Raw genomic sequence first — 54956 nt, 5'->3', positions numbered from 1 at the left:
ACATTGATCGCCGCGATGCAGAGAAGCAGCGCCGAGATCGCCTTCTCGTCATAGTGGCGGGTGGCTTCTTCCCAGACGTCGTCGGACACCGGGTCGGACTTGTCGGCGATGCGGGTAACGGCTTCGGTCAGTGCCAGCGCGGCGCGCTCGGCCGGCGTGAACCATGGCGTGTCGCGCCAGGCGGCAACGGCGAAGATGCGGTCGTCCTTTTCGCCGAGCTTCCTGAGTTCGAGCGAATGCATGTGCACGCAGACGCTGCAGCTGTTGATCTGGCTGGCACGCAGGTGAACCAGCTTGCGCGTCACCTCGGACAGGCCGTCCTTCTCGGTCGCCTTGTTGAGCGCAAACAGCGCCTGCATGGCATCGGGAAGCAGGATGGCGGGGTTGGTCATACGAGCTTGCATGGGAGTCTTCCTTGTCGGGTTCGGGTCCATTCGATCTTGACGGCGCCTGCCCCGCGACAGTCTCTGTCACATCGGCCGGGATTCGTTCGTCATGGCCTTGACGGAACAGCAGCAGGGAATGTGACCGATGAACGAAGAAATTTTTCTGGCCGATCGATTTGCCGCCAATCGCGGCCATTTGCGCGCCGTGGCCTATCGCATGCTGGGCTCGGCCAGCGAGGCCGAGGACGCCGTGCAGGAGGCCTGGCTGCGCCTGGCGCGCACTGACGCGCAGGAGATCGACAATCTCTCGGGCTGGCTGACGACCGTGGTGGCGCGCGTCTGCCTCGACATGCTGCGCCAGCGCAAGTCGCGGCGCGAAGAACAGCTCGAAACCGAAGGGCCCGACGAAGTTGCCGACGAAACCCCTGCCGTCGATCCCGAGCGCGAGCTGGCGATGGCCGATGCCGTCGGCCTGGCTCTGCTGGTGGTGCTGGAGAAGCTGGCGCCGGCCGAGCGTATCGCCTTTGTGCTGCACGACATGTTCGACCTGTCCTTCGACGACATCGCGCCGATCGTCGAGCGCACGCCGGTCGCGGCAAGGCAGCTGGCGAGCCGGGCCCGGCGCCGGGTCCAGGGCAGCGACGAGGCGCATGCGCCCGACCGGACGCGCCAGCGCCAGGTTGTCGACGCGTTTCTCGCCGCATCGCGCGGCGGCGATTTCGCCGGTCTGCTGGCCGTGCTCGACCCCAACGTGGTGTTCCGCGCCGACGCTGTCGCCGCCCGGCTGGGCGCGGTGGCCGAGCTGCGGGGTGCACAGGCCGTGGCGCAAAGCTTCAAGGGCCGGGCGCAGGGCGCGCTGCCAGCACTTGTCGATGGCGCGATCGGCCTGCTGGTCGCACCGATGGGCAAGCTCCGCGTCGTGCTGATGCTCAAGCTCGACGGCGACAGGATCGTCGGCATCGACGCCGTCGCTGATCCGGACCGGCTGGCGCAGCTGGACGTGGCTTTGCTCGACTAGCCGGCGAACAGCCGTTCGGCCAGGAAGTCGACGAAGACGCGTGTCTTGGGTGCGAGGTAGGGGCCGGCAGGCCAGAGCGCGCGCATGACGCCGCAATTGTCGAGGAAGGGCTCGAGCACAGGCACCAGCGTCGCGTCAGCGATCTGGTGCCTGACGGCATAGTCGGGCAGGCAGGCAATGCCGAAGCCCTGCATCGCCAGGTGGATGCGCGCCTCAACGGTGCTGGCGATCGCCGCCACCGGCAGGTCGAGATCCAGCAACGTCCCTTCGCACAACAAGGGCCATGACTCCAGCTTGCCGGTGACCGGATGGCGGTGGTGCAGGCAGGCGTGGGCGAGAAGCTGTTCCGGCGTGTCCGGCACGCCGGAGCGGGCGAGATAGGCCGGCGAAGCAACGAGCAGATGGCGGAAGTCGCCGAGCTTGCGGCTCATCAGCCTGGAATCGGCGGCCTTGCCGGTGCGGATCACGACGTCGAAGCCTTCCTCGATGACATCGACGAGCCGGTCGGTGAAATCGAGTTCCAGCCGGACTTCGGACCAGGCGCGCATGAAATCGGCAAGGACAGGCAGGAACAAGGTGCCGGCGACGGGCAGGCTGACGCGCAGCGGCCCACGCGGCGCGGCGCGCGCTTGCGACAACTCCTCTTCGGCCGCCTCGAACTCGCCGGCGATGCGACGGCAGCGCTCGAGGAACAGGCTGCCTTCGGCGGTGAGCGTGATGCTCCTGGTACTTCGGTGAAACAGGCGCACGCCCAGCCTGTCCTCCAGCCGCGCCACCGCCTTGCCGACGGCGGATGCGGAAATGCCGAGCTGGCGGCCAGCAACGACAAAGCTGCGCGTTTCCGCCGCCTGCATGAAGACGTTGAGCGCGCCAAGCCCGTCCATCAATTGCTCCTGCTCATTGCGGACATCCGCATCCGGAATGTACGGAATTGTAGCCAGATTTTCTTGTCGCCGCAGGAGGCTATTTTCAAGCCGGGCAGGTTTTGCAGGCGCGACATGGAGCACAGACAGGATGATCGGACGTTCGGCGGATTGGCTTTCGGCATTGGCGGCGGGCGCGCTGCTGGCAGTGATGATTGCCTGCAACGGCCTGCTGGCCAATCACAGCGCGCCAATTTTTGCCTCATGGGTGGCGCACGGAACAGGAGCTGCCGCCGCCCTGCTGCTTGTCGCCGGATGGTCACGGATCTTCGGGCATAGGCAAACCATACCGCAACAGAAGGGACCGGCCTGGGCCTATCTCGGCGGCGTGCCCGGAGCGCTGACCGTGGTGCTGGCGGCGGTCACCACCAACGGCCCGCTGGCGCTGTCCGGCACCATCGCCTTCATGCTGGTCGGGCAAGTGTTCTTCGGCATGGCCGTCGACCGGACCGGCCTGTTTGGCATGGCCAGGCGCCGCCTCACCGGCGCCGACCTGAGGGCAGCAGGACTGGTGCTTGCCGGCAGCATCCTGCTCGTGGCAGGCGGCTGATGATGGCGGGCCACATCCTGCTTGCGGTGCTCAACGGCCTGCTGATCGGGCTCAGCCGCTCGCTCAACGGACGGCTCGGCATGGCCGTCGGCCCAATGCGGGCCTCGTGGTGGAACCACCTTGTCGGCTTTGCCTTCCTGTCCGCGGCCCTTGCCGTGACCGGTGGCTGGCAGTTGCACAGCGCTGTCGAGGCACCTCCCACGGCCTGGCTGGGCGGCCTGTTCGGCGCGCTGTTCGTGGCGGCCAACAGCCTGGTGATGCCACGCCTTGGCACATTGCGGACGGCTGTACTGGTCATCTGCGGCCAGATGGTGACAGGTCTCGCCGTCGACTGGCTGGTCGCCGGCAAGACACCTGGCTGGACGCAGTTCGCCGGCATAACGCTGATCCTGCTCGGCACCTTCAGCGCCCGCCGGGCGGGACACCGAAACGGGAAATAGGCCGCCGGCAAGGCATGCAACCGGATAACGGTTACCGACAGCACCCATCACATTCCCGCAACAAGGGCACTCTTGCCCTTGCTGCCGTCGGATCGCGGGCGCAGAATTGGCACGCACGGCGGATGAGGAGGCCTTTTCTCTTACCGGAGGAAAGCTCCATGAACGACCTGAATCTCACGACCCTTGACGGGGGGCTGGCGACGGTGAGCGCGCCTGTCCTCGATGCCTTCGCGGCAAGCCTGCGCGGCCAAGTGCTGAACGCCGGCGATGCCGGCTATGACGAGGCCCGCACCGTCTGGAACGCCATGATCGACCGCCGCCCCGGCCTCGTCGTGCGCTGCATCGGCGCCAGCGACGTCATCGCCGCGGTCAAGTTCGCGCGCGACAACAAGCTGCTGGTTTCGGTGCGCGGCGGCGGCCACAACATCGCCGGCAGTGCGGTGTGCGACGGCGGCCTGATGATCGATCTTTCCCAGATGAAGTCGGTTCGCGTCGACAGGGTGGCGCGGCGGGCCTGGGTCGAACCGGGCGCGATCCTCGCCGATGTCGACAAGGAGACGCAGGCGTTCGGCCTTGCGGTGCCGACCGGCATCAACTCGACGACAGGCATATCGGGGTTGACGCTGGGCGGCGGCTTCGGCTGGACGACACGCAAGCTCGGCCTGACTATCGACAATTTGCTGTCCGCGGACGTGGTGACGGCGGATGGCGAACTGGTGCGGGCAAGCACCGCCGAGCATCCTGACCTGTTCTGGGCGATACGCGGCGGCGGCGGCAATTTCGGCGTCGTCACCGCCTTCGAATTCAAGCTGCACAAGCTGGGTCCGCAGGTGCTGTCCGGGCTGGTCGTGCATCCTTTCGACGAGGCCAAGTCGGTGCTTCGACAATATCGCGAGGCGCTTGAGGACGCTCCCGACGAGCTGACTTGCTGGACCGTCATGCGTCAGGCGCCGCCGCTGCCGTTCCTGCCGGCGCAATGGCATGGCAAGGAGGTGCTGGTGCTGGCGATGTGCTGGTGCGGCGAGCTCGAAGCCGGCGAGAAGGCGACCGCCACCCTGCGCGGCATCGGCCAGCCGATCGTCGACGTGGTCGGGCCGAACCCGTTCGCCGGATGGCAGATGGCATTCGATCCGCTGCTTGCGCCCGGCGCCCGCAACTACTGGAAGAGCCACGACTTCATCGAGCTGGAAGATACCACCATCGACCTGCTCGACACCGCGATCCGAGCCTTGCCGGGGCCGGAATGCGAGATCTTCGTCGGCCATGTCGGCGGCGCTGCCGGAAGGGTCGCGACCGATGCGACGGCTTTCCCGCAGCGCAACTCGCATTTCGTCATGAACGTGCATGCGCGCTGGCGCGAGGCGTCAATGGACAAGGCCTGCATCGCCTGGGCTCGCAACATCTATGAGGCGACACGGCCGCAGGCTGTCGGCACCGCCTACATCAACTTCATGCCGGCAGACGAGGCCGACCGCGTCGAGGCGGCCTATGGCGCCAACTACAGCAGGCTGCTCGAGGTGAAGCGCAAATACGACCCCGACAACATGTTCCGCATGAACCAGAACGTTCACGCCAAGAAAACGCGCAAGGCGGCGTGACGGGCTTCTCCCTGTGGTGAGGAGCCACAAGGGAGGAGGTGAGCAACGTCGGGCGGTCGTGCTGGGCGAAGAACCCCCACCCTGTATCCCTCCCCACAAGGGGGAGGGAGCCGGCGGAATTGCGCCAGCGCAGGGCGGACCGCTCCAAGCTTGACGGGTCTCGGCATTCTATATTACCTTTCAGTTATAGAATGAGAGAACACCGTCATGACGCCGTCCGAACGCCTCGACGCGACCTTCACCGCACTGGCCGATCCGACGCGCCGGGCGATCCTGGCACGGCTGATGACGGGCGAGGTTTCGGTGATGGAGCTGGCCGAGCCTTTCGCCATGAGCCAGCCAGCGATTTCAAAACATCTCAAGGTGCTGGAGCGCGCCGGGCTGATCTCGCGCGGCCGCGACGCCCAGCGCAGGCCATGCCGCATCGAGGGCGAAGCGCTGGCAGAGGTGACCGGCTGGCTCGACGAGTACCGCAAGGTCTGGGAGGGCAACTACAAGCGCCTGGATGCGCTGCTCGCCGACCTGCAGGCGAACCAGGGCAAGGCCTGAGCGCTAGGGGAGGAACGACGATGAGCCACCGACTGGAAGTGACAACGCCGAGCGACCGCGAAATCGCCATGACGCGTGTCTTCGACGCCCCGCGCGAACTGGTGTTCGACTGCTGGACGATACCGGCGTTGCTGAAACGCTGGATGACCGGGCCTGATGGCTGGTCGTTCGCGGTCTGCAACATCGACCTGCGCGTCGACGGCCAGTACCGTTTCGTCTGGCGCCATGAAGACGGCCGCGACATGGGCATGACCGGGACTTACCGCGAGATCATCAGGCCGGAAAGGATCGTCAGCGTCGAGCTGTTCGACATGGACTGGACCGACGGCGAGGCGCGCTCGACCCTGGTGTTGATCGAAAAGGATGGCCGCACGATTTCGGTCAACACCGTGCTCTACAGCTCGCGCGAAGCGAGGAACGGCGCGATCGCCATCGGCATGGCCAAGGGCGTCGAGGCCGGATACGACAGGCTCGACGGCGTGCTGGCCGAGCAGGTGGCGGCGAGTTAATACGGGCCCGCTCTGAGCCTTGGTCAGTCGGACGGCTCATCCTTCGACAACCCATCCTTCGACAAGCTCAGGATGAGGGAGAGCCGCTCATCGGCAGACGCGGCGATAGATGTTGCCGTAGAGCTCGATCTGGCAGTTCGACTTCATCACCGGAATCTCGGGGCGCTGGATCTGCGGTATCACGATCTGCCGGTCCTGTTCGCGCAGGCGCTGTTGCTCGGCCTGGAAGTCGGCGCGGCCCTGTTGGCTTTGCAGGATCTGCAACTCGTTGATGCGGCCTTCGCGGGCAAGCTGGTTTTTGTCGGGCTGGCCCGGCAGATCGATGGCATGCGCCTGCATCGCGCCGGCAAGCAGAACGCTCGCCACGATCAGAGCCCGTTTCAATCCTGCCATCTTCGTCATCGACACATTCCCGCGCGAAAACCGCGCCTACCGAAGGTAGTGCGCATATCCGCCGAAACAATGGCGTCAGCCGGTACGCGTCTTGTCAGCGAGGAAATCGATGAAGGCGCGGATGCGCGCGGCAAGGTGGCCGTGGCCGGCAAACACCGCGTGGATCATCTCGATGTCCTCGGGATTGTAGTCTTCCAGCACCGGCACCAGCGTGCCGGCGTCGATATCGGCCTGGACCTGAAAGCGGCCGCTGCGGATCAGGCCGACGCCGTCGAGGCAGAGCCGGCGCAGGCTTGGGCCGTTGTTGGCGAGCAGGTTGCCGCCGATGCGCTGGGCGAAGGTCTCACCGGTCGCCGGATCGCGAAACATCCATTCGTCGCGGTTGCGCAGGAAATTGAAGCGCAGGCAATTGTGGCCAGCAAGATCGGCCGGCTTTTCCGGCACGCCGTGCCTTTCCAGATAGGCGGGCGATGCGACGACGACGCGGCGGATCTCCAGGATCTTGCGCGCCTTGAGCGATGAATCGCGCAACTTGCCGGAACGGATGGCGACGTCGGCGCGCTCTTCGTAAAGATCGATGACGCTGTCGGTCAGCGACAGGTCGAGCTCGACCTCAGGGTAAAGCGCCAGGAACTCAGCCACGTGCGGCACGACATGGCTGGCGCCGAAGGCTACCGAGGCGCTGACCCGGAGCAGGCCGCGAGGCACGGCATTGGCGCCGCCGGCGACGATACGCTCGGCCTCCTCGATCTCGCCAAGGATGCGGCTCGCGCGCTCGAGATAGACCTCGCCTTCCGGGGTCAATTGCAGGCTGCGCGTCGAGCGCACGACGAGGCGGGTGCCCAGCCGATCCTCGATGCGGGTGATCAGCTTGCTGACCGCCGACGGAGACAGGCCCAGCTGCCGGCCTGCGGCCGAGAAACTCTTGAGCGAGACGGCCCGGACGAAGACCTCCATCTCACCCGCGCGATTGTCCATGGCTGACCTCTTGTGAATCAAATTCACAAGCATTGGTCCATCATCACACATTATTGCGCAAGTGCCCTTGCCCCATATGCAACCACGGATCAACCGCGGCCCAAGCCGCCCATTCAACTCGGGAACGGTGCACGACATGCCCCTAGCCATTTTCGCGCTCACCATCGCGGCCTACGCGATCGGCACGACCGAATTCGTCATCGTCGGGCTGTTGCCAACGGTGGCGCAGGATCTTCACATCACACTACCGCTCGCCGGCCTGATCGTCAGCGTCTACGCACTGGGCGTGACCTTCGGCGCGCCGGTGTTGACGGCGCTCACCGGCAGGATCGAGCGCAAGCCGCTGCTGCTCGGGCTGATGGCGCTGTTCGTCGTCGGCAACACGGCAGCCGCGCTGAGCCCCAGCTACGAGCTGCTGCTCGTTGCGCGCGTGCTGTCGGCCTTTGCGCACGGCGTGTTCTTCTCGGTCGGCGCGACGATCGCCGCTGACCTGGTGCCGGAAAACCGCCGTGCCTCGGCGATCGCCATGATGTTCATGGGCCTGACGGTGGCGATCGTCACCGGCGTGCCGCTCGGCACCTTCATCGGCCAGACCTTCGGCTGGCGCGCCACCTTCTGGGGCGTTTCGCTGCTCGGCGTCATTGCCTTCATCGGCATCGCCGCCCTGCTGCCTTCGAACCTGCACAAGGCAGCGCCTTCCAGCCTGCTCGACCAGGTCCGCGTGCTCGGCTCCGGCCGGCTGCTGCTGGTGTTCGCGATGACGGCGCTCGGTTATGGCGGCACCTTCGTCACCTTTACCTATCTTGCCTCGATCCTCGAACAGGTCACCGGCTTCCAGGCCTCCAGCGTCAGCTTGATCCTGGTGCTCTACGGCCTGGCCATTGCTATCGGCAACATTGCCGGCGGCCGTATCGCCGACCGCAACCCGGTCAAGGCACTGACCGTGCTGTTTGCGCTGCAGGCTGTAGTGCTGGTGCTGTTTTCCTTCACCGCACTTTCGCCGCTGTGGACGCTGGTGACGCTTGCTGCACTCGGTTTCCTGTCCTTCGCCAATGTTCCGGGCCTGCAGCTTTATGTCGTGCAACTGGCCAAGGAGCATCGACCCGGCGCCGTCGATGTCGCCTCGGCGCTGAACATCGCCTCGTTCAATCTCGGCATCGCACTTGGCGCCTGGATCGGCGGCATGGTGGTCGCCTCCTCGCTCGGCCTCGGCGCCACGCCATGGGTGGGTGCCGTGCTGGTGGCTGGGGCATTTGTGCTGACCGTGTGGAGCGGCGCGTTGGACCGGCGCCAGGAACCGCTGTGCCAGCCGGCTTAGAATGCCGGCTTACGATGATTGACCGGCATCAACGCCGACCTACCTAAAGGGCGGAGCCATCCGCCCGAATTTCCTCCCCCGCCCCCAATTTCCTATCAAGGAGAACATCATGAAATTCGTTACCGCCAATGGCGCGACCATTCCTGCCCTAGGCTTCGGTACCTTCCGCATGCCCGGCGCAGAAGTCCTCGGGGTGGTGCCCGACGCGATCAAGCAAGGCTTCCGCCACATCGACACCGCCCAGATCTATGGCAACGAGGCCGAAGTCGGCCAGGCGATCGCCAACTCGGGCGTGGCGCGTTCGGACATTTTCCTGACCACCAAGGTCTGGGTCGACAAATACCAGCGCGATGCCTTCGTGAAGTCGGTCGACGACAGCCTGAAGAAGCTTCGCACCGACCATGTCGACCTTCTGCTGCTGCATTGGCCGAACGACGCTGTACCGCTGGCCGAGCAGATCGGCGCGCTGAACGAGGTGCAAAAGGCTGGCAAGGTGCGCCACATCGGCGTCAGCAATTTCAACACCACGCTGATGGCCGAGGCGGTGAAGCTGAGCGACGCTCCTCTGGTCACCAACCAGATCGAATACCACCCCTATCTCGACCAGACCGCGGTGCTCGAAGCGGCGCGCAAGGCCGGCATGTCAGTGACCGCCTACTACGCCATGGCCGACGGCAAGGTGATCTCCGATCCCGTTCTGAAAGCGATTGGAGCCAGCCACGGCAAGACGGCGGCGCAAGCGGTGCTGCGTTGGCTGGTGCAGCAGGACGGCGTCGTGACGCTGACCAAGACGGCAACGCTGTCGCGCCTGCCCGAGAATTTCGACATCTTCGATTTCGAGCTGTCGGCAGACGAGATGGCCGCTGTCCACGCCTTGGCCACGCCTGGTGGGCGCATCGTCAGCCCCGGCGGGCTGGCGCCGGTGTGGGACAAGGCCGCCTGATCTGGCCTCCGGCGCGCCCTCATTGACGGCGCGCCTTGTTCTTCCTATCTGAGGGCGGTCAAGGGCGGGGAGCCCCTGCCGCCCGCAGCCGCAAGGCCCCGGTGAAGCTTCCCTTTGAAAATTTCGTTTCCCTGTCGATGCGGCGGCCGAAGCGGCAATGCGGGCTCCCGACTTTCACCACGCCGTTCGCGCATCGCGAAGGAGCGAAACCATGACCACAGGTCACGACTACAAAACCAATGCCCGCAGGCTGCGCGACGCGCTGGCCGGCGAAGGTATCGCCATCAGCCACGCCAAGGCACTTGAACTCGTCGCCCGTCAGGAAGGCGTGCGCGACTGGAACACCCTGGCCGCGCGTCCCAACGACACCAAGGCCGAAGAGGCCGCCGGTGGCGTACCCTTCGCCGTCGGCGAGACGGTGTCGGGTACTTTCAACGGCAACCCCGCCAAGGGTCGTGTCATCGGCCTCGAGGAGACGATCAAGCCAGATCTCTGGCGTGTCACCGTCGCCTTCAATCCGCCGGTGGACGTGTCGACGTCGAAGCTGTTTTCGTCGGAGCGACGCCGCATCCAGATGGTCGTCGGCGCCGACGGCCGGTCACGCCGGCTGACCGGCACCGAAACGGGTGTGATGGCGCTCAGCCGCGCCTGACCCACATACCCTCTCCGCACTCAAGCGGCCGTGGATCGTCAACGCGATCCGCGGCCGTTTTCGTTTGAGTCGGGGCGCGAGTGGCCGCGCCGCTTCGACGCTGGGTCACCCCCAGGCACCCTGACAACAACCATCTGGACAAATTTAAATGCAAATGCAAATATCTTGCTGAGGAGGACGGAGGAGGCACAAGGGTAGGATCGAGATTTCGCGCTCGCACATCGGCAACGATGGCGTACACGAAACACTTACCAGGAACCCTCGTACGCAAACGAAGCAAGCCACAGACCGCCAGATTCAGAGGCAGCCAACATGGCGAGCCACGGAAAGTGCGACTGTGCCGGTGGCGGACAGGATCCGTCGCTCGCCATATGCCCATGCATACTTACAGGCTTGAAGCAGCGGCATGTGACCGGCGACTGGATCGCCTGTCATCGTCGATCGATCAAAGGGAGGAAGAAAATTGGCATTCTCTAAACTAGCGGCCGGTATGGCCATGGCATTTGCCCTCGCGCTCTCGGCACCGGCCGGCGCCCAGGAAAAGCTCGTCGTCGGCGCCTACCCGGCCAATCCGCCATGGGAGTTCAAGACCGAAAGCGGCAGCTTCGAAGGCTTTGAAATCGACGTCGCAACCGAGGTCGCCAAGCGCCTCGGCCGGCCGGTTGAGTTCCAAGACATGGGCTTCCAGGCGCTGTTCGCTGCGTCAAGCTCGGGCCGCATCGATTTCGCCGTGTCGTCGATCTCGGTCAACAACGAGCGCCTGCAGAACCAGTCCTTCACCCAACCCTATTTTGACGGCGACGGCACGGTCATCGGCCGCGAGGCGTCCGACATTACCGGCCTCGACGGCCTGAAGGGCAAGGTCATCGGCGTCGTCGCCGGCACCACGGGCGAAGCCTGGGCCAAGGAAAACACCGAGAAGCTCGGCCTCGCCGAAGTGCGCAGCTACAATGCCCAGCAGGACCTGCTGCTCGACATCCAGGCCCAGCGCGTGGACGGCGGCGCCGGCGAGCTGGCCGGCTTCCAGTATGCCATGACCAAAACGCCGGGCTTCAAGGTGCTGGTGCGCATCCCGACCGGCGAGCGCTTCGCCATGATGGCGCGCAAGGACCACCCTGCCATCGTTGCCGCCAACGACGCCGTCTCGGCGATGAAGGCCGACGGGACGATGGCGACGATCCACAAGAAGTGGTTCGGCGTGGAACCGGACGCGGGCACCAGCACGACGACCGCGATGCCGCTGCCAAAGGCCGAGTGAGCCAACGGCTCCACCCGCCAACCGTTGAAACGACGCTGCGGCCGCCCGAGGCCGCGGCGTCCTGCGCCCGGACCTCGCCATGGACCTGATCACCACCTTCTTCAACTGGGACATACTGGTCCGCAGTTTTCCGATGCTTATGCGCGGCATTGGCAACACCATCCTTCTCGGTATCGCCAGCATCATCTTTGGCGGCGCGGCCGGGCTGCTCGTCTGCCTGATGCGGCTCTATGGGCCGAAGCCGGTGCGCTACTTCGCCATCGCCTATGTCGATTTCCTCAGGGCAATGCCAATCCTGGTGCTGCTGATACTGATCTATTATGCGCTGCCGTTTGTCGGCATCCGCTTCTCGTCCTTCACCGCAGCGACGCTGGCCTTGTCGCTGGTGCTTTCGGCCTTCACTGCCGAGGTCTGCCGCGCCGGTATCGAAAACGTGCCAAAGGGCCAGTTCGAGGCGGCCTCGGCGCTCGGCATCGGCTTCTGGACGACGATGCGCACGGTGATACTGCCCCAGGCGCTGCGCGTCATCATCCCGCCGCTGACCAGCAACTGCGTCTCGATCTTCAAGGACACCGCGCTCGCCTCGGTCGTCGCCATGCCCGACCTGTTGAAGCAGGCGACCGACGCCCAGGCGCTGATGGCCAACCCGACACCGCTGATCGGTGCCGCCGCACTCTATCTCGTCTTCCTGCTGCCGCTGGTCAGGCTGGTGAGCTTTCTCGAGGAACGCGGCAAGCGCCAGATGACGGCGCGATGAGCCAGTAACAATACGGAATTCCGCACGATGACGACGCCAGACGGCTCCGCCTACTTCCTCTACCACTCGATCGGCATGTATCCCGGCAAGGCCGAGGCCATGGCGGCGGGGCTGTCCGAATTCGCCGCCAGCTGGGGCGCCTTCGACGACGGCCAGTGGATGCGGGCACTCGGCAAGCGCCAGCGTTTCATCGACCTGTGGAGCGACCTGATCGGCGCGCCAAAGGGCACGCTGACCTCGGCCGAAAACGTCACCACGGCACTTTACAGCCTGATCGGCGCACTGCCCCGGCACCATCTTGCCGGTCGCCGCGTGCTGGTGACGGCGGATTGCTTCCCGAGCCTGCACTTTTTGCTCGCCGGGCTTGCGCCGCGCTTCGGCTTCACGCTCGACACTGTGTCCATGCGCGAGGGCGAAAGCTGGGTGCATGACAACGATGTCATCGCACAATGGGGCGAAGATGTCGGCCTGGCGCTTTTGACCCAGGTGACGTCGACCGCCTCGCACCGCTGCGACCTCGACCGGCTGGTGGCCCATGGTCGCAAGATGGGCAGCCTCGTCGGCGTCGACATCACCCAGGGCGTCGGCCTGATCCCGTTCAAGGTCGACGCTCCGGTTGTCGATTTCACCGTGTCGACGAGCCTGAAATGGCTCTGCGGCACGCCGGGCGCCGGCATCATCCATGTCGCCGAACCGTTGCTCAGGGAATGCCGGCCGGAATTGCGCGGCTGGTTCAGCCAGGACAACATCTTCTCCTGGGACCTCGACGCCTTCGCCTATGCGCCCGACGCCCGACGCTTCGACCATGGCACGCCCTCAGTGCTTGCCTGCATCGGCTCGGTGCCGGCGCTGGAATGGCATGCGGCACAGGACAAGGCAGTACTGCTCGCTCATAATCGTAAGCTCGGTGCTGCGATCATCGCGCGGGCCGACGAGATGGGCCTGGCGCTTGCCAGCCCGCGCGACGACCAGCGGCGCGGCGGCAGCATCATGCTGCACCTGCCGGCCGAGACCGACACTGCAACGGTCGTCAACGGCCTGCGCGAACGTGGTGTCTTCACCGATTGCCGTGGCCGCATCCTGCGCCTGTCGCCCGGCACCATCACGACGGAGGCCGGCATCGAGCTGCTGCTCGCCGGGCTGGGCGCGCTGCTGTAGCCGGCCGTCGCACTGGACGGAAGCCAGTCGTCTTGCTTTGATGCCCGCCTGGGCGGAGGCAAGCGATGGACGGGCACCCCAAGAAGCACCACGCCGTATGGCATCTGACCTCGCTTGTGCGTGGCATGCGCGATGCTTTTGCCGATCCGCAGGTCCGGACCCTGCTGGTCGTTACCTCGACGCTTGTCGCCGCGGCGTCCGTCTTCTACGTCTGGATCGAAGGCTGGAGCTATCTCGACGCGATCTACTTCTCGGTCATGACGCTCGCCACTGTCGGCTATGGCGATCTTGCGCCGCGCACGGCACTCGGCAAGCTCTTCACCATCTTCTTCGCCCTGGTCGGCATCGGCCTGTTCGTGGTGCTGTGCTCGTCGGTCGCCAAGCAGATCATCTTCCGCGTCACCGACGACGACTAGCTTGCCCTAGTGGGCTTCCGGCTTCGGCGCGATCAGGCTGCCGGCATAGCCGCACAGGGCGCCGACGCAGATCGGCCCGAACAACGAGCTGTCGACAACGAAGAGCATAATCAGCACCGCCGCGATCGGCCGCCCCAGCCCGGCAGTCGCTGCGCCGCTCATGCCGGCGGCGATGGCGACCGACGGGTGGATGCCAGGCGCCACGGCGAGCACTGACGCTCCGGCGGCGGCGCCCGAAAAGATCAGCGGGAAGATCGCCCCGCCCAGCCAGCCCGTCGACAGGCACAGCACGGCGGCCAACACCTTGAGCAGGCCGAGCAGCAGCAAGGTGGCCATGCCGGCAGCGGCCGCCCATTCGAGCATCGTGCCGATCTCGTGATGGCCGGAGAAGCGGAGAATCGGCAGCAGCGCCGCGAGGAGCCCGAAGGCAACGCCACCGACGATAGGTTGCCAGAAGGCCTGCGGGACAAAGCGCTGGACCAGGCCTTTCATCGCCGGCAACGCAAACAGGAAGGCGACGCCGACCGCTGCCCCCAGCAACGCGGGCACGACAGCGAGCAAAAGGTCACTGCCATCTCCCGGCTGCGCATAGGCAGGCAGCGCGATGCGGTGGAAACCGCCTGCAAGCAGCAGTCGGCCGGCAAAGAGGAAGCCAAGCAATCCGCACAGGCCGGCAAGCAGCAGCAAGGCGCGCGGCGCCTCCGGCTTGTCGTCGGCATAGGCGGCACCGCCGAGCGGCGAGCCATAGAAGCCGGAGAGCGCGCCGGCGGCACCGGCCTCGCCGATGATCCGCGCATCGGCATGGCTGCGGCCGAGGAAAATGGCGATCGCCGCCGTGAGCTCGGCCACCACGGCCAAGAGCCCTGCCTCGGGCCCGACCGCCCCGCCGAAAGCCACCGCGATCACGGCGGCGAGGCCGACGAGCAGCGCCTTGCGGCGGTGGATGTGGATGGGATCGCGCAGCGCCGCGATCTGCTCGTCGACGCTGTCGGTCGCGCCGAGATACCTGGTGACGCCGATCAGCGCACCACCTGCCATCGCCACCGCGAGAATGTACCAACTGGATTCACCGACGGACCAGACGAGTGCGCTGGCACGCTGCATCAACCAGAGCATGACTGCCGCGGCAACGCCCGCCAGCAGGCCGACCCCGCCGGCAAGAAGCCCGAGCCTGATCATCTGCGTCTTCGACAGCGACGTCATCCTGCCTCCTAGAGCATCCATTCGATGGGCAGCCAGCCGAGCACGACGACCAACGCGCGCTTGACCACGCTGCTGTGCGGGTCGGACGTGAAGCTTTGCGGCGCCTCGCCGGGGCGGTTTGCCGTCCATGACAGCTCGCCTTGCGGCGTCAGCGACACGGTGTAGGCATCGTCAGGGATCCGGCTGTCGAATGCGCCCGAAATCGTCTGCGCCATGGCCGGGCTGTCGATGAGGAAGCCCATCTCGCAGTTGAGCAGCGCCGAGCGGGGATCGAAGTTGAACGAACCGATGAAGATCCTGTCGCCATCGACCGAGAAGGTCTTGGCATGCAGGCTGGCGCCGGAGGAGCCGATGACGTTGAGCTCGGCATCGCCGTCGGGCGCGCCTTCGACAGGCCTGAGCTCGTAGAGCTTCACGCCGCCCTCGAGCAGGTCGCGCCGGTACTTGGCGTAGCCGGCATGGACCATGGCGACATCGGTCGTCTCCAGCGCGTTGGTGAGGATGCGCACCTGGGCGCCTGCCCCGGCGAGGCCGTCGAAGTACGCCGTGCCAGCCTTGCCTGGGACGAAATAGGCAGACACCAGATCGAGGCCCTTGCTGACCGGGCCGATCACCTTGGCCAGTTGGGCGATCATCAGCTGGTCCCTGGTCGCCTTGCCCTCGCCTTTCGTCGGATCGTCGACGACCAGCTTGACGTCGACCCATTCGAGCCCGAGCGCCCCGCTGCGCAGCCGCTTGTAGACGGGTGCGTCCGGGGTGACGAATTCGGCCGCCTCGGGCCGTGCCGCTGCCTCGTCCGTCTCGGCCAGGAATGCCGCGAGATTGGCCGCGGACATGTCGAGGATGGTGTCGGCGGCAAACACCGAGGCGCTGTTCCAGTAGCGGTCGAAGGCAGCGGACGTGTCCTGCACGACAGGGCCCGTGCCGAGCACGTCGAGGTCGAAATAGTAGGATTCGTCGCCGACCTTGAAATACTCGTTGCCGACGTTGCGCCCGCCGACGATGGCCGCCACGCCGTCGACGATGAACGACTTGTTGTGCATGCGCCGGTTCATGCGGAAGAAGTCGAAGGTGTAGCCGAGCATCTTGGGCCGGCGCACTGTCGACGGATTGAACAGCCGGATTTCGAAATTGGGCTGCGCGGCGAGCGTCGCCATTGTCCGGTCGAGTCCGGGGACGCCGTTGTCGTCGAGGAGCAGGCGCACCCTGACCCCGCGCTTCGACGCCTCGTAGAGCGTCCGCAGCAGCAGGCGGCCGGAGGTGTCGTCGTGCCAGATGTAATATTGCGCGTCGATCGAGCGCGTCGCGGCCGCCGCCAGCACGAGGCGGCTGGCGATGGCGTCATGGCCCCCGGCGATGGGCACCACGCCGCTCTTGCCGGGATTGGCGCTGCTGCCCTCGCTCGCCATCCGGCCCAGCATGCCCTCGGTGACCGCAGGCAGTGCAGTCTCGGCCGGGCGGCCTTCAATCGACGGCAAGGGAAACAGCATGCGGGCAACAAGAATGGCTGCAGCTGTCGCCAGAAGCAGGACAAGCACAGCCTTGATCACTCTCATGCGGCCAGTCCCTCGCCTCGTAACCGGATCATGCGCGCATCACGCAAACATCACCGCCAGTTAAAGCGCGCGCATGCCCCCGATGACAAGCCGTGCTTGCAACCACCGACGTGCCCGGCCTCCGGAACGGATTCGTCGGAAGGCGGCATTTGTTACCCGAGGGGCACGGAGTTTCGGCTCAGCCTTGCGGAGCTGCCCCGAAACGCGGCGACGAGTTGCGGATCGGGATGCACAGCGGGCGTTGGTGAACCGGATCCTCGATGACGCGGCAGCTGATACCGAAGACATTCTCGATCAGCGTTTCCTGCATCAGCTCCACCGGCACGCCGTCGGCGGCCAGGCTGCCGTCCTTCATGAACACCAGCCGGTCGGCATAACGCGCGGCTAGGTTGAGATCGTGCAGCACCAGGACGACGGTGCGGCCATGCTCGCGGTTGAGCCTGCTGACAAGATCGAGGCAATCGATCTGGTGGGCCATGTCGAGATGGTTGACCGGCTCGTCGAGGCAGATGATGTCGGTCTCCTGCGCCAGCACCATGGCGATCCAGACGCGCTGCAGCTGGCCACCCGACAGCGAACCTAGCCGGCGTTCGGCGAGGTGCGAGACGCCGGTGCCGAACATCGCCGCCTGGATGGCGTCGGCATCGGCAGCACTCCACGGCTGCAGCATGGTCTGGTGCGGGTAGCGGCCGAGCCGGACGAGTTCCTCGACGCTCATGTCGTCGGGCGCCGACGGGCTCTGCGCCAGAAGACCGATGTGGCGCGCCAGCTCCTTTTCCTTGAGGCCGGAGATCGGCAGGTCGCCGAGCCGTATTTCGCCCGACTTCGGCTGGTGCAGACGGCGAATGGCGCGCAGCAAGGTGGACTTGCCGCAACCGTTGGGCCCGGCGAGCACGGTGACCTTGCCCCTTGCGATGTCGAGGTCGACGGCGCTGACTGCGGTCGCCGCCCCATAAGCGATGGTGAGCGCCTGGACGCTGATGGCTTTATCCATTGGTGCTTCCCCTGCGCAGCACGAGGTAGAGGAAATAGGGCGTGCCGATGACCGCGGTGACGGTGCCGGCAGGCACCTCGGTCGGCGCGAACAGCACGCGTACGATGAGATCGGCGCCGATCAGCATGATGGCGCCCAAAAGAAAACTGGCGGCGATGCCGGCAAGCACCGGGCGGCCGACGATCAGCCGCGCCAGATGCGGCGCCATCAGGCCGATGAAGCCGACGCCGCCGGCGAAGGCGACGGCCAGCGCGGTCAAGGCGGAAGCCAGTGCGAAGACCAGGATGCGGAACACCGGCAGGTTGAGGCCGAGGCCACGCGCCGAGACCTCGTCGAGATCGGTCGGCGGCAGCCGCCGGGCCACCGCGACGACGCCCACCATGGCGATGGCAAGCCCGATGGCAACGACCTGGACCTCGCCCCAGTTGATCTCGTTGACCGCGCCGGCAAGCCAGCGGCTGGCCTGGGTAGTGCGGTAGATTGGCCCGACGATCATCAGAATCAAAGTCGCTGCCTTGCAGACAGCCCCCACGGCGATGCCGAACAGCAGGAGCCGCACCGCCGACGAGGCCTGCTGGCCGGAGAGCAGGAAGACGGCCGCAATGGCCAGGCTTGCGCCGATCATCGCCGCCACCGGCTGCCAAACGATCGAGGTGACGAGCGAATTGCTTTCGTCGGACAGCAGAGCCAGGAAGATGACAACGCCCAGGCCGGCACCGCCGATGACGCCAAGCACGCCGGGAGAAGCGAGCTCGTTGCGCGTGACTTTCTGCAAGAGGTAGCCGGCAACCGCCATGGCGCCGCCGGCGAGAGCGGCGATGGCAACGCGCGGCGCGCGCAGCTGCAGGACCACGACACGTTCACCGCGCGTGCCGTCGCCCATCAGGATCTCGACGATCCGGCGCGGGTCGATCCAAGTCGAGCCGAAGCCGATGCCGCACAACGTAAGCGCAACCGTGACCAGCGCAATGATGGCAACAGCAATCCAGGCGCGGCGGTTGATGCGAGCCAACGCCGGAGAAAGACGTGGTGCAAGAACGGTCATGCCGCGCGCCTCCTGAGCAGGACGAGAAGCAAACAGCCGCCGACGATCGCGGTGACCGCGCCGACCGGCGCTTCGCGCGGAAAGATGACGAAGCGTGCGACGATGTCGGCCAGCGTCGTGTAGACGGCGCCGACAAGGGCAGCGGCCACGATCTGCAGGCGATGCTCGAGACCGACAAGCGCGCGCGCCGCATGCGGCACGACGAGGCCGACGAACAGCACCGGCCCGGCCATGGCCACCGAGGCGCCGCTGAGCAACGCCACCGAAACGAAGCTCAGCCCGCGCACGACGCCGAGCGGCACGCCTAGGCCACGCGCCGTGGAATCGTCGGTTTGCAGGATGTCGAGCGAACGAGCGAGGTAGAAGGCGATGCCGCCGCCGATCAGCACAAAGGGCAGGCCGTTGAGCGCCAGTGTGAGTTTGCGGTCGGCGAATGAGCCTGCGAGCCAGAACAGCAGCTGGTCGAGCATCGTCTCGTTGACCGTCAGCACGACGTTGACGAAGCTGTCGAACAGGCCGGCGAAGGTGACGCCGACGAGCACGATCCTGAGCGGCGAGATGCCACCGGCAGCTGCAGCCAGGCCGAAGACGAGCAGGCTGGTGGCCAGCGCGCCGGCGGCGGCAGCCAGCGACAGGCCGGGCAACGAGGCCACGCCGAACAGCCCGCTCGCCATGACCACCGCGAAAGCGGCGCCGGCGTTGAGGCCAAGCGTGTCGGGCGAGGCGATGCGGTTGCGCGACAGGGTCTGGACCAGCACGCCGGCAATACCAAGAGCTGCGCCGACGAGCGGCGCCATCAGCGCCCGCGGCAGTCGGAGGTCGCGGATCACGACATGCGCTTCGCTGCCGTCAAATGCAGTTAGCGCCGCCCAGATTTCAGCGGGCGAATAGAGGCGATAGCCAATTGCCAGGCTTAGATACATCAGGATCAGCAGCAGCACCGCCAGCCCCAAAAAAAGCGCGTGCCGGCCGATGCGCCGAGGCACTCGGATGCTCGTGTTCGACGAAGCGAGGGGCACGCGGCAGCCTTAATATGAGCTTGACAGTCAGGGTTTGTTCTGACCCTTTGCCAAACCTTCTTGCCCCCGTCAAGTTTGGAGCCAGGACCATGAAGCTCTTCGCCAAAGCCGCACTCGGCCTCGCAATGGCCGCCTTTGCTGCCAGTTCCGCCTTCGCCCACGAAGTGAAACACGCCATGGGCGTGACCGACGTGCCCGAAAATCCGCAGCGCATCGTGGTGCTGACCAACGAAGGCACCGAAGCCGTGCTGTCGCTGGGCTTCAAGCCGGTCGGCGCCGTGCGCTCCTGGACCGGCTCGCCCTGGTACAAGCACATCGCCGGCAAGATGGACGGCGTCGAGGTGGTGGGCGAGGAATCGGCCGTCAATCTCGAGCTCATCGCCGGCCTGCAGCCCGACCTCATCCTCGGCAACAAGACGCGCCAGGAAAAGATCTACGACCAGCTCTCGGCGATCGCGCCGACGGTCATGTCGGAGCGCTTGCGCGGCGACTGGAAAGTGAACTTCGCGCTTTATGCCGACGCGCTCGGCAAGAAGGCCGAACGCGAGGCCCAGCTCAAGGCATTCGACGACAAGGCGACCAAGCTCGGCACAGCACTCGGCGACAAGAAGGCCGAGAAGGTGTCGCTGATCCGCTTCATGCCGGGCCTGACCCGCATCTACTACAAGGACACCTTCCCCGGCATGATCTTCAGCCAGATCGGCATCCAGCGCCCCGCGGTGCAGGACAAGCCCGGCTTCGCCGACGACGTGACCAAGGAACGTATCCCCGAGTTTGACGGCGACCACCTGTTCTACTTCGTCTACGAGACCGGCAACGGCAAGGCGAGCAAGCAGTCGGAAGAGTGGCTGTCCGAGCCGCTGTGGCAGAACCTGTCGGTGGTGAAGGCCGGCAAGGCGGTCGCCGTGGACGATGCGGTGTGGAACACGGCGGGTGGCGCGATCGCCGCCAACCTGCTGCTCGACGACATCGCCCGCGTCTACGGCCTGACGCCGGCGAAGTAGCCGGCACAGGCCTCATGCGTGGCCGCGCATGAGGCCAAGGCTCCTTCCCCAGCGTCGAAACGCTTTGATTCCCGGCCAAGCTTGTGTAAAGCGGGGCACGCCAAAATCCCCGCAACAGCCAGACGGGCAAAAGCCATGGAAAAATTCACCAAGCTCACGGGCGTCGCCGCCCCCCTGCCGATCGTCAATGTCGACACCGACATGATCATCCCCAAGGATTATCTCAAGACGATCAAGCGCACTGGCCTTGGCACCGGGCTTTTCGCCGAGATGCGCTACAATGAGGACGGTTCGGAGAACCCCGAATTCGTGCTCAACAAGCCGGCCTACCGCAAGGCCGAGATCCTCGTCGCCGGCGACAATTTCGGCTGCGGCTCGAGCCGCGAGCATGCGCCCTGGGCCCTGCTCGACTTCGGCATTCGCTGCGTCATCTCGACGTCGTTCGCCGACATCTTCTACAACAACTGCTTCAAGAACGGCATCCTGCCGATCACGGTCAGCCAGGAAGACCTGGACAAGCTGATGGACGACGCTTCGCGCGGCGCCAACGCCACCGTGTCGGTCGATCTCGAAGCCAAGGAAATCCGCGGTCCCGATGGCGGCGTGGTCACCTTCGACCTCGACGACTTCCGCCGCCACTGCCTGCTCAACGGCCTCGACGACATCGGCCTGACCATGGAGAAGGCCGCGTCGATCGACAGCTACGAAAAGAAGGCTGCCGAGAACCGCCCCTGGGCCTGATCCTGAAAGTATGGTCAGCCTCAAGCTGAAATTCTAAAAAGCCCCGCCCGACAAAAGTCGCGGCGGGGCTTTTTGCTGGAACAATCGGCTCCTGCTGACAGGCCAGCGGTGCCATGCCATGGTCCCGCCTCGGGATTCGGGGCGCGTGCGCAGGCCAGGACCAGCCGCTCCGTGACATCGCAGGTCGATCTCCAGGAGCATACCATGAAATCTTCCGCCCTCTTCGCAGCATTCGCGCTGGCGTTGACCACGTCCACTTCGGCGCAGACCCAGGACAGCGAACCGCAGACAATCCCGTTCGAAGGCGGCAACTTCACCGTCGTCGAGAACGCCGAAGGTGAAAAAGTCGTCGCCTACGAGGGCAAGGAAATCGCCCGGAACTACGTCGCCTTCCACGACCGCACCGTCGAGGTCGCCGGCACCAAGGTGGCGATCTTTGCGGTGGGTGACGGCGGCAACGCATGCAGTCCGGAGGTCGTGCTTGCCTGGAAGACCGAGGCCGGCATCCAGTCGACGGTGGTCGGCGATGGCGAATGCGACATCCCGTCGGCAGCCGCAACGGCATACAACATCTTCTTCGTGCCGTATCCACTGCCTGGCCAAACGCTGCCGGTGAGGACGTGGCACCCGGACTACGGTTTGACTATGCATGGCAACCTCGCCTACACGCCGCAGCCCGGCACCGACTGGTCCGATCTCGATGTCAAACAATTCGAAGATGGTATCGTCGCGGCCTTCAAGAATGAGGTGGTCTACAAGGCTGCGCAACAGTTGCTTGGCGACGGCATGTCGGAATTCAGCACCAGCCTGCTGGTCAGTGGTGGCACGGAATCACTGCCGTCGGGTGCTTTCTATGCCAGCGGCTGCGTCCCGCATGCATGCAGCATCAGTGACGGCTTCATGGCGATCGATGCAAAGGCCAAGAAGCTCTATTTCGCCCAGCAGACCGACAAGTCCGAGCCGAAGACCTGGCCGGCGCTGGCCGGTTGGCCAGCGGAAATGAAGAACGCCATGACCAAGGCGCTCGCGCCGCAACAATGAGGAAAGATATGCGCAAGCTGATTTCGACAGGGTCGCCCTTCGAGAAGACCGCGGGCTACTCGCGCGCCGTGGTGCAGGGCGACTGGTGTTTTGTGTCGGGCACGACCGGCTACGACTATGCCACCATGACCATGCCCGACAGCGTGGAGGCGCAGACGAGCAACTGCCTGGCGACCATCGCCAAGGCACTCAATGACGGCGGCTTCGAGATGGCGGACGTGGTGCGCGCGCATTATTACATCACCGACCAGGCCTATGTGGACGCGGTGTTCCCGATCCTCGGCGAGACCTTCGGCGACATCCGCCCGGCAGCGACGATGATCGTCTGCCAGCTCAACAAGCCTGAGATGAAGATCGAGATCGAAGTGACAGCGCTGAAGCGCATGTGACCGGAGGGACTGCTTGCGCATCCTATCGTTGAACGGCTGGGGCGGCAGGCTCGGCGAAGAGCTTGTCGCTTACGTCAGGAACGCCGACCCCGATGTGCTGTGCCTGCAGGAAGCGACCAGCACGCCGGGGGCTACGTCGCCGTGGCTGGTCTATCGCGACGGCGGGGGCGAGCTTTTGCAGCGGGCGAACCTGTTTGCCGAGGTGGCCGAAGCCCTGCCTGGCCACCAGGCCTTCTTCTGCCCCGCCGCGCGCGGCCCGCTCCATGACGGCGACCGGGCGTTTCAGTCGGAATGGGGGCTGGCCACCTTCGTCAGGCGCTCGCTACCGATCATCGGACAGGTACAGGACTTCATCCACGGCGCCTTCTCGGCCGATGGCTTCGGCGACCACCCGCGCTCGCGCAACGCCCATGCGGTGAGGCTGCATGACTATGCGACCGACAAGAATGTCGTCGTCCACCTCCATGGCCTGCGAGAGCTCGACGGCAAGGGCGACACGCCGGCCCGCGAAGCGCAAACCAAAAGGCTGATCGAATTGATCGACAGGGTGCGCCACGAGGGCGACGGCCTCGTTGTTTGCGGCGACTTCAATGTGCTGCCGGACAGCCGGATGCTCGCCGAATTGCGCGACATCGGGCTGACGGAGCTGGTGACGTCACGCGGCTTCACCGACACCCGCACCTCCCATTACCTGAAGGCGCCGCGCTTCGCCGACTACATGCTGGTCAGCGGCAATGTCGATGTGCGCAGCTTCGAGGTCGTGGTCCAGCCTGAAGTCTCCGACCACCGCGCCTTGCTGCTGGAGATCGGGTAGGCTGGTCAGGCTACAAATCTAGTCAAACGGGCGTTGGCGGAGCAATTTGCCAGCTCTGGAGCGCCCTTTCCTGCTTGCACCGACGCCCCTCCAAGGCTAGCAAGACCGCGGTTCACGCATCTTTCGGAAAGGCTTTCCATGGCGACGCGCAATCTTCTTCTCCTGCCCGGCGACGGCATCGGCCCCGAGGCCATGGCCGAGGTCCGCAAGCTGATCACCGCAATGAACGAGAAGCTCGGCAGCGGCTTCACCACCGAGGAAGGTCTCGTCGGCGGCTCGGCCTATGACGCGCACGGCCAGGCGATCTCGGATGCCGACATGGCCAAGGCGATGGCCGCGGATGCCGTGCTGTTCGGTGCTGTCGGCGGCCCGAAGTGGGATGCCGTGCCGTACGAGGTGCGCCCCGAGGCCGGCCTCTTGCGCCTGCGCAAGGACATGGAGCTGTTCGCCAACCTGCGTCCGGCGATCTGCTATCCGGCGCTCGCCTCGTCGTCCTCGCTCCGACAGGAAGTTGTCGAAGGCCTCGACATCCTGATCGTGCGCGAACTGACCGGCGGCGTCTATTTCGGCGAGCCCAAGCAGATCATCGACCTCGGCAACGGCCAGAAGCGCGGCATCGACACGCAGGTCTACGACACCTTCGAGATCGAGCGCATCTCGGGCGTCGCCTTCGAACTCGCCCGCACGCGCCAGAACCGCGTGACGTCGATGGAAAAGCGCAACGTCATGAAGTCGGGCGTCTTGTGGAACGAGGTGGTGACCGCCACCCACAAGGCCAAGTACGCCGATGTCAAGCTCGACCACATGCTGGCCGACGCCGGCGGCATGCAGCTGGTGCGCTGGCCCAAGCAATTCGACGTCATCGTCACCGACAACCTGTTCGGCGACATGCTGTCGGACGTCGCCGCGATGCTGACCGGCTCGCTCGGCATGCTGCCTTCGGCTTCGCTCGGCGCGCCTGATGCACTGACCGGCAAGCGCAAGGCGCTCTACGAGCCGGTGCACGGCTCGGCGCCCGACATCGCCGGCAAGGGAATCGCCAACCCGATCGCCATGATCGCGTCATTTGCCATGTGCCTGCGCTACTCGTTCAACATGGTGGCCGAAGCCGACCGCCTCGAGGCTGCGATCGCCGCCGTGCTCGACGACGGCCTGCGCACCAAGGACATCATGTCCGAGGGCAAGACCGAGGTCGGCACGACCCAGATGGGCGACGCCATCATCGCCAAGTTCTTCGCCTGATAGCAGGCCGATGAATCGAAAACGGCGCCCAAGTGGCGCCGTTTTCATTTGTGCTTGTGGAATTGCCCCTAGGCGGCTGGCACATAGGGCGGAGGAATCCTCACCCCAACCGGCACCGGGCCCCATTTGTTTTCGTGCTTCTGGGACGGGATCAGGGTGAAGACGAAGATGATCAGGCCGCCGACATAAGGCAGCAGGATCAGCAGATAGAACCATCCCGACAGGCCGAGATCGTGAATGCGGCGGATGGTGACGGCGATGCTGGGCAAAAGCGTTGCCAGCACGAACAGGCCCGGCAGCGCGAAACCGGCGATTGGCTCCTCCATACCCGCATCGAGATTGCCGAGCGCACCGTCGATGGCGAAGCCGATGATCGCCAGCGCGACGGCCGAGATCGCCCAGAACAGGTAATAGCCCCAATATTCCTTGCGTCGGGCGCGGGTGCGGAAGGTGACGTAGTTGACGGTCAGCGCGCGCCAGAAATACGACCACAGTCCGGTCGAGGATGGCTCCGTCGCCGCCGCACCCACTCCGCTGAAGACCGCTGTTTCCTGGTCAGAGCTCCGGCGGCCGAACTGCGGTACCGATGTCGTCGACGTTGCCGCCGCGGCCGTTTGCGCAACGCCAACCTGAGCATGGATCGCAAACACGTCGCGTGCCTGGCTGCCGCTCGGCTGGAACTCGATCTGGGTCCCCTTGCCGGGGATTGCCGTGCCCCTCAGGTCCTCGCGGGCGAAGGTATAGCGGTTGCCGTCGACCCCGACGATGAAGCCGAAGCCCTGAGCCTGATCGTAGTGCAGCACTTCCCCGCGCATCTGTCGCCCCCGCGAATCGCGAGCCAAACAGTGTTCTAACTTCCTTCGCGCCGCAAGCTCTCGCGTCGCCCGTACGGGTCATCGGAGCGCGTTGGACAGCGTTGCCCTCACGCAACGCTCGCGGCGCGTTGATTAGCCGGTAACCATATATTGACTGTGAAATGCTCAACTCGTGTTACCCTTTCGATAGGCAAAGGGCATGGGGTAAGGAACTGTGATTCGGGTCGACAGACCTCGAGATCCATCGTCGAACAGATGGCGTCGCGGCGCCGCCAGGCCGCCTCCCTTGACGCCGGTTTCCACGATGCGAAGCTTCTGGGGCCTGATGAGGGCCTACTGGTTCTCGGATCGCTGGAAGGAAGCCTGGGGGCTGACGCTGGTGATCGCCCTCCTCACCGCACTTTCCAGCAAGGCCAGCGTCTGGATGGCCGAAGCTTCAGGCGAACTGGTCAATTCGATCGCCTTTTTCCACGACCCGGCCAACATGGCGCCCCTGGCGTCGCTGCTGACCAGCGCCGGAACGTTGCTTATCCTCGTGGTCGTCAAGGATGCGGGCTTCATCGGCATCCGGCACCTCTTCTCCACCACCTTGCATCGCAAGTGGCGCGGCTGGCTGAACAACCGCTTCAACGCCGCCTTGCTCGACGCCAATCACACCCATTTCCACGTCCAGCACAACGCCGGCGACGGCCCGGGCACCGCGCCCGACAACATCGACCAGCGCGTCCAGGATTCGATCAAGGGCATGACCGGCGGCGCCATTGGGCTCGCCATGGGCGTGATGGGCGTCACTACATCTCTGTTCTTCGTCGGCCAGAAGCTGCTCGAAACCTCGACCGTGGTGCCGGGACTTGAGGTCCTCGGCCCCTATGGCAGCGTCATCCTGGCCTTTGCCGCCGTCGCCGCCTATGTGCCGCTCAACACCTACATCGCCATGAAGCTCGGCGGCATGATGGAGCGCCTCAGCATCCGCATGCAGCAGGCCGAGGGCAGCTATCGCGGCGAACTGACGGTGCTTTTGCGGCGCAGCTTCCATGTCGCGGCATCGCGCGGCGAAGACGTACAGCGCTCGATGCATGACCGTCTCTATGTCGACATCGACAAGACCTGGTCGCGCCTCAACATCGTCAATGCCGGCTACATGTCGTTCGAGTCGATCTACGGCTTCATCGCCGCGCGCATCGTCGCCTACGGGCCGGGGCTGGTGCCCTACATGCATGGCCACATCAACCTGAAGGGCTACATCACCGGCGCCGAACTGGTGAACTCGCTGATCAGCCAGTGTTCGTGGTTCATCCAGGTGATGCCGGCGATCGCCACGCTTCGGGCCAACAGCGAACGTGTCACCGATCTCGCCAAGGCGATCGAGAACGTCCAGAAGCCGCCGTCGTTCTATGCCGCGACCGGCAAGTCCGAGTTCAGCTATGGCAGCCAGAACGCTCTGTTCGGCCTGACCGTCCGCAACCTCCAGCTTATGCATCAAGGCCCTGAAACCAGCCCCTTCCTGACGGTCTCCAACCTGCGCTTCCGCCGTGGCGAATGGACCTTCGTGTCGGGCCAGTCCGGCTGCGGCAAGACCTCGCTGGTCAAGGCGATCAACGGGCTGTGGCCATATGGCCGTGGCGCCATCGTCTTTCCCGAAGGCATCAGGTCGTTCTACGCCACCCAGGACGTCAAGCTGCCTCAGGTTTCGCTCAAGCAGTTGGTCTGCCTGCCCGACCATCCGGGCAACCACTCCGAGGCCAAGGTGGCGGTCGCCATGCACAAGGCCGGCCTTGGCGAACTGATCGACCATCTCGATGACGAAACCCGCCAGGGCAAGAGCTGGGACCAGCTGCTTTCCGGCGGCCAGAAGCAGAAGCTTGTCGCTGCCCGTATCCTGCTTTTGCAGCCCGGCCTTTTGTTCCTCGACGAGGCGACAGCGGCGCTTGATCTTGATGCCAAGATCGCCTTCCACCAGGTGATCAAGGACAATTGCCCCGATGTCATCGTCATCAGCGTCATGCATGAGGCGGTGCCGCCAAAGTCGGCGCTCGGCGTCGAATTCTACGACAGCATTCTCAGTATCGCTGATGGCATCGGCTCGAAGAAGGCGCTGGTCAGCCTGCCGGCGGAACTCACCACGCTGCTGGCCCAGCCTCAGCAGCCGGAGGAAGAATGGCCGCCGCTCAGATTCCCGCGCGTCAAGCTGAAGGAGAAATAGGCCGCCGATTCCGGCGCAGCTGATGGCAACTACAACTCCGCCCGGATTTCGTTCATCGAGCGCAACTGCCTGCCATCGCGGAAATTGGCGGGATCGAGCCACTGCTCCATCGTTGCGCGGCGCGATGGCCACTCCGACGACAGCATCGAGTACATGCAGATGTCTCTTGGCATGCCCTTGAGCAGCAATCCTTCGCGCAGCGTCCCCTCATAGATGAAACCGAGCCGATCGGCGGCGACGCGCGAGCGGCTGTTTTCGGCGGTGCACGTCCATTCGAGGCGACGATAGCCAAGCTCCTCGAACACGTGGCGAATGACGAGATAGAGCGCCTCGGTGGCTAGCGTCGTGCGCTGGATCCCACTGGTAAAGAGCACGTAGCCGAGCTCGACAACTTGATGCGCAACCCGGGCCTCCATCAGGCACAGCCAGCCCAGTATGTCGCCCTGCAGATCAACAACCGCGAAAAACGCCCGCTTCGGGTCGGACACGAGACCGTCGATATGCCCGGCGAATGCGGCTTCGTCTGCAAACGGCCCGACCTTCATCTCGGCCCAGATGGCTGCAACGTTTTCGTCATGCGAACGGCGATAGAGCATTGAAGCATCCGACGCATCCAGCGGGCGGAGGCTGCCATGGCGACCGTTGATGACTGCAGCTACCGGCACCTTAGCTTCGGCTGGCTTGCCCATCGGCTTCGTCCCGTCGGCTCGGAACATCGAGAGTAGCCCGCCCAATATGCAAGGCAACTCTAATTTGACACAAACGGTGCAGCCTCAGGCAGTGCGCGCGATTGACTCTCCATACAAACCGGATAAAAGCGGCGGCGAACAGGGATACCTCCGATGCGCGGCCTCTTGATGGCGCTTTTCGCATTCGATTTCCCCGGCCACGACAGAAATCGTGCCGGGCGCGGAGCCGTTTCCCTGCTTTCGACCAAAACCATGGCCAAAACCACCACCACCAAAATGGTGTGATTTCCCTTGGCCTGCTCACCCTCTCCCGGGTCCGGCCCGGGGGATGAAGCCCGCAACGGCCAGCGGGTTTTCTCCAAAAAGCGAGCGGAGAGGGACAGGAGATTTTCGATATGGGTTTCAAGGTTGCAGTCGTCGGCGCCACGGGCAATGTCGGCCGGGAAATGCTCAACATCCTCGAGGAACGCGGCTTTCCGGTCGATGAGGTCGTGGCTCTCGCCTCGCGCCGTTCGCTCGGCACCGAAGTGTCGTTCGGCGACAAGACGCTGAAGGTCAAGGTTCTCGATACTTACGACTTCTCCGACACCGACATCTGCATCATGTCGGCCGGCGGCAACATCTCCAAGGAGTGGTCGCCCAAGATCGGCAAGCAGGGCTGCGTCGTCATCGATAACTCGTCGGCCTTCCGCTACGACCAGGACGTGCCGCTGATCGTTCCGGAAGTGAACCCCGACGCGATTTCCGGCTTCACCAAGAAGAATATCATCGCCAACCCGAACTGCTCGACCGCCCAGCTGGTCGTGGCGCTCAAGCCGCTGCATGACGCCGCCACCATCAAGCGCATCGTCGTTGCCACCTACCAGTCCGTTTCGGGCGCCGGCAAGGAAGGCATGGACGAGCTGTTCACCCAGACCCGCGCCGTCTTCGTTGCCGATCCGGTCGAAGCCAAGAAGTTCACCAAGCGCATCGCCTTCAACGTCATTCCGCACATCGACGTCTTCATGGAAGACGGCTCGACCAAGGAAGAGTGGAAGATGGTCGCCGAGACCAAGAAGATGCTCGATCCCAAGATCAAGCTGACCGCCACCTGCGTGCGCGTGCCGGTGTTCATCGGCCACTCCGAAGCCGTCAACATCGAGTTCGACAAGCCGATCACTGCCGATGAAGCACGCGACATCCTGCGCGAGGCACCGGGCTGCCTGGTCATCGACAAGCGCGAGGACGGCGGTTACGCCACCCCGCTCGACTCGGCCGGTGAAGACGCGACCTACATCTCGCGCATCCGCGAAGACCAGACGATCGACAACGGCCTGTCGATGTGGATCGTCTCCGACAACCTGCGCAAGGGTGCTGCTCTCAACGCCGTCCAGATCGCCGAGCTTCTGGTCGAGCGCGGCCTGATCTCGCCGAAGAAGAAGGCGGCCTGATAACAATGCACGATGTCGTGCTGCGTCCGGCCGAGGCCAAAGACGCACACGACATCGCCCGCATCCTGAGGGCGGCGCTCACCGCCTTCGACTGGATGCCGCAGCTGCATACGCCTGATGAAGACCTGTACTTTGTCAGCAACATCCTGCTTGCTGAGCAGCAGGTCACGGTCGCAACGATCGATGACAAGATTGCCGGCTTCGCCGCCATCAAGAATGAGTGGATCGAGCAGCTCTATCTCGATCCCGCCTGGACAGGCCACGGCATCGGCACCCGGCTTTTGCATCACGTGACCAGAGCAATGACTCACGTGAAACTTTTCTGCTTCGAGGCCAACACAGGCGCGCGCCGTTTCTACGAGCGCCACGGCTTTGTCGCCGCCGCCTTCGGCGACGGCTCGTCCAATGAAGAAGGCTTGCCGGATATCCTCTACGTCCGCCACGACATGCCGGCGGCACAGGCCAAATCCCTCAAGGTTGATTCCGGACATCGCTACGGTAGACTGGGCCCGTCGCAGGGAAGCAGCGGGGGCTGAGGTACCGGAGGCAGGACAATGGCGCGCGATAGTCTAGCCAGCGACAGCGCCCGCCAGGCCGGTCTGGACCGACCGCTGCGGATCCTGATGACAAATGCCGTGCTGACCGGCCGCAGCGGTACCGAAACGCTCGTCCGCGACATGGTGCTGGCGCTGCGGCGGCGCGGCCATTCGGTAACCGCCTTCGCCCCGATCACAGGTCCTGCGGTGGCCGAAATCCGCGCCACGGGTTCGCCGGTGGCAACGTCGCTGGCGTCGCTCGAAGCGCCCGACATCATCCACGGCCATCATACGGGGCCTACCATCGCCGCCCTTGCCCGCTTTCCCGGAACCCCTGCCATCTTCGTCTGCCACGACTTCAGCAGCGAGATAGACGCGCCGCCAATTCATCCCAGGATCAGCCGCTATCTGCATGTGCGGTCAGCACTGCGCGGCAGGCTGGTGGACGAGTGCGGGATCGCTGCGTCTAAGGTGAGGTTCTGGCCGAACACCATCGACCTGCAGCGCGTAGGGCCAACGGCCCGGCCGCCAGAGAGGCTGGCGACCGCGGCAATCTTCGCCCACCCCGGGACTATTCCCTTTACCGGCATGATCGCCGAAGCCTGCCAGCGCCATGGCATTGCCTTTCGCGGCGAGCTGGTTGGCAAGGCAGCGGACGACGTGGTCAAGCGGCTGAGTGGTACGGACCTGGCATTCGCCAGCGGCCGGATGGCGCTCGAAGCCATGGCGCGGGGCTGCGCTGTGATCAATGTCGACCGTTTCGGCGTCGGCGGCCTCGTGACCACCGGCAGGTTCGCCGGTTTTGCCGACGTCAACTTCGCCTATGGCGCATTGTCCGGCGCAGCATCGCCCGAACTGCTCGATCGCGAAATTGCCGCCTACAGTGCGGAAGACGCCTTCGCGGTCACCGAACGCGTGCGGCGCGACTTCGCCAGCGACAAGGGCGCCGAACAGCTCGAAACGACCTACCGCGACGTGCTCGCGGAACGTCCCTGGCCGAGGCGCGAGCCGAACGAGGACGAATTGGCGATGGCCGCGATCATCGAACGATTTCTGCAGCAGAAACGCATCTATGACCGCAGCTTTCTTAGACTGCGAGAGGGTCTCGGTCCGAGCGAGGAATTGCAGTTTCAGATGGGCGAGCTGGCGAGCAGGGCAGCCGAACTGGCGGAAGAAGTCCGTCGGCTCAGGCGGGGCGGCGTCATGCGCAGGCTGATCGACAAGCTGATCGGGCGAACCTACCGGAATTAACCGGAGCGAAGGCAGCTGCGCGTCTTCCATCGCGCAGCGTCGCATGGGGCCGGCAAGCTTGCGCGGACAAATCAACGCATTCGCTATCCATGTCGCGATTGGAGATGACACCGGTACGCCCGGCGGCGCAATATCGGCTAGAAAGAGGTACCACGCCGCATGATCGTTCGCCCGCGCACCAATCTTTTGAAGCTGTTCTTCGTCATGCGCGGCTCCGTGGTGCCACGCATCCTGCCGCAGATCCTGGGCTTCGCGCTCTACGGCGCGGCGGTGGTTGTCGCGATCAGACTGCTCAAGCTCGATCTCGGCGATGCCGGCGTCGCACCTTTCGCGCTGCTGGGCGTTGCCCTTTCCGTCTATCTCGGTTTCCGCAACAACGCCGCCTATGACCGCTGGTGGGAAGCCCGCAAGCTGTGGGGCCAGCTCGTCTTCGAAATCAGGAACCTGTCGCGCGCCGCAACCGCGATGATCTCCGACCGTGACGAGCTCAGGCCGCTTCTGATGGATTCACTGGCCTTCTGCCATTTCCTGCGCGGCGAGCTGCGCCGGGTCGACACCAGGGAGGCAGCCCGTCCCTTTGTCGGCGATGCCGTCGACGAAATCCATGCCGCGACCAACAAGCCGGATGCTGCTATGCGGCGGATGGGCGGGAAGATCTGCGCGCTCAAGCGCACCAAGGTGCTGGAGGCGATGGACTATCGCATCCTCGACGAGCGCTTGTCGGCGATCTCAGCGCTGCAGGCTGGCTGCGAGCGCATCATGGGCACGCCGCTCCCCTTTGCCTACACGCTGCTTTTGCAGCGCACCGCCTACATCTTCTGCCTGCTGCTGCCGTTCGGCCTGGCGGGCTCGGCCGGCTGGGCAACGCCGCTGTTCACCGCGCTGATCGCCTACACCTTCTTCGGGCTCGATGCGCTGTCGGAAGAGCTCGAAGACCCCTTCGGCATGGAAGCCAACGACCTCGCCCTCGACGGCCTGTGCCGGGTCTGCGAAATCTCGGTGTTCGAGGCGCTGGGCGAAACGCCGCCGCCAATGCTGCCGGCGGAGAACTTCTATTATTCCTGAGCTCGCCCGGCCCGGACACCGGCCGCGCTCGCATCGATGCCCTCCCAATAGTCCATCGTCGCAGACTTGCTGTAGCCTTCGCCGGTCAGGCGGACGCTGACGCGCCCCGATTCCGGATAGACGATGACATCGTTCGGATTTCGCTCGCCGATGATCAGATAGCGGCACGGCGCATCGGTGTGGTTGAACATCGAATGGCCGACCTTCTGGCCGGCGGGAAAGCAGACATAGTCACCGGCCTTCATGACATAGTTGCGCGCACCCAGCTTCAGTGTCAGCGCGCCTTCAAGGATGTAGGCGTGCTCCTCCTCGAGCATGTGATAGTGCGACGGATTCGTCTCCTTGCCCGGCGCGAGCTGCTCCAGCGCGACGCCGACATGGTCGCCGCCGCCAAAACTGGACAGGTGGCGGAAGCTCGAGCCAAAGCGCTCGCCATGCGAAAAGGCTTCGAGCGGCGCCGTCTCTGCGGCAAATGGTTCGGAGATGCCGTCGGCATTGAGTGCGGACATCTTGTCGGACATGGCAGTTCCTCCGGCGACCTCGCTGCAGCTTAGGTGGCGCGGTCGGCCGGCGGGGTCAAGCAGGTCGCCTAAGCCACCTGAACCTTGTTGCCACGATAGCTCGCGATGATGTCGGCCGCGCCCGCCCTATCGACCGGCGGGCTGAACAGGAACCCCTGGATCTCGCCGCAGCGTTCACGCCTCAGCAATTCGAGCTGGGCGCCGGTCTCGACGCCTTCGGCCGTCGTGTCGATGCCGAGATTGGCGCCGAGACCGATGATTGCGCGCACGATGGCCATTGATTCACGGCTGCTGCCTATGTCGCGGACGAAGGAACGATCGATCTTTAGCCGGCTGAATGGGAAGCGCCTGAGGTAGCTCATCGATGAGTAACCTGTACCGAAATCGTCGAGCGCGATGCGCACGCCGATCTCCTTGAGCTGCTGCAACACGGCGAGATTGGCGCCTGTGTCGGCCAGAAGCACGGATTCGGTGATCTCGATCTCGAGCCGCGACGGATCGAGCCCCGACCGGGCGATGGCCTTGCCGATGGTCTCGGCGAACTGCCCCTGCCGGAACTGCACCGCCGAGGCGTTGACCGCGATGACTAGGTCATCCGGCCAGGTGGCGGCGCAGCGGCAGGCCTCGTCGAGCACCCAGCGCCCGATCGCTTCGATCATGCCGGTCTCTTCGGCAAGCGGGATGAAATCCGCCGGTGAGACCATGCCCCGCCTGGGGTTGCGCCAGCGCACGAGCGCCTCGAAGCCGCGCAGCGCGCCTGTCTTCACCGAGATGATCGGCTGGTAGTGCAGCTCGAGTTCGCGATCGAGATCGGCGCAGCGAAGCTCCAGCTCCAGCTCGCGGCGATCGCGCATCTCGGCGTCCATCTCAGGTTCGAAGAAATGGAACGCGCCCTTGCCGTCGCGCTTCGAGCGGTAGAGCGCCAGATCGGCGCATTTGAGCAGCGTGCCGGCGTCGCGTGCATCGGCCGGCGCGATCGCGGCCCCCAGGCTGGCGCCGATCGACAGCTTGTGCCCCTCATAGGCATGCGGCTCGCTGATTGCCTGGATGATGCGCTTGGCCAGCGTTTCGACGTCGGCGCGGCTGAGCGCGCCGCGCAGCAGGATGGCGAACTCGTCGCCGCCGAGCCGGGCGACAAGATCGCTGCGGCGCAGAAGCTTGCGGATGCGGGACGCCGTCTCGACCAGCATGGCGTCGCCGGCGGCATGGCCAAGCGTGTCGTTGACCGCCTTGAAGTCGTCGAGGTCGACGAGCAGCAGCGCGAAGGGCTGGTGGCCTGCGACAGCGGCGCCCACCGCCTCTTCGATTTCCTGCGAGAAAGTGGTGCGGTTGCCGACGCCGGTCAGCGGGTCGTGGTGGGCGAGGAAGGAAATGCGGTCCTCGGCGCGCTTGCGCTCGGTGATGTCGACGATGGTCGACAGCGTCGCCGGCGCCGTGCCGACCTGGATGTTCCTGGCATATTCGATGACGTCGAGCTCGTTGCCCGCCGCGGTGCGGTGGCGGACAAACCGCTCGCCCGTAGCCGGCAGATCGGCGACACCGGGCTCCAGATCGGCGATGCCGAGCGCCAGGAACTCGCCACGGTCACGGCCATAAAGATTGAGCGCGGCAGTGTTGACGTTCAGGAACGCGCCGCCATCGACCTGGCGCACATACATCGGCACCGGGTTGTCGTCGAACAGCGAGCGAAACAGCGTTTCGCGATTCCGGATTTCACGTATGTCGGTCAAGGTCACGGCCAGAAGGCCATCGGTCTCGGCGACGCCGACCTGCAGCGAAACGGTTTCGCCGCCAAGCTGGTATTCCAGCTCGAGCGACGGCGCGGCGACGCCATGCGCGCGGGCGACGCCGCATTCGTCGAGCAGGCGCGACAAGCCGCAGGCGGCGTTCGCCTGCGACAGCAGCCTGAAGCGCATGTCTTCAGCCGACACGCCGAGAAGGCGCGCCGCCGCATTGTTGATGCTGAGGACCTGGTAATCCCTCGCCTCGCCACCGGCGGATTCGAGCGCGCTGAGCGCCAGGATGCCTTCGTCGGTCGAGTTGATGAGCAGCCGGGCCAAGTCGATCTGGCTCTTTCGCGGCCGCGCGAAGACCAGGAAGTACTCACCCGGCCAGCGGCACGACAGCGGCAGCGCCAGAACCTCGACGGTGGAGACCATGCCGTCGACGATCGAACGGCACAGCGCCAGCCGTGGACGCGCCGCACCCCGAGCAAGTTCGATTGCACCCGATATGGCGCGCTGGAAGGCGAATGGCAGCACCGACAGTACAGCTGCGGGCTCGCTCAGGCCGGCAATGGTGCTGAAACGCGGGCCGGCACGCAGGATGAAGCTGTCCGTGCCGGCCTGCAGCCGAACCACCGCCATCTCGTCGGCGAAGCGGCCGACGCTGCCGAGCGCCAGCTCTTCATAGGGCGGCAAGGCGCCGTCGATGCAGGCCGCCTGCCAACGCCGCAGCACCAGCCCGACATCGTCGAACTCGGTGTCGATGTCAGGGTCGGCAGCGCGCTTTGCGGCCGACTGCTCCACCACATCGCCTTGCATTTCCGGCGGAAGCGCTGGCGCCCTGTCCCTAGCTCGCATTGCCAAAAGCATCCGGTCCACCTGTCAGCCTGCGGCGGTCCGGACCTGGTCGGCCAGGTCACAGGGATGCCGCGTCGATTGTCGGAATGCCGAAGCCCCCCTCGGCCAACAGCCCGGCATCATGCCTGCACGGCATGCCGCGCGCTGTCGGTGGCAAGCTATCCGGCGGCGCCTTACCGCCGGCTTAAGCCAAATGTCACATAAGTGTCATACACTTAGGGGCGGCAGCGGCAGCGGCAGCGGCAGCGGCAGCGGTGGCGCTGGCCAGACCGGGCCAGATCGACGGACCGACTGAAACACACCCTGAAAAGCAAAACGGCGGACCTTTCGGCCCGCCGTTTTTTTCACCCGTGGGGCGAAAAATTACTCTGCCGAAGCTTCGGCCGGAGCAGCAGCAGCGGCAGCGATGGCAGCAGCAGCGTCGTCCTGGGCCTTCTTCAGGGCAGCCAGACGCTCCTGGGCCTTCTTGCCCGGCTCACCCTTGGTCGGGTTCGAGCGGGCTTCGCGCTTGACGATGCCGGCTTCGTCGAAGAAGCGAGCGACGCGGTCGGTCGGCAGCGCGCCGTTCGACAGCCAGTACTTGGCGCGGTCGGCGTCGAGCTTCATGCGCTCGCCATCCTTGGGCAGCAGCGGGTTCCAGGCGCCGATCGCCTCGATGAAACGGCCGTCGCGCGGGCTGCGGGCGTCAGCGATGACGATGTGGTAGTAGGGGCGCTTCTTCGAGCCGGCGCGGGCCAGGCGGATCTTAAGGGACATTGTCTTACTCCTGAATAGTTCTGTCTTGGGTTTGGTATGTGTCTGCTTGTTCCGCCATCAGGCGGAGGTAGTCCTGTCTGAGCCGCCATTTCGCTCGGCGGCCAGCATTTCGTGGTGACGGATCACCTCGCGGATGATGAAGTTAAGGAACTTCTCCGCGAAATCGGGGTCGAGATGAGCATCGTCGGCCAGTCGGCGCAGGCGCGCGATCTGGGTGGCCTCGCGTGCCGGATCAGCCGGCGGCAGGCCGTGGGTGGCCTTGAGCACGCCGACTGCCTTGGTGCAGCGGAAACGCTCGGCCAGCATGTGGATCAAGGCTGCGTCGATGTTGTCAATCGAAGCGCGCAGTTCCTGAAGCTGCGCCTGCGGGGTGATTTCGGTCATCGCGCTCCTCACTTCTTCTTGCCAAGGCCGGGCAGGCCACCACCGAGACCGGGAAGCTTCATGCCGCCGGGCAGGCCAGGCAAACCGCCACCCATACCGGGCATGCCGCCGGGAAGGCCCTTGAGCCCGCCGCCAAGACCGGCCGCTTCAGCCTGCTTCTGCAGGGCTTCGAGCTGCTTGGGGTCCATCTTGGACAGGTCGGGCATGCCGCCGCCGGGCATCATGCCGCCAAGGCCCATCTTGGAGGCCAGGCCGCCCATCATGCCGCGCATGAGACCGCCGCCTTTGCCCTTGCCGCCCATAGCCTTCATCATGTCGGCCATCTGGCGATGCATCTTGAGCAGCTTGTTGATCTCGGCAGCGTCAGTGCCGGAACCGGCGGCGATGCGCTTCTTGCGCGAATGCTTGAGGACGTCGGGATTGGCGCGCTCGGCCTTGGTCATCGACGAGATGATGGCGAGCTGGCGCCCGAACATCTTGTCGTCCAGGCCAGCTGCAGCCATCTGGTCCTTCATCTTGCCCATGCCCGGCATCATTCCCATGATGCCGCCCATGCCGCCCATCTTCTGCATCTGGCCAAGCTGGTCGGCGAGGTCGTTCAGGTCGAACTTGCCCGACTGCATCTTCTTGGCCATCGCCGCGGCCTTTTCCGCGTCGATGTTTTCGGCAGCCTTTTCGACCAGCGAAACGATGTCGCCCATGCCCAGAATGCGGTCGGCAATGCGCTTGGGATAGAATTCCTCAAGCGCTTCCATCTTTTCGCCGACGCCGATCAGCTTGATCGGCTTGCCGGTGACAGCACGCATCGAAAGGGCCGCACCGCCGCGGCCGTCGCCGTCCATGCGGGTCAGCACCAAACCGGTAATGCCGACGCGGTCGTCGAAATTCTTGGCGAGGTTGACGGCGTCCTGACCGGTCAGCGAGTCGGCGACGAGCAGGATCTCGTGCGGGTCCGACACCTTGCGGATGTCGGCCATCTCGACCATCAGCGGCTCGTCGATATGGGTACGGCCGGCGGTGTCGAGGATGACGACGTCATGGCCGCCGAGCTTGGCTGCCTGGACGGCGCGCTTGGCGATGTCGACCGGCGACTGGCCGGCGATGACGGGAAGGGTCGCGACCTTGGTCTGCTCGCCGAGCTGGCGCAGCTGCTCTTGCGCGGCCGGACGGCGCGTGTCGAGCGAGGCCATCAGGACCTTCTTGCCCTGGCGCTCGGTGAGGCGCTTGGCGATCTTGGCCGAGGTGGTGGTCTTGCCCGAGCCCTGCAGGCCGACCATCATGATGACAACCGGCGCCGGCGCATTGAGATCGATGGCGACGCCTTCGGAGCCGAGCATCTCGACAAGCTCGTCATGGACGATCTTGACGACCATCTGCCCGGGCTTGATCGACTTCAGGACCGCGGCGCCGACGGCTTTTTCGCGCACCTTGTCGGTGAACGAACGCACCACTTCCAGTGCAACGTCGGCTTCGAGCAAGGCACGGCGAACCTCGCGCAGGGCTGCCGAGACATCGGCCTCCGACAGTGCGCCACGGCCGGTCAGGCCGTTCAGGATCGATCCAAGCCGCTCTTGCAGCGATTCAAACATTCGACTTCCCTTCTCTCAGCCAACCGGTGTCGAACCGAGAGGTAATGCCTCTGCGCGCCTGAACCAAACCAAAAAGCACCCGGGGGCGCACTGCGCTGCCGGGTGTTGGCCTCCGGGATCGTATATAGCCGCTAGGGCGTCCCGGTCGGCCGCTCGGAGTGGAACTCGTCGCGGAATTTGTCGGCTGTAGACAGGAAAATGCGCGGCGAGTCAAGGCAGAGGCCTGAGAACAGCGATTGTTGGCGGATTTTCGGACGAAAATCAGTGGCTGTTAATACTTCCCTGCTGTTATATGCGTCATCCGGGGGGATACATGTACTATTTCAGAGTCTTCTACCACCATGTGTGACCACCGGGTTGGTCCGCATAAAGTGATGGACGGTGGTGATTTCATGACCCCGACCGCAGATGCCTCGCCGCTTGCCGGCTTCGCCGAGAATATCGAATTCGCGCTGGTGGTCATCGATGCCAGCCGCAACATTTCCTTTGTCAACAAGTCGGCCGAGCGCATGTTTGGCTACGACAAGGCCGAACTTGTCGGCAAGACCCTCGACCTGATCATTCCCGCAAGGCTGCGCGGCGCCCACAATGCCGGCATTGCGCGCGTCGCCTCGGGCACCCCATCCAAGCTGAGCGGCAAGACCGTCGAAGTCTCGGCATTGCGGCGCGATGGTAGCGAATTCCCCATCGAACTGTCGCTTTCGGTCTGGCAAGGACCGAACGGCGTTTCCATGGGCGGCATCATCCGCGACATCTCCGAGCGCAGGCAGCGCGACATGCGGCTGTATCGCCTGGCGCATCAGGACACCCTGACCGGCCTGCCCAACCGCTTGCAGTTCGACATGCAGCTCGAGGATGCGCTTGAGAGAGGCGAGGCGACGGGGCTTTTGCTTGTCGACCTCGACGGCTTCAAGAAGGTCAACGACACGCTCGGCCATGCCACCGGCGACACGCTTTTGCAGGCGCTGGCGGTACGTTTGCCTGCAGCGCTCGACGCCAATGCCATGGTGGCGAGGCTCGGCAGCGATGAATTCGCGGTGCTGTTGCGTGGCATCGACAAGCCCGCGGCGGTAGCCGCGGCGGCAAACAGCCTGCTGCATTCTTTCGAACAGCCCTTCGAGATCGGCGACCATCTGCTCAAGCTCGGTGTCAGCATTGGCGGCGCGGTTGCGCCCCGTGACGGCGGGGATTCGGAAGAGCTGATGGCCAGCGCCGACCTGGCGCTTTACCGCGCTCGGCAGCAGGGCGGCAGCTATCGCATATTCGAGCTTGGCATGCGCAACGCGGTGGCCGTACGGCGCGCGCTGCAGGACGAACTGCTGCGCGCCATCAAGGCAAAGGAATTCGTCCTGCACTACCAGCCGCAGGTCTGCTTGGAGAGCGGCAGGGTGCTGGGCGCCGAGGCACTGTTACGCTGGAAACATCCTTCGCGCGGATTGCTCGCGCCCGCTGATTTCCTCGCCGTGCTCGAAACGCATTCCGGCGCGCTGACAGTTGGCAATTGGATCCTCGATGAGGCCTGTCGGCAGTCTGCCGCATGGCGGGCCCAAGGCTTTGCCCCGATCACCATGGCCGTCAATCTGTTCGCCGCGCAGGTCAATGCCGGCACCCTGGCCGAAACGGTGACATTGACGCTGTCGCGTCATGGCCTTCCGGCCAATGCGCTGGAGCTCGAGGTCACCGAAACCATCGCGCTCGACTATGAGGAACGCACGCTGGCGCCTTTCCGCAAGCTCGCCAAGGCAGGCGTCGGCCTCGCTTTCGACGATTTCGGCACCGGCCACGCAGCGCTCAGCACCATCAAGCGCTTTCCCCTTACGGTGCTCAAGGTCGACCGCAGTTTCGTCCGCGATATGCTGCGCGAACCACAGGACGCGGCGATCGTGCGCGCGGTGCTCGGCATGGCCAGCGACATGGGGTTGTCGGTCGTCGCAGAGGGCATCGAGACGCGGGCACAGGAGGCGGCACTATACGCCATGGGCTGCCGCATCGGACAGGGCTACCTCTATTCCAAGGCGCTGCCCGCTGCCGATTTCGAGAACCTGCTGAAGCGGGCGGAACATCTTTCCGACGATGCACCAGCGATACGGGTCTAGCTCCGGCCGCCGGACGGCATGCCCAGCGGCCGGCCTTGAAGGCTAGCGGACCACGTAGACCACGCGCCGCGTTGACGGTTCGACCAACACCGGCTGGCCGTTCACATAGACATAGCGGTACTCGTAGTCGGGGATCTCGGTCAGTTCGACAGTGTCAGGCAGTCCAGCACCGACAACGACTTCGCCGTCGAGATAGACCGGCTCTATCCGGTGGTCGGTCACATAGGTGCGCACCGCGCCGGGCGGCTCGATGGCCGGCATGGCTTCGCCGGCGACAATCGCGCCCGTCGTGCCATCGATGACGACATCACCGGCACCACCGGCCGCCGGCGGATCAACAACGACAATGCCGGAATCGGCCGGCCGTGCCGAAAGCACGATCTGCTGGCCGCCAAAGTCGCCAACGAGATAATCGGAGTAAACCCAGCCATCGCCGCCAGAATCCGCGACACTGCACCATTTGCTGCCTTCAAGGCAGCCACGAAGTGTGGTGCCCTGTCCGGCACCGATGACGCCGATGACCGGATATTGCGGCCCAGGGCCGGCGCGGACGTTGAGGTCGGTCGCCGCCTGCACGGCAACGTCGGCAAAGGACGGGCCGGAGAAGGCGAGCAACGCGCCCGTAATGGCGGGCAACAACAGTTTGGTTTTCATCTTTTCGCTCCGTTTTCTTGGTCCCTCAAGGGGCCGAAACGGGACGGACAGCCATCAGTTCCTGATGAACTGGCCCGGAACGCTCACGAATTGTAGCAGCTTGACGCTTGCGGGCGCGGCTGTCGTCAGTTCGCCACCAGCTGCGAAACGATATCTCGCGCCACCGCTTCGCCTGACAGCCGGGCTCCACCGCAGGTCTGGATCAGCGGGCCGGCAAGATGCTCGCCGGCAAAGAAGATACGCTCGTGAAGCGGCTGCATCAGTATCGACCGCGCCTCGGAACGGCCGGGGCGAGCGGCGGCATAGGCGCCCCTGACATAGCGTTCGGCGCCCCAATTGGTCATCATCGCGCGGCCGACGTGCTTGCGCGTGTCGTTGCCGAAAATCTCGCACAGCCGGTCGGTGGCGAAATCGACCCCAGCCGCCTCGCCGGCGGCCGACAGCTCCCAGGCGAAATCGCCGCCGACGAAACCTACCATCAGGTCGAGATCGAAGGGAAAGCTGAGGAAATAGATGTCGTGGCGCGCGGCGCGCTCGACAAGCAGGTCGTCGAAGGGCTTGAGCCCAAGCCGGCTGCCCCTGATTTCGACAGGAAGCTTGGTCAGCATGCCCATCGGCAGGTCGAAGAAGGCCGTCACGTAGCTTTCCGGCAGCGCCGGCGAAAAGGCGATCTCCTCGAAGGCCAGCACCGCCGGCGAAGCTGTCACGATCACCGCGCGAGCGCGCAGCACGCCGCGATCGGTGTGGCAGCTGACGCCAGCTCCATCCCAGTCGATCCGGCGCACTGGCGTGGCAAGCTCGACCGGCACGTCGGCGCCGAAACGCGCGACGAGCGTGCCATAGCCCTCACGGGTGAAGTAGTTCGGGTCGAGGTCGGCAGCGTTTCTGAAGTCGGCGACCGAGATTTCGTCTTCATCGGCGCCGAAATCCATCGGCCCGCAGAAGGTGGCGGCCGCGCGCGACGAGCGTCCCTTGGCCAACAGCGCGCCAAGCCGGTCGTCGGCGTTGTTGTGGCCTTCGAGCAGGACGGTCATGGCGGCATCGGCCGCCTTGACCGCTGCCTCCTCCGCTTCACTCGCCTTGCGGTTGCGATAATAGAGATGGTCGATGTTCATGTCGTGATGATGCATCGTCCAGCCGGCGGCCTGCGCTTCGGGGAAATAGGGGTTACGGTCGGCGGCGTGCAGCCAGGCGCAACCGATGTCGAAGGGCACACCGAACTGTTTGTTGCTGGTCCAGGCCCGCCCGCCTATGCGATCCATGGCTTCCAGCACTTTGAAGCTAAGTCCTGCCCGGCGCAGCACTTTTGCCGCCGCAAGACCCGCGGACCCGGCACCGACGATCACAACATCGACATCTTCCATGGTTTTTCCCCGCTCTCGCCATATTCATTGCTTGATCGTATGCGAGTTTTTTGCCACCTGCCATTGTAGGCAGATGGGGACGTAAACGCCTTCTTAACGATGACAAGAGAGCGTGGGGCTGGCAACATCCCTCCCAGGGGCATTGATTCAGGCATCAGGAGAACGGCATGGCATTATTTGCCAAGGTGAAGACTTTTGCTGCGGCCTCCGCCATGCTGGCGGCTATGGCTGGCGGCGCATATGCGGCGGAGTGCGGCAACAACGCGGGTGGCTTCGAAGCATGGAAGGCATCTTTCGCCGACCAGGCGGCGGCGAACGGCATCAAGGGCAACGCGCTCAGCGCCCTTGCCAAGACGACCTACGCCACCAAGACCATTTACGCCGACCGCAACCAGAAGAGCTTTAAGCTCTCGCTCGACCAGTTCATGGCCAAGCGCGGCGGCAAGGCGATTGCTTCCAAGGGCAAGACCATCAAGAAGCAGAACGCGGCTCTGTTCCAGAGCATCGAGGCCCGCTACGGCGTGCCGGCCGGCCCGCTGATCGCGATCTGGGGCATGGAAACTGGCTTCGGTGGCTTCATGGGCAACCAGCACACGCTGTCGGCCGTCGCCACCCTGGCCTATGACTGCCGCCGTTCGGAATATTTCACCGACCAGCTCTACGCCGCACTCAAGCTCGTCCAGAGCGGTACGCTGGCGCCCAACGCCATCGGCGCGGCCCATGGCGAAATCGGCCAGACCCAGTTCCTGCCGGTCAACGTGCTGAAGTACGGCGCCGACGGCGACGGCAACGGCAAGATCGACATGGTCCGCTCCAAGGCCGACGCACTGGCGTCGACCGCCAACTTCCTGCGCGGCCATGGCTGGAGTGCCGGCGGCGGCTATCAGCCCGGCCAGGCCAATTTCGGCGCGCTGCAGGGCTGGAACGCAGCCAGCGTCTACCAGCAGGCGATCGCCATCATCGGCGCGGAAATCGACGGCAACTGACGCCTGATGACCTGACACAACCCTGTCAGGAGACATTTCCGCAGCACTGGCAAAGCCAAAGTCTCGGACGCAGAATGACAAAAGCCCGGTGCCGACACCGGGCTTTTTCAATGCGGACGAGGATCTTGTCATGAACAGCCAGAGCGGCCTGCCCGCCGATCTCTCGCGCTTCGGCAATGTCGAAGGCTACTCCCACTACCCCAAATTGGTAACGCCAGGCCTGCCGGCGCCTGCCGGTGGCGGCCTGCTCAAATGGTACGACATATCAGAAGCAGAAACGCCGGTGAGGCGCGAAACCAGCGCGCTGGCACAGCGCTTCCTGGCGGCGGAGACGGCAACCGAGCGGCTCAACCTCAAGGGTGAGCTCGGCTTCGTCATCCTGCATCGCTGCGGCGGCGATTTCCATTTCCTGCTGGTGAGCTCATGGCGCAATGCCAACGAGATGTGGGAGACGGTCTACGCCAAGACTGCAGACGCGCCCGATTTCTCGCCGTTTGCGCTGCCCGGGCCGCATCGGGCGACCTTCTGCGTCTGGGAATTGGCGGCCGTGAACCATGAGCGGCTGGCCTTCAGCCGCTATCTGTTTTCAACGCGCGACGAAGCAGCCAAGCGGGCTTATCTCGGCGACATGTATGATGGCGGGGCGTAGTGCTTCCTCTTCTCACAGGCTGAGAGAGGAAAAACGGCTTCAGCTTTCTACTTGACTTCAAGCACGTAGGAACATCCCGCCAGCACCTTGCCGGGATGTGTCTCGACGGTGGACACGTTGAGGCTGATGCGCGTGGCCAGAGTGACGCTCTCGGCAGTTTCCGTCTTTTCCGAGACCACCTTTTCGCCCAGGAACTTCTGCGACGTCGACAGCGTCGGCTCGATGCCAAGCTTTTTGGCGAGGTCAGAGACGCTGACCCCATCCAGCACCGCCATCGGTCCACTGGAAGTGAAAACGATGGTCTTCGTTTCCAAGCCGAAGACGGTCAACGGCTTGTCCATCTCATATTGCGACAGGAAAGGATTGCCGCTGTCGATGGCGCGCCAGCCAAGCTTCCCGGGAGCGTCGGGCTCGCCAGCCAGCCAGAAGGCAAAGCTGGTGTAGGCCGGCACATCGACCCGACATTCGACCAGCGCCGGCAGATCCAGCGTTGCCGGATCGAACTCGTCCGCGGCGGCCGGCAAGGCCGCCGCGAGCAAGCAGAGGGCAGCAGCCCGCGCGATCACCGGTTGCGCGCGGCGAGCGTGCGCAGGCGGAGCGCATTGAGCTTGATGAAGCCGGCAGCGTCCTTCTGGTCATAGGCGCCCTGGTCGTCCTCGAAGGTGACCAGCTTGTCGGAATAGAGCGACTTCGCGCTCTCACGGCCGATAACCATGACGTTGCCCTTGTAGAGCTTGAGGGTGACTTCGCCCTCGACGTCCTTCTGGCTGAGGTCGATCGCCGCCTGCAGCATCTGGCGCTCGGGCGAGAACCAGAAGCCGTAGTAGATCAGCTCGGCATAGCGCGGCATCAGCTCGTCCTTGAGGTGCGCGGCACCACGGTCGAGCGTGATCGACTCGATGGCGCGGTGCGCCGAAAGCAGGATCGTGCCGCCGGGGGTCTCGTAGACGCCGCGGCTCTTCATGCCAACGAAGCGGTTTTCGACCAGGTCGAGGCGGCCGATGCCGTTGTCGCGACCGTAGTCGTTGAGCTTGGCAAGCAGGGTCGCGGGCGACAGGCGCTCGCCATTGATCGAGACGGCGTCACCCTGTTCGAAGCCGATCTTGATGACAGTCGCCTTGTCGGGCGCTGCCTCGGGCGAAATCGTGCGCATGTGGACGTATTCGGGCGCCTCGACGGCCGGATCTTCCAAAACCTTGCCCTCGGAGGACGAGTGCAGAAGGTTTGCGTCGACCGAGAAGGGAGCCTCGCCCTTCTTGTCCTTGGCAACCGGGATCTGGTGCTTTTCGGCGAAGTCGAGCAGGTCGGTGCGGCTCTTGAACGACCAGTCGCGCCACGGTGCGATGATCTTGATGTCGGGGTTGAGCGCATAGGCCGACAGCTCGAAACGGACCTGGTCGTTGCCCTTGCCGGTGGCGCCGTGGGCGATGGCGTCGGCACCGGTCTTGCGGGCGATATCGACGAGGTGCTTGGAGATCAGCGGACGGGCGATCGAGGTGCCGAGCAGGTAGACGCCTTCATAGACGGCATTGGCCCGGAACATCGGGAAGACGAAATCGCGGACGAACTCCTCGCGCACGTCCTCGATGAAGATCTCCTTGATGCCGAGCATCTCGGCCTTCTTGCGCGCCGGTTCGAGTTCCTCGCCCTGGCCGAGATCGGCGGTGAAGGTGACAACCTCTGCATTGAGCTCGGTCTGCAGCCACTTCAGGATGATGGAGGTATCGAGGCCGCCGGAATAGGCGAGCACGACCTTCTTGACGTCTTTCCACTTGGACATGGGATCACGGCACCTTTCGCATGCGGCCCTGGGCCGCGTTTTCCCGGGCTTTCTAAGCACGAACGGCGAACCGGGCAAGGGCGATCATGCCGCTGGGTGAGCGGGGGCAGGATCGGGTCGACGCTCACATCTCCGCAGAAAGGGGCACGACGTCGCGGACAGCCTTCTTCTCTCCGTCCTTACGGGGAGAAGATGCCGGCAGGCAGATGAGGGGCAGCGCAAACGCCGCAAGATTGCCCCTCACCCTTACCCTCTCCCCGTAAAGAACGGGGAGAGGGAGGCGTCCACGTATTGGATTACTTCCGCTTCATCGCCTCGAGCAGCGCCGCGCCAAACGCCCCTTGCTGCTCCGGCTTGTTCTGCTGTGGCTTGGACGAGGCAAATTTCATGTCGCGGCTCTTGGCCGGTGCTGCCGACCTCGGTGCCGGCTCGCCGCCGTCCTTGCGCATGGTGAGCCCGATGCGCTTGCGCGGGATGTCGACCTCGACGACGCGGACCTTCACCACGTCGCCGGCTTTCACCACCTCATGGGGGTCCTTCACGAACTTGTCGGCGAGCTGCGAGACATGGACGAGGCCATCCTGATGCACGCCGATGTCGACGAAGGCACCGAAGGCGGCAACGTTGGTCACGGTGCCTTCGAGCAGCATGCCCGGCTTCAGGTCCTTGATGTCATCGACGCCGTCGGCGAAGGTCGCGGTCTTGAAGCCCGGGCGCGGGTCGCGGCCCGGCTTTTCCAGCTCGGCGATGATGTCGCGCACTGTGGGCAGACCGAAACGCTCATCGACGAAGGTACGCGGATCGATCGCCTTCAACGCCGCGCTGTCGCCCATCAGCTGGCGCAGGTCACGGCCACAGAACGCCACGATCTTCTTGGCGACGCCATAGGCTTCAGGGTGGACCGATGACGCGTCGAGCGGTTCCTTGCCGTCGCGGATGCGCAGGAAGCCGGCGCATTGCTCGAAGGCGCGCTGGCCAAGACGGGGTACCGACAACAGGTCGCGACGTGTGGCGAAGGCGCCCGAGGCATCACGATAGGCGACGATCGACTCGGCAAGCGACGGCCCGAGGCCGGAGACGCGAGCGAGAAGGGGAGCGGAGGCCGTGTTGAGGTCGACACCGACGGCGTTCACCGCGTCTTCGACCACGGCTTCCAGCGAGCGGCCGAGGCGATACTGGTCGACATCGTGCTGGTATTGGCCGACGCCGATCGACTTGGGCTCGATCTTGACCAGCTCGGCGAGCGGATCCTGCAGGCGGCGCGCGATGGAGACGGCACCGCGCAGCGACACGTCGAGATTGGGGAATTCGGCGGCAGCCGTGGCGGAGGCCGAATAGACCGACGCACCGGCCTCGCTGACGATGACTTTCGTGGGCTTGGGCGCCGGCATGTCAGTCAGCATGTCGGCGACCAGCCGCTCGGTCTCGCGGCTACCGGTGCCATTGCCGATGGCGATCAGCTCGACCTTGTGGCGGATGATCAGCCGGGCAAGCTCGGCCTGGGTGCCGCGCACGTCGTTCTTGGGCGGGAAGGGGTAGACGGTGGTGGTGTCGAGCACCTTGCCAGTGGCGTCGATGACCGCGACCTTGACGCCGGTGCGGATGCCGGGATCGAGGCCCATGGTGGCGCGCGAGCCGGCCGGGGCTGCGAGCAGCAGGTCCTTGAGATTGCGCGAGAAGACGCGGATCGCCTCTTCTTCGGCCGCCTCGCGCAGGTCGCGCATCAGGTCGAGCGAAAGCGACAACGACAGCTTCACCCGCCAGGTCCAGCCGGCGACCTGCATCAGCCACTGGTCGCCCGGCAGGGTCGATCCAATCTGGTAGGCGGCGGCGATCATGCGCTCCACCGGCTTGACCGGCGAGGTGTCGTCGGCGTCAATCTCGAGGTCAAGCGACAGCACATCCTCGTTGCGGCCGCGCAGCATGGCAAGCGCACGGTGGCTCGGCACCGAGGCCCAGCGCTCGGAATGGTCGAAATAATCGGAGAACTTGGCGCCTGCTTCCTGCTTGCCGTCCACGACGCGGGCACGCATCACCGCGCGCTCCTTCATGTGGGTGCGCAGGCGACCGAGCAGGTCGGCGTTTTCCGAAATGCCCTCGGCGATGATGTCGCGCGCGCCTTCGAGCGCTGCCTTCACATCGGCGACTTCGCCGGCGACGTAAGGCACGGCGAGCTCAGCGGGCACTTTCGAACGGTCGGCAAGGATGGCTTCTGCCAGCGGTCCAAGCCCGCGCTCCCTGGCGATTTCCGCCTTGGTGCGGCGCTTGGGCTTGTAGGGCAGGTAGATGTCCTCAAGCTCGGCCTTGGTGGTGACGGTGGCGATGCGGATCGCCAGGTCGTCGGTCATCTTGCCCTGGCCGGTGATGGATTCGACGATGGCGGCGCGGCGTGCCTCGAGTTCGCGCAGATAGGCGAGGCGTTCGGAGAGATCGCGCAGCTGGGTGTCGTCGAGGCCGCCGGTGACTTCCTTGCGGTAGCGCGCGACGAAGGGAACGGTCGCGCCCTCGTCGAGCAGCCCGACGGCAGCGATGACCTGCTCGGCCTTCGCATTGATCTCGGCTGCGATGATCGCAGCGATTTTCCTGATGTCGCCAGCCATGGAATCCTGGTGCCTGTTGAACGGGTGCGCGAACATAGGGACTGCTGGCAGAAACGCCAAACGGCCATTTTCCCACACCGTCTCAAGCTCCACAGAAAAGCGGCAGGGCTGCGGCAATCGGCGCGGCACCCGGCAGGAATTTTGGCAGGCATCTTCCCAGCTTCCGCGTATCTTCCCGGGAAAGCGCCCTCAGGAGCAAATCAATGAAATTCGACCGGTTTCTGTTTGTCGCGGCAGCACTTTGCGGCGCAGCCGGCGTGGCGCTATCGGCTGCAGCCAGCCATGGCGGCAGCACAAATGTCGCCACTGCGGCCAATTTCCTGCTGTTTCATGCGCCCGCGCTGATCGCCCTGTCGTTCGTCGCGGCCCACAACCGCATCCTGCACATCGGCGCAGCGATCCTGCTTCTGGCAGTACTGCTGTTCTCCGGCGACCTTCTGGCGCGCGACTATCTCGGCCAGCGTCTTTTCCCATTTGCCGCGCCCTTGGGCGGCACCGGCATGATTGTTGGTTGGCTGATGCTTGCCATTGGCGGCCTGTTGGCCCGCAAGGACGGCTGATCCTCAGGCGATCCGATAGGGAAGGGGATGACGGACATCCTTGTCGATCACCAGCCGGCGCTTGAGCGGCGGCACGGCGCGTTGCAGACAATTGGTGCGCTCGCAGATACGGCATGAGATGCCGATCGGATCGAAGGCGGTCTTGCTGCCCAATTCTAGCCCGTCGGCATAGACAAAGTCCTGTGCGTAGGTGACCTCGCAGCCGAGCGCGATGGCGTAGCGCCGGTGCGGGGCATTGAAGCCGCCGCCGCCCTTGGAAATCTCCGTGGCGATGCAGAGATAGCGCGCGCCATCGGGCGTCTCGGCCAGCTGGCGGATGATCCGGCCCGGCGTCTCGAAGGCCTGGTGCACGTTCCACAGCGGACAGGCCGCGCCGAAACGAGCGAATTGCAGCTTGGCGGCACTATGGCGCTTGGTGATGTTGCCGGCGCGGTCGATGCGGGCAAAGAAGATCGGCACGCCCTTGTGCCCCGGCCGCTGCAGGGTGCTGAGGCGGTGCGCCACCTGCTCGATCGAGGCGCCGAAATGCGCCGCCATCAGCTCGAGGTCGTGACGCAGCTCCGCCGCCGTGCGCATGAACGCCTGGTAGGGGAGGGTCAGCGCACCGGCGAAATAGTTCCGCAGGCCCATCTTGCAGATTTCAAGCGCCTCGCTGGTGCGGAAATCGGCAGAGCGAGCGATCTGCGCCACCTCTGTTTCCATCTCCATTTCGGCGATCTGGAAGGCAATCTGGAAGCTGCGGGTGGCCAGCGGCGAATAGGGGTTGAGGAACAGCACGCCTGACTTGGCGTCGAAGCGCCTGAGCGCGTCGTCGTCAGCATCGGCGCGGGCGATGCGGACGCCGTGCCGGCTGTCCAGATGCGCGGCCAGCGCCGCATAACTGTCGCGCTCGCCGATGCCGAGCTCGCCGGCCAGCCGCTCGGCCGCCACGTCGAGCGCGTGGATGTAATTGTCGACGAAATGGAAGAAGTCGCGCACTTCCTCATAGGGCGTCGGCTCGGAGGCCGAGGTGCCGCGCCCCAGCGTGTCGTCGAGGCTCGCCAGCTGCTCCGAGTTGCGGCGATAGGCCTGGTGCGCCGAGATCAGCGCCCGGGCAAACCCCGGCGCGTTCTGCGTCACCAGCTTCAGTTCCTGCAGGTTGGGCGCGTAGTTCTCGAAGATCGGATCGGACAGTGCCTCCGTCAGCGCCGACAGCAGCCGGTCATTGTCACCCTGTGAGATTTCGGAGATGTCGATCTGGAATTTTTCGGCGAGCGCGAGCAACACCGAGGCGGAAACCGGGCGCTGGTTGTTCTCGATCTGGTTGAGATAGCTGGTCGAGATGCCGATGCGCTCGGCGAAGCTCGCCTGCGTCGCCTTGTTGGCTTCGCGCAGCTCGCGCACCTTGCGGCCGATATAGAGTTTGCGGGTCGCCATGTTTGCAAATTCGCAATTTACATTTCTCGAATTTGTATATTACGCTTTTGCACACTTTCAACTGTTTTCCTGCGCGCGCCATGAGGCTATTGCGCCAACTTCGCTGCTTGCCGCTGACGCGGCGAGAGGCCATTGTTTTTCAACCTCGTAGCGCGGGAGAAGACCCATGACGCTCTACCAAGCCGTCGCCGACAGGCAGACCAGCCGGCTCAGCACAATGGATGTCGTAGCTGTGCTCGCAGGTTCGCTGCTGCTGACTGCCTCGGCCAAGATCCAGGTGCCGTCTTATCCCGTGCCGATGACCATGCAGACGCTGGTCGCCATCGGCCTCGGCCTGGCATTCGGCCCGGTGCGCGGTGCGGCTGCGGTGGCGCTTTATCTCGCGCAGGGCGCGCTTGGGCTGCCCGTCTTTGCCGGAACGCCCGAGAAGGGCATCGGCCTTGCCTATATGATGGGCCCGACCGGCGGCTATCTCGCGGGCTACCTGCCTGCCGCACTGCTGGCGGGCTGGCTCGCCGAGCGCGGCTGGGACCGCAACGTTGTCACCGCCATGCTTGCCGCACTGCTTGCTGGCGCCGTCATCTACGTGCCTGGCCTGCTCTGGCTCGGCAGCGTCGTCGGCTGGGACAAGCCGGTGCTGGCCTTCGGACTCTATCCATTCATCCCAGGCGACATCATGAAGGCGGTGCTTGCCGCAATAGCCTTCCCCGCCGCCTGGAAATGGCTTTCTCACAAGGGCATGAACTGATGCGCGCCGTACTCGAACAACTGGAAGCCCGCCGCGCCGAGGCCCGCCTCGGCGGCGGCCAGAAGCGCATCGACGCCCAGCACGCCAAGGGCAAGCTGACGGCGCGCGAACGCATCGACGTGCTGCTCGACGAAGGCTCCTTCGAAGAATTCGACATGTATGTCACCCACCGCACCACCGATTTCGGCATGGCCGAACAGAAGGTGGCGGGAGACGGCGTCGTCACCGGCTGGGGCACCATCAACGGCCGCCTGGTCTATGTCTTCTCGCAGGATTTCACCGTGCTCGGCGGCTCGCTGTCCGAGACCCACGCCCAGAAGATCTGCAAGATCATGGACATGGCGATGCGCAACGGCGCGCCTGTCATTGGCCTCAATGACTCCGGCGGCGCCCGCATCCAGGAAGGCGTCGCCTCGCTTGCCGGCTACGCCGACGTTTTCAAGCGCAATGTCGATGCCTCCGGCGTGGTGCCGCAGATCTCGGTGATCATGGGCCCGTGCGCCGGCGGTGCTGTCTATTCGCCCGCCATGACTGACTTCATCTTCATGGTGCGCGACAGTTCCTACATGTTCGTGACCGGCCCCGACGTGGTGAAGACCGTCACCAACGAAATCGTCACCGCCGAAGAGCTTGGCGGCGCCCGCACCCACACCTCGAAGTCCTCGGTCGCCGACGGCGCCTACGAAAACGACATCGAGGCGCTGGAGCAGGTCCGCCTGCTGTTCGACTTCCTGCCACTCAACAACCGCGAAAAGCCGCCGGTGCGGCCGTTCCACGACGACCCGAGCCGGCTGGAGATGCGGCTCGACACGCTGATCCCCGACAGCGCGGCCAAGCCCTACGACATGAAGGAACTGATCCTGGCGATCGCCGACGAGGGCGATTTCTTCGAGATCCAGGAAGCCTTCGCCAAGAACATCATCACCGGCTTCATGCGCATCGAGGGCCAGAGCGTTGGCGTCGTCGCCAACCAGCCGATGGTGCTGGCCGGTTGCCTCGACATCGACAGTTCGCGCAAGGCGGCACGTTTCGTGCGCTTCTGCGACGCGTTTTCGATCCCGATCCTGACTTTGGTCGACGTTCCAGGCTTCCTGCCTGGTACCGCGCAGGAATATGGCGGCGTCATCAAGCATGGCGCCAAGCTGCTCTTCGCCTACAGCCAGGCCACCGTGCCGATGGTCACGCTGATCACCCGCAAAGCCTATGGCGGCGCCTATGACGTCATGGCCTCCAAGCATATCGGCGCCGACATCAACTATGCCTGGCCGACGGCCGAGATCGCCGTCATGGGCGCCAAGGGCGCGACCGAGATCCTCTACCGCTCCGAGCTGGGCGATGCCGGCAAGATCGCCGAGCGCACCAAGGAGTACGAGACCAACTTCGCCAACCCGTTCAAGGCGGCCGAGCGCGGTTTCATCGACGAGGTGATCATGCCGCATTCCTCGCGCCGCCGCATCGCCCGCGCCTTCGCCGCCCTGCGCGGCAAGATGGCAGATGCGCCGTGGAAAAAGCACGACACGATACCGCTGTGAGCAGGACAAAAATGTTCAAGAAAATCCTCATCGCCAATCGTGGCGAGATCGCCTGCCGGGTCATCAAGACGGCCCAGAAACTGGGTATCGCAACGGTCGCGGTCTATTCCGACGCCGACCGTGAGGCGCTGCACGTGAAGATGGCCGACGAGGCCGTCCATATCGGGCCCGCACCGTCGAACCAGTCCTACATCGTCATCCAGAAGATCATCGACGCGATCCGACAGACCGGCGCCGATGCAGTGCATCCCGGCTACGGCTTCCTGTCGGAGAACCCCAATTTCGCCGAGGCCCTGAAGGCCGAAGGCGTCGCCTTCATTGGCCCGCCGCCTGTTGCCATCGAGGCGATGGGCGACAAGATCACGTCCAAGAAGATCGCGGCCTCCGCCGGCGTCAACACCGTGCCCGGCCATATGGGCCTGATCGAGGATGCCGAGGAGGCGGTGAAGATCGCCAACTCGATCGGTTATCCAGTGATGATCAAGGCCTCCGCCGGCGGTGGCGGCAAGGGCATGCGCATAGCCTGGAACGACGCCGAGGCGCGCGAGGGCTTCCAGTCGTCCAAGAACGAGGCGAAATCCTCCTTCGGCGACGACCGCATCTTCATCGAAAAATTCGTCACCCAACCGCGCCATATCGAAATCCAGGTGCTGGGCGACCAGCACGGCAATCTGCTCTATCTCGGCGAGCGCGAATGCTCGATCCAGCGCCGCAACCAGAAGGTCATCGAAGAGGCGCCGTCACCCTTCCTCGATGCCGAGACCCGCAAGGCGATGGGCGAACAGGCCGTGGCGCTTGGCAAGGCCGTCGGTTACTTCTCGGCCGGCACGGTCGAGTTCATCGTCGACGGCAACAGGAACTTCTACTTCCTCGAGATGAACACCCGCCTGCAGGTCGAGCACCCGGTGACGGAACTGATCACCGGCATCGATCTCGTCGAGGAGATGATCCGCGTGGCCGCCGGTGAGAAGCTGCGCTTCAGCCAGGCTGACGTGAAGCTCAATGGCTGGGCCATCGAGAGCCGCCTCTATGCCGAGGATCCTTACCGCAACTTCCTGCCGTCGATCGGCCGCCTGACCCGCTACCGCCCGCCAATCGAGGGCAAGCGCGACGACGGCACCATCGTCCGCAACGACACCGGCGTCTTCGAGGGCGGCGAGATCTCGATGTATTACGATCCGATGATCGCCAAGCTCTGCACCTGGGCGCCCGATCGCCTGACGGCGGTCGAGGCGATGGGCCGCGCGCTCGACGATTTCGAGGTCGAGGGCATCGGCCACAATCTGCCGTTCCTGTCGGCGGTCATGGACCAGGAGCGTTTCCGCTCGGGCGCGCTGACCACCGCCTACATCGCCGAGGAGTTCCCCGACGGCTTTGCCGGCGTGGCGCCTTCCGAGGCCGACGCCCAAAAGCTCGCCGCGGTGGCAGCACTCATCAACCAGTTCGCCCAGCGCCGCGGCGCCCAGATCTCGGGCTCGCTCGCCAATCATCAACGCCCTGTCGGCGCCGACTGGGTTGTGACCCTTGCCGGCTTCACGCTGCCGCTCCATGTCAGGGACGGGGCCGACGGCACCGTGGTCGAGTTCGACGACGGCACGGCACTTGCGGTGTCGAGCGACTGGCTGCCCGGCCACCCGCACGCCAACTTCGCCGTCGACGGCGCTTCCATCGGCGTCAAGGTTTCACGCTCAGGCACCGGCTGGCGCCTGCGCTGGCGCGGCATGGACGTGGTAACCCATGTGCGCAGCCCACGCGTCGCCGAACTGGCCAGGTTGATGCCGGTCAAGCTACCGCCGGATACCTCCAAGATGCTGCTCTGCCCAATGCCGGGCGTGGTGACGTCGATCCTGGTCAAG

At 64.7% G+C, this 54956-nt stretch carries 54 protein-coding genes (2 of these 54 running past the window's edge); 32 read left to right on the top strand and 22 right to left on the bottom strand.

The window, feature by feature from the left end; genetic code table 11:
• On the bottom strand, window positions 1-404 hold the 5' portion of the coding sequence (locus ACSQ3E_RS22200; RefSeq protein WP_436124346.1) for a carboxymuconolactone decarboxylase family protein. Its footprint begins 55 nt before the window's first position; only the first 404 of its 459 coding nucleotides appear in the window; its start codon is at window positions 402-404; its stop codon lies beyond the left edge, outside the window.
• Between the two features lie 127 nt (window positions 405-531).
• Here ACSQ3E_RS22200 and ACSQ3E_RS22195 point away from each other — a divergent pair, with 127 nt between their 5' ends.
• The gene (locus tag ACSQ3E_RS22195) at window positions 532-1404 is read left to right on the top strand and encodes a sigma-70 family RNA polymerase sigma factor (protein WP_436124345.1); all 873 of its coding nucleotides are present in this window, start codon (window positions 532-534) and stop codon (window positions 1402-1404) included.
• Here ACSQ3E_RS22195 and ACSQ3E_RS22190 read toward each other — a convergent pair.
• Window positions 1401-2288, bottom strand: coding sequence for a LysR family transcriptional regulator (locus ACSQ3E_RS22190; protein ID WP_436124344.1), 888 nt, complete (start codon window positions 2286-2288; stop codon window positions 1401-1403). The genes ACSQ3E_RS22195 and ACSQ3E_RS22190 overlap by 4 nt on opposite strands.
• Before the next feature lie 130 nt (window positions 2289-2418).
• Between ACSQ3E_RS22190 and ACSQ3E_RS22185 the strand changes: the two genes are divergently transcribed.
• The 5 genes from ACSQ3E_RS22185 (at window position 2419) to ACSQ3E_RS22165 (ending at window position 5973) form a co-directional block, all read left to right on the top strand.
• A complete protein-coding gene (locus tag ACSQ3E_RS22185) occupies window positions 2419-2877 on the top strand; it encodes a DMT family transporter (protein ID WP_436124343.1) in 459 nt (152 codons plus the stop codon).
• A 2-nt stretch (window positions 2878-2879) separates the two neighbouring features.
• Complete coding sequence (locus ACSQ3E_RS22180) at window positions 2880-3317, top strand: DMT family transporter (RefSeq protein ID WP_436124342.1); 438 nt, start codon at window positions 2880-2882, stop codon at window positions 3315-3317.
• Window positions 3318-3475: 158 nt separating this feature from the next.
• Window positions 3476-4915, top strand: a complete 1440-nt coding sequence (locus ACSQ3E_RS22175) for an FAD-binding oxidoreductase (protein ID WP_436124341.1) — start codon at window positions 3476-3478, stop codon at window positions 4913-4915.
• A gap of 207 nt (window positions 4916-5122) precedes the next feature.
• A complete protein-coding gene (locus tag ACSQ3E_RS22170; protein WP_067955913.1) occupies window positions 5123-5464 on the top strand; it encodes an ArsR/SmtB family transcription factor in 342 nt (113 codons plus the stop codon).
• Window positions 5465-5484: 20 nt separating this feature from the next.
• Complete coding sequence (locus ACSQ3E_RS22165; RefSeq protein WP_436124340.1) at window positions 5485-5973, top strand: SRPBCC family protein; 489 nt, start codon at window positions 5485-5487, stop codon at window positions 5971-5973.
• An 87-nt stretch (window positions 5974-6060) separates the two neighbouring features.
• On the opposite strand, the gene ACSQ3E_RS22160 is transcribed toward ACSQ3E_RS22165, so the two are convergent.
• Both ACSQ3E_RS22160 and ACSQ3E_RS22155 read right to left on the bottom strand, forming a co-directional pair.
• Window positions 6061-6375, bottom strand: a complete 315-nt coding sequence (locus ACSQ3E_RS22160; protein WP_436124339.1) for a hypothetical protein — start codon at window positions 6373-6375, stop codon at window positions 6061-6063.
• A gap of 66 nt (window positions 6376-6441) precedes the next feature.
• A complete protein-coding gene (locus ACSQ3E_RS22155; RefSeq protein ID WP_436124338.1) occupies window positions 6442-7344 on the bottom strand; it encodes a LysR family transcriptional regulator in 903 nt (300 codons plus the stop codon).
• A 136-nt stretch (window positions 7345-7480) separates the two neighbouring features.
• Between ACSQ3E_RS22155 and ACSQ3E_RS22150 the strand changes: the two genes are divergently transcribed.
• The 7 genes from ACSQ3E_RS22150 (at window position 7481) to ACSQ3E_RS22120 (ending at window position 13846) form a co-directional block, all read left to right on the top strand.
• Entirely contained in the window at window positions 7481-8662 is a 1182-nt protein-coding gene (locus ACSQ3E_RS22150; protein WP_310325803.1) for an MFS transporter, read from the top strand.
• A 109-nt stretch (window positions 8663-8771) separates the two neighbouring features.
• Entirely contained in the window at window positions 8772-9605 is an 834-nt protein-coding gene (locus ACSQ3E_RS22145; protein WP_310325801.1) for an aldo/keto reductase, read from the top strand.
• A 211-nt stretch (window positions 9606-9816) separates the two neighbouring features.
• Window positions 9817-10257: a glyoxalase superfamily protein gene (locus tag ACSQ3E_RS22140; RefSeq protein ID WP_436124337.1), complete on the top strand. Its 441-nt coding sequence runs from the start codon at window positions 9817-9819 to the stop codon at window positions 10255-10257.
• A gap of 496 nt (window positions 10258-10753) precedes the next feature.
• Window positions 10754-11515, top strand: a complete 762-nt coding sequence (locus ACSQ3E_RS22135) for an ABC transporter substrate-binding protein (protein ID WP_310325797.1) — start codon at window positions 10754-10756, stop codon at window positions 11513-11515.
• Window positions 11516-11594: 79 nt separating this feature from the next.
• Window positions 11595-12272 (top strand): amino acid ABC transporter permease, encoded by a 678-nt coding sequence (locus tag ACSQ3E_RS22130; RefSeq protein WP_310325795.1) that lies wholly within the window; start codon window positions 11595-11597, stop codon window positions 12270-12272.
• 27 nt (window positions 12273-12299) lie between these two features.
• On the top strand, window positions 12300-13430 hold the full coding sequence (locus tag ACSQ3E_RS22125) for an aminotransferase class V-fold PLP-dependent enzyme (protein ID WP_310325792.1): 1131 nt from the start codon (window positions 12300-12302) through the stop codon (window positions 13428-13430).
• 65 nt (window positions 13431-13495) lie between these two features.
• Complete coding sequence (locus ACSQ3E_RS22120; protein ID WP_310325790.1) at window positions 13496-13846, top strand: potassium channel family protein; 351 nt, start codon at window positions 13496-13498, stop codon at window positions 13844-13846.
• Window positions 13847-13852: 6 nt separating this feature from the next.
• On the opposite strand, the gene ACSQ3E_RS22115 is transcribed toward ACSQ3E_RS22120, so the two are convergent.
• The 5 genes from ACSQ3E_RS22115 to ACSQ3E_RS22095 all read right to left on the bottom strand — a co-directional run bounded on the left by ACSQ3E_RS22115 (window position 13853) and on the right by ACSQ3E_RS22095 (window position 19630).
• Window positions 13853-15049: a chloride channel protein gene (locus ACSQ3E_RS22115; protein WP_436124336.1), complete on the bottom strand. Its 1197-nt coding sequence runs from the start codon at window positions 15047-15049 to the stop codon at window positions 13853-13855.
• A gap of 8 nt (window positions 15050-15057) precedes the next feature.
• Window positions 15058-16605: a phospholipase D family protein gene (locus ACSQ3E_RS22110; protein WP_436124335.1), complete on the bottom strand. Its 1548-nt coding sequence runs from the start codon at window positions 16603-16605 to the stop codon at window positions 15058-15060.
• A gap of 178 nt (window positions 16606-16783) precedes the next feature.
• The gene (locus tag ACSQ3E_RS22105) at window positions 16784-17599 is read right to left on the bottom strand and encodes an ABC transporter ATP-binding protein (protein WP_436124334.1); all 816 of its coding nucleotides are present in this window, start codon (window positions 17597-17599) and stop codon (window positions 16784-16786) included.
• The gene (locus tag ACSQ3E_RS22100; RefSeq protein WP_436124333.1) at window positions 17592-18644 is read right to left on the bottom strand and encodes a FecCD family ABC transporter permease; all 1053 of its coding nucleotides are present in this window, start codon (window positions 18642-18644) and stop codon (window positions 17592-17594) included. Before ACSQ3E_RS22100 ends, ACSQ3E_RS22105 begins: the two co-directional genes overlap by 8 nt.
• Window positions 18641-19630, bottom strand: a complete 990-nt coding sequence (locus tag ACSQ3E_RS22095) for a FecCD family ABC transporter permease (RefSeq protein WP_436124332.1) — start codon at window positions 19628-19630, stop codon at window positions 18641-18643. Before ACSQ3E_RS22095 ends, ACSQ3E_RS22100 begins: the two co-directional genes overlap by 4 nt.
• A gap of 122 nt (window positions 19631-19752) precedes the next feature.
• On the opposite strand from ACSQ3E_RS22095, the gene ACSQ3E_RS22090 reads away from it, so the two are divergent.
• The 6 genes from ACSQ3E_RS22090 to leuB all read left to right on the top strand — a co-directional run bounded on the left by ACSQ3E_RS22090 (window position 19753) and on the right by leuB (window position 24894).
• Complete coding sequence (locus ACSQ3E_RS22090; protein WP_436124331.1) at window positions 19753-20667, top strand: ABC transporter substrate-binding protein; 915 nt, start codon at window positions 19753-19755, stop codon at window positions 20665-20667.
• Window positions 20668-20802: 135 nt separating this feature from the next.
• A complete protein-coding gene (gene leuD, locus ACSQ3E_RS22085) occupies window positions 20803-21408 on the top strand; it encodes a 3-isopropylmalate dehydratase small subunit (RefSeq protein ID WP_115730070.1) in 606 nt (201 codons plus the stop codon).
• Between the two features lie 204 nt (window positions 21409-21612).
• Entirely contained in the window at window positions 21613-22449 is an 837-nt protein-coding gene (locus tag ACSQ3E_RS22080; protein ID WP_436124330.1) for a hypothetical protein, read from the top strand.
• 8 nt (window positions 22450-22457) lie between these two features.
• Window positions 22458-22838 (top strand): RidA family protein, encoded by a 381-nt coding sequence (locus ACSQ3E_RS22075; protein WP_436124329.1) that lies wholly within the window; start codon window positions 22458-22460, stop codon window positions 22836-22838.
• 13 nt (window positions 22839-22851) lie between these two features.
• Entirely contained in the window at window positions 22852-23652 is an 801-nt protein-coding gene (locus tag ACSQ3E_RS22070; protein WP_436124328.1) for an endonuclease/exonuclease/phosphatase family protein, read from the top strand.
• A gap of 138 nt (window positions 23653-23790) precedes the next feature.
• Window positions 23791-24894 carry a 3-isopropylmalate dehydrogenase gene (leuB, locus tag ACSQ3E_RS22065; RefSeq protein WP_436124327.1) on the top strand — a complete coding sequence of 368 codons (1104 nt, stop codon included), beginning with the start codon at window positions 23791-23793 and terminating at the stop codon, window positions 24892-24894.
• Between the two features lie 68 nt (window positions 24895-24962).
• Here leuB and ACSQ3E_RS22060 read toward each other — a convergent pair whose 3' ends face one another.
• Window positions 24963-25709, bottom strand: a complete 747-nt coding sequence (locus ACSQ3E_RS22060) for a DUF805 domain-containing protein (RefSeq protein ID WP_436124326.1) — start codon at window positions 25707-25709, stop codon at window positions 24963-24965.
• A gap of 304 nt (window positions 25710-26013) precedes the next feature.
• On the opposite strand from ACSQ3E_RS22060, the gene ACSQ3E_RS22055 reads away from it, so the two are divergent.
• Window positions 26014-27912: an ABC transporter ATP-binding protein/permease gene (locus ACSQ3E_RS22055; protein ID WP_436124325.1), complete on the top strand. Its 1899-nt coding sequence runs from the start codon at window positions 26014-26016 to the stop codon at window positions 27910-27912.
• Between the two features lie 29 nt (window positions 27913-27941).
• Here ACSQ3E_RS22055 and ACSQ3E_RS22050 read toward each other — a convergent pair whose 3' ends face one another.
• Window positions 27942-28601 carry a GNAT family N-acetyltransferase gene (locus ACSQ3E_RS22050; protein ID WP_436124324.1) on the bottom strand — a complete coding sequence of 220 codons (660 nt, stop codon included), beginning with the start codon at window positions 28599-28601 and terminating at the stop codon, window positions 27942-27944.
• Between the two features lie 153 nt (window positions 28602-28754).
• Between ACSQ3E_RS22050 and ACSQ3E_RS22045 the strand changes: the two genes are divergently transcribed.
• The 5 genes from ACSQ3E_RS22045 (at window position 28755) to ACSQ3E_RS22025 (ending at window position 32883) form a co-directional block, all read left to right on the top strand.
• Window positions 28755-28886, top strand: coding sequence for a hypothetical protein (locus ACSQ3E_RS22045; RefSeq protein ID WP_310325754.1), 132 nt, complete (start codon window positions 28755-28757; stop codon window positions 28884-28886).
• 110 nt (window positions 28887-28996) lie between these two features.
• Window positions 28997-30031, top strand: coding sequence for an aspartate-semialdehyde dehydrogenase (locus ACSQ3E_RS22040; RefSeq protein WP_310325751.1), 1035 nt, complete (start codon window positions 28997-28999; stop codon window positions 30029-30031).
• Window positions 30032-30036: 5 nt separating this feature from the next.
• Entirely contained in the window at window positions 30037-30567 is a 531-nt protein-coding gene (locus tag ACSQ3E_RS22035) for a GNAT family N-acetyltransferase (RefSeq protein WP_310325749.1), read from the top strand.
• An 18-nt stretch (window positions 30568-30585) separates the two neighbouring features.
• Window positions 30586-31818: a glycosyltransferase gene (locus ACSQ3E_RS22030; protein ID WP_436124323.1), complete on the top strand. Its 1233-nt coding sequence runs from the start codon at window positions 30586-30588 to the stop codon at window positions 31816-31818.
• A gap of 159 nt (window positions 31819-31977) precedes the next feature.
• Window positions 31978-32883, top strand: coding sequence for a bestrophin family protein (locus tag ACSQ3E_RS22025; RefSeq protein ID WP_436124322.1), 906 nt, complete (start codon window positions 31978-31980; stop codon window positions 32881-32883).
• Here ACSQ3E_RS22025 and ACSQ3E_RS22020 read toward each other — a convergent pair.
• From ACSQ3E_RS22020 to ffh, 5 genes are all read right to left on the bottom strand, one after another.
• Window positions 32874-33404: a cupin domain-containing protein gene (locus ACSQ3E_RS22020; RefSeq protein WP_436124321.1), complete on the bottom strand. Its 531-nt coding sequence runs from the start codon at window positions 33402-33404 to the stop codon at window positions 32874-32876. The two genes, ACSQ3E_RS22025 and ACSQ3E_RS22020, sit on opposite strands and share 10 nt — an antisense overlap.
• A 68-nt stretch (window positions 33405-33472) precedes the next feature.
• Window positions 33473-35932, bottom strand: coding sequence for a putative bifunctional diguanylate cyclase/phosphodiesterase (locus ACSQ3E_RS22015; protein WP_436124320.1), 2460 nt, complete (start codon window positions 35930-35932; stop codon window positions 33473-33475).
• A 417-nt stretch (window positions 35933-36349) separates the two neighbouring features.
• The gene (rpsP, locus tag ACSQ3E_RS22010; protein ID WP_310325738.1) at window positions 36350-36742 is read right to left on the bottom strand and encodes a 30S ribosomal protein S16; all 393 of its coding nucleotides are present in this window, start codon (window positions 36740-36742) and stop codon (window positions 36350-36352) included.
• 57 nt (window positions 36743-36799) lie between these two features.
• Window positions 36800-37126, bottom strand: a complete 327-nt coding sequence (locus ACSQ3E_RS22005; protein ID WP_436124319.1) for a chorismate mutase — start codon at window positions 37124-37126, stop codon at window positions 36800-36802.
• An 8-nt stretch (window positions 37127-37134) separates the two neighbouring features.
• On the bottom strand, window positions 37135-38715 hold the full coding sequence (ffh, locus tag ACSQ3E_RS22000; protein ID WP_310325733.1) for a signal recognition particle protein: 1581 nt from the start codon (window positions 38713-38715) through the stop codon (window positions 37135-37137).
• Between the two features lie 392 nt (window positions 38716-39107).
• Here ffh and ACSQ3E_RS21995 point away from each other — a divergent pair, with 392 nt between their 5' ends.
• Window positions 39108-40811, top strand: a complete 1704-nt coding sequence (locus ACSQ3E_RS21995; protein ID WP_436124318.1) for a putative bifunctional diguanylate cyclase/phosphodiesterase — start codon at window positions 39108-39110, stop codon at window positions 40809-40811.
• A gap of 42 nt (window positions 40812-40853) precedes the next feature.
• Here the strand turns inward: ACSQ3E_RS21995 and ACSQ3E_RS21990 are convergent, their stop codons facing one another.
• Window positions 40854-41465 carry a DUF1236 domain-containing protein gene (locus ACSQ3E_RS21990; protein ID WP_310325728.1) on the bottom strand — a complete coding sequence of 204 codons (612 nt, stop codon included), beginning with the start codon at window positions 41463-41465 and terminating at the stop codon, window positions 40854-40856.
• A 125-nt stretch (window positions 41466-41590) separates the two neighbouring features.
• A complete protein-coding gene (locus ACSQ3E_RS21985; protein WP_436124317.1) occupies window positions 41591-42829 on the bottom strand; it encodes a flavin monoamine oxidase family protein in 1239 nt (412 codons plus the stop codon).
• Between the two features lie 167 nt (window positions 42830-42996).
• On the opposite strand from ACSQ3E_RS21985, the gene ACSQ3E_RS21980 reads away from it, so the two are divergent.
• Together ACSQ3E_RS21980 and ACSQ3E_RS21975 are read left to right on the top strand one after the other, a co-directional pair.
• Entirely contained in the window at window positions 42997-43815 is an 819-nt protein-coding gene (locus ACSQ3E_RS21980; RefSeq protein ID WP_409014671.1) for a lytic murein transglycosylase, read from the top strand.
• 130 nt (window positions 43816-43945) lie between these two features.
• Window positions 43946-44464, top strand: coding sequence for a hypothetical protein (locus ACSQ3E_RS21975; protein WP_436124316.1), 519 nt, complete (start codon window positions 43946-43948; stop codon window positions 44462-44464).
• 47 nt (window positions 44465-44511) lie between these two features.
• Here the strand turns inward: ACSQ3E_RS21975 and ACSQ3E_RS21970 are convergent, their stop codons facing one another.
• The 3 genes from ACSQ3E_RS21970 to ACSQ3E_RS21960 form a co-directional block, all read right to left on the bottom strand.
• Window positions 44512-44988: a hypothetical protein gene (locus tag ACSQ3E_RS21970; protein ID WP_310325720.1), complete on the bottom strand. Its 477-nt coding sequence runs from the start codon at window positions 44986-44988 to the stop codon at window positions 44512-44514.
• 38 nt (window positions 44989-45026) lie between these two features.
• Window positions 45027-46244: an argininosuccinate synthase gene (locus ACSQ3E_RS21965; protein ID WP_115730049.1), complete on the bottom strand. Its 1218-nt coding sequence runs from the start codon at window positions 46242-46244 to the stop codon at window positions 45027-45029.
• Window positions 46245-46540: 296 nt separating this feature from the next.
• Complete coding sequence (locus ACSQ3E_RS21960; protein ID WP_436124315.1) at window positions 46541-48844, bottom strand: Tex family protein; 2304 nt, start codon at window positions 48842-48844, stop codon at window positions 46541-46543.
• 203 nt (window positions 48845-49047) lie between these two features.
• On the opposite strand from ACSQ3E_RS21960, the gene ACSQ3E_RS21955 reads away from it, so the two are divergent.
• Complete coding sequence (locus tag ACSQ3E_RS21955; protein WP_310325713.1) at window positions 49048-49404, top strand: DUF423 domain-containing protein; 357 nt, start codon at window positions 49048-49050, stop codon at window positions 49402-49404.
• A gap of 3 nt (window positions 49405-49407) precedes the next feature.
• On the opposite strand, the gene ACSQ3E_RS21950 is transcribed toward ACSQ3E_RS21955, so the two are convergent.
• On the bottom strand, window positions 49408-50820 hold the full coding sequence (locus tag ACSQ3E_RS21950) for a helix-turn-helix domain-containing protein (protein ID WP_436124314.1): 1413 nt from the start codon (window positions 50818-50820) through the stop codon (window positions 49408-49410).
• 166 nt (window positions 50821-50986) lie between these two features.
• On the opposite strand from ACSQ3E_RS21950, the gene ACSQ3E_RS21945 reads away from it, so the two are divergent.
• The 3 genes in view from ACSQ3E_RS21945 to ACSQ3E_RS21935 are tightly spaced (at most 11 nt apart) and all read left to right on the top strand, a layout consistent with a single transcriptional unit that may run on beyond the window.
• Entirely contained in the window at window positions 50987-51568 is a 582-nt protein-coding gene (locus ACSQ3E_RS21945; protein WP_436124313.1) for a biotin transporter BioY, read from the top strand.
• Window positions 51568-53100 (top strand): acyl-CoA carboxylase subunit beta, encoded by a 1533-nt coding sequence (locus ACSQ3E_RS21940; protein WP_436124370.1) that lies wholly within the window; start codon window positions 51568-51570, stop codon window positions 53098-53100. Before ACSQ3E_RS21945 ends, ACSQ3E_RS21940 begins: the two co-directional genes overlap by 1 nt.
• 11 nt (window positions 53101-53111) lie before the next feature.
• Window positions 53112-54956, top strand: partial view of an acetyl-CoA carboxylase biotin carboxylase subunit gene (locus ACSQ3E_RS21935; protein ID WP_436124312.1) — the 5' portion only. 159 nt of this gene lie beyond the right edge of the window; 1845 of the gene's 2004 nt are visible here — the first part of the coding sequence; its start codon is at window positions 53112-53114; its stop codon lies beyond the right edge, outside the window.

It is taken from the genome of Aminobacter sp. LjRoot7, from assembly GCF_964252895.1.
In the GTDB taxonomy this organism is placed as follows: domain Bacteria; phylum Pseudomonadota; class Alphaproteobacteria; order Rhizobiales; family Rhizobiaceae; genus Aminobacter; species Aminobacter aminovorans_B.
This window is presented reverse-complemented; position numbering and strand designations above follow the sequence as displayed.

Excerpts from the sequence above, each read along its gene's own strand:
- ACSQ3E_RS22020 (WP_436124321.1), bottom strand. The coding sequence starts at position 33,404 with ATGTCCGACAAGATGTCCGCACTCAATGCCGACGGCATCTCCGAACCA.
- rpsP (WP_310325738.1), bottom strand. The coding sequence starts at position 36,742 with ATGTCCCTTAAGATCCGCCTGGCCCGCGCCGGCTCGAAGAAGCGCCCC.
- ACSQ3E_RS21975 (WP_436124316.1), top strand. The coding sequence starts at position 43,946 with ATGAACAGCCAGAGCGGCCTGCCCGCCGATCTCTCGCGCTTCGGCAAT.
- ACSQ3E_RS22105 (WP_436124334.1), bottom strand. The coding sequence starts at position 17,599 with ATGGATAAAGCCATCAGCGTCCAGGCGCTCACCATCGCTTATGGGGCG.
- ACSQ3E_RS22165 (WP_436124340.1), top strand. The coding sequence starts at position 5,485 with ATGAGCCACCGACTGGAAGTGACAACGCCGAGCGACCGCGAAATCGCC.
- ACSQ3E_RS22050 (WP_436124324.1), bottom strand. The coding sequence starts at position 28,601 with ATGGGCAAGCCAGCCGAAGCTAAGGTGCCGGTAGCTGCAGTCATCAAC.
- ACSQ3E_RS21995 (WP_436124318.1), top strand. The coding sequence starts at position 39,108 with ATGACCCCGACCGCAGATGCCTCGCCGCTTGCCGGCTTCGCCGAGAAT.
- ACSQ3E_RS22005 (WP_436124319.1), bottom strand. The coding sequence starts at position 37,126 with ATGACCGAAATCACCCCGCAGGCGCAGCTTCAGGAACTGCGCGCTTCG.
- ACSQ3E_RS22155 (WP_436124338.1), bottom strand. The coding sequence starts at position 7,344 with ATGGACAATCGCGCGGGTGAGATGGAGGTCTTCGTCCGGGCCGTCTCG.
- ACSQ3E_RS21960 (WP_436124315.1), bottom strand. The coding sequence starts at position 48,844 with ATGGCTGGCGACATCAGGAAAATCGCTGCGATCATCGCAGCCGAGATC.
- ACSQ3E_RS21945 (WP_436124313.1), top strand. The coding sequence starts at position 50,987 with ATGACGCTCTACCAAGCCGTCGCCGACAGGCAGACCAGCCGGCTCAGC.
- ACSQ3E_RS22080 (WP_436124330.1), top strand. The coding sequence starts at position 21,613 with ATGAAATCTTCCGCCCTCTTCGCAGCATTCGCGCTGGCGTTGACCACG.
- leuD (WP_115730070.1), top strand. The coding sequence starts at position 20,803 with ATGGAAAAATTCACCAAGCTCACGGGCGTCGCCGCCCCCCTGCCGATC.
- ACSQ3E_RS22120 (WP_310325790.1), top strand. The coding sequence starts at position 13,496 with ATGGACGGGCACCCCAAGAAGCACCACGCCGTATGGCATCTGACCTCG.
- ACSQ3E_RS22040 (WP_310325751.1), top strand. The coding sequence starts at position 28,997 with ATGGGTTTCAAGGTTGCAGTCGTCGGCGCCACGGGCAATGTCGGCCGG.
- ACSQ3E_RS22055 (WP_436124325.1), top strand. The coding sequence starts at position 26,014 with ATGCGAAGCTTCTGGGGCCTGATGAGGGCCTACTGGTTCTCGGATCGC.
- ACSQ3E_RS22130 (WP_310325795.1), top strand. The coding sequence starts at position 11,595 with ATGGACCTGATCACCACCTTCTTCAACTGGGACATACTGGTCCGCAGT.
- ACSQ3E_RS22075 (WP_436124329.1), top strand. The coding sequence starts at position 22,458 with ATGCGCAAGCTGATTTCGACAGGGTCGCCCTTCGAGAAGACCGCGGGC.
- ACSQ3E_RS22170 (WP_067955913.1), top strand. The coding sequence starts at position 5,123 with ATGACGCCGTCCGAACGCCTCGACGCGACCTTCACCGCACTGGCCGAT.
- ACSQ3E_RS22145 (WP_310325801.1), top strand. The coding sequence starts at position 8,772 with ATGAAATTCGTTACCGCCAATGGCGCGACCATTCCTGCCCTAGGCTTC.
- ACSQ3E_RS21990 (WP_310325728.1), bottom strand. The coding sequence starts at position 41,465 with ATGAAAACCAAACTGTTGTTGCCCGCCATTACGGGCGCGTTGCTCGCC.
- ACSQ3E_RS22110 (WP_436124335.1), bottom strand. The coding sequence starts at position 16,605 with ATGAGAGTGATCAAGGCTGTGCTTGTCCTGCTTCTGGCGACAGCTGCA.
- ACSQ3E_RS22185 (WP_436124343.1), top strand. The coding sequence starts at position 2,419 with ATGATCGGACGTTCGGCGGATTGGCTTTCGGCATTGGCGGCGGGCGCG.
- ACSQ3E_RS22160 (WP_436124339.1), bottom strand. The coding sequence starts at position 6,375 with ATGACGAAGATGGCAGGATTGAAACGGGCTCTGATCGTGGCGAGCGTT.
- ffh (WP_310325733.1), bottom strand. The coding sequence starts at position 38,715 with ATGTTTGAATCGCTGCAAGAGCGGCTTGGATCGATCCTGAACGGCCTG.
- ACSQ3E_RS22030 (WP_436124323.1), top strand. The coding sequence starts at position 30,586 with ATGGCGCGCGATAGTCTAGCCAGCGACAGCGCCCGCCAGGCCGGTCTG.
- ACSQ3E_RS22060 (WP_436124326.1), bottom strand. The coding sequence starts at position 25,709 with ATGCGCGGGGAAGTGCTGCACTACGATCAGGCTCAGGGCTTCGGCTTC.
- leuB (WP_436124327.1), top strand. The coding sequence starts at position 23,791 with ATGGCGACGCGCAATCTTCTTCTCCTGCCCGGCGACGGCATCGGCCCC.
- ACSQ3E_RS22195 (WP_436124345.1), top strand. The coding sequence starts at position 532 with ATGAACGAAGAAATTTTTCTGGCCGATCGATTTGCCGCCAATCGCGGC.
- ACSQ3E_RS21965 (WP_115730049.1), bottom strand. The coding sequence starts at position 46,244 with ATGTCCAAGTGGAAAGACGTCAAGAAGGTCGTGCTCGCCTATTCCGGC.
- ACSQ3E_RS22175 (WP_436124341.1), top strand. The coding sequence starts at position 3,476 with ATGAACGACCTGAATCTCACGACCCTTGACGGGGGGCTGGCGACGGTG.
- ACSQ3E_RS22150 (WP_310325803.1), top strand. The coding sequence starts at position 7,481 with ATGCCCCTAGCCATTTTCGCGCTCACCATCGCGGCCTACGCGATCGGC.
- ACSQ3E_RS22125 (WP_310325792.1), top strand. The coding sequence starts at position 12,300 with ATGACGACGCCAGACGGCTCCGCCTACTTCCTCTACCACTCGATCGGC.
- ACSQ3E_RS21940 (WP_436124370.1), top strand. The coding sequence starts at position 51,568 with ATGCGCGCCGTACTCGAACAACTGGAAGCCCGCCGCGCCGAGGCCCGC.
- ACSQ3E_RS21955 (WP_310325713.1), top strand. The coding sequence starts at position 49,048 with ATGAAATTCGACCGGTTTCTGTTTGTCGCGGCAGCACTTTGCGGCGCA.
- ACSQ3E_RS22180 (WP_436124342.1), top strand. The coding sequence starts at position 2,880 with ATGGCGGGCCACATCCTGCTTGCGGTGCTCAACGGCCTGCTGATCGGG.
- ACSQ3E_RS22135 (WP_310325797.1), top strand. The coding sequence starts at position 10,754 with ATGGCATTTGCCCTCGCGCTCTCGGCACCGGCCGGCGCCCAGGAAAAG.
- ACSQ3E_RS22190 (WP_436124344.1), bottom strand. The coding sequence starts at position 2,288 with ATGGACGGGCTTGGCGCGCTCAACGTCTTCATGCAGGCGGCGGAAACG.
- ACSQ3E_RS21985 (WP_436124317.1), bottom strand. The coding sequence starts at position 42,829 with ATGGAAGATGTCGATGTTGTGATCGTCGGTGCCGGGTCCGCGGGTCTT.
- ACSQ3E_RS22115 (WP_436124336.1), bottom strand. The coding sequence starts at position 15,049 with ATGACGTCGCTGTCGAAGACGCAGATGATCAGGCTCGGGCTTCTTGCC.
- ACSQ3E_RS22045 (WP_310325754.1), top strand. The coding sequence starts at position 28,755 with ATGCGCGGCCTCTTGATGGCGCTTTTCGCATTCGATTTCCCCGGCCAC.
- ACSQ3E_RS22100 (WP_436124333.1), bottom strand. The coding sequence starts at position 18,644 with ATGACCGTTCTTGCACCACGTCTTTCTCCGGCGTTGGCTCGCATCAAC.
- ACSQ3E_RS22140 (WP_436124337.1), top strand. The coding sequence starts at position 9,817 with ATGACCACAGGTCACGACTACAAAACCAATGCCCGCAGGCTGCGCGAC.
- ACSQ3E_RS22090 (WP_436124331.1), top strand. The coding sequence starts at position 19,753 with ATGAAGCTCTTCGCCAAAGCCGCACTCGGCCTCGCAATGGCCGCCTTT.
- ACSQ3E_RS22025 (WP_436124322.1), top strand. The coding sequence starts at position 31,978 with ATGATCGTTCGCCCGCGCACCAATCTTTTGAAGCTGTTCTTCGTCATG.
- ACSQ3E_RS22035 (WP_310325749.1), top strand. The coding sequence starts at position 30,037 with ATGCACGATGTCGTGCTGCGTCCGGCCGAGGCCAAAGACGCACACGAC.
- ACSQ3E_RS21980 (WP_409014671.1), top strand. The coding sequence starts at position 42,997 with ATGGCATTATTTGCCAAGGTGAAGACTTTTGCTGCGGCCTCCGCCATG.
- ACSQ3E_RS21950 (WP_436124314.1), bottom strand. The coding sequence starts at position 50,820 with ATGGCGACCCGCAAACTCTATATCGGCCGCAAGGTGCGCGAGCTGCGC.